A 57,671-nucleotide genomic window follows, 5' to 3' on the forward strand; every position below is an offset into this window, starting at 1 on the left:
TACCAGCCCGTCGGAGCTCATTGAGAGTAAGTTCATACGTCTTGCATGTGAACCTTGTGAGAGTGCCGCCGTCGGCTGTTGGAATGTGGTTCTAAACTTCAGCCTCAAGGTTGAAAAGCAAAGACCTTCTTCCAATCATCCTTCATGCTGACTACAGTCCACCCTTTGGCAATGGCTTCGTCGAGAGCCTTGTCGAGCCGCCCAACGGAGGACTGGCGATCGTAGGCATATTCACGAACAGAGTCGGTATGATGCAGCAGAAGCATCAGCCGCGGCCCGAGACCGGCTGCCGTCCACTCGAGCATCTGAAGATCGCCATCGGAATTACCGAAGGCAAGAATGGGACGCCGGCCAATAAATTCATTAATGCCGACCGGCTTGCCTGGACCGTCATCGACGAAATTGATTTGCGGCAGACGCATGAGGATCGGCTGTCCGTCACGCATCTCAAACTGAGTCTTCATCGTGGAGCCGAGTATCTGTTCAGGCGGTATGCCGTACGCCTTCTCAGCCCAGGGACGCATAAACTCCTGCTCTCCACCGGAGACTATGAATGTCTTGAAACCATTGCTGCGGAGATACGCAAGCAGTTCGACCATTGGCTGATAGATGAGTTCGTTGTAATGCTGATTGAATCTTTGATCGTGAGACTTCGCCATCCAGTCCGAGACCGACTTCTCAAACTCCGCATCGGTGATGCCAGTGCTGGTCGCAAGTGTAATCTCCACCAACCCCTTCTCTCCACTGGCAGCAATGGCTTTCCTGTCATCTTCGAGAATCCCCTTATAGGGCTGCTTTGTCTTCCACTCATGATGCTGTGGCGCCATCTCTTTAATGCGGTCGAAAGCAAAAGCTATTTGTGTATAAACAGGTGACTCAACCCAAAGGGTGCCGTCGTTGTCGAAGGTAGCGATTCGTTCGGCCGGAGGAACGAAGTCCGGGCCGCCGTCTTTGGTGACGCGGTCTACAAAGGATTCAATGTTCTTCTTGGCCGCGGTATCGTTCCAGGATGGAAGAGGATCGGACTGTGCCGCAGCTGGTCGAACAGAAACAATGGACAGAGTGATAGAGAGACAAACACAGAACGTGACGCGAAGGAATTTGTTCATTCACCTCTCCTGCTATCAACTGTGCGGCACAGACCTCACACAGCGAAAACCTAAGTGGTTAGTGCCTGTGGAGGCCTCGCCTTTGCCACGAGTTCCTACCATGTATCTGGAGCAGTACTGATCGGTACAAAGGAAAGACCCGCCTCGCATAACCCGCTTGGGTACTCCACGCTCCGCAGGATCAAAGGAGTTGTCAGGACCAGTAGGATTGCGGCTAATAGCTCCTGAGGCAGCCAGTTGCCGATAGTAGTCCGGGCGATACCAATCTGATGTCCACTGCCACACGTTCCCGGCCATGTCATAGAGACCGTATCCGTTAGGAGGAAACTTCGTCACGGGAGAGGTGGTGCTGAATCCATCTTCGTTTGTATTCTTGTTAGGAAAGTGGCCTTGGAAGGTATTCGCCATATACTTTCCGTCCGGACTGAAAGAGTCGCCCCACACGAAAGTCTTGCCAGTTAGACCGCCGCGAGCCGCGAACTCCCACTCCGCCTCAGTCGGAAGTCGCTTGCCGGCCCACTTCGCATAGGACATTGCGTCATCGTAGGAGATGTCGACGACTGGATAGTTTTCCTTCCCTTTAATGCTACTGCCTGGGCCGCTGGGATGACGCCAGTTCGCACCTTTGACATAGCTCCACCACTGCATATGATCATTGAGCGGAACGGCCTCCTCAGGTGGAGAGAACACGACAGCTCCAGCAACGAGATTCTCTGGCGGAGCACCTGGAAAATCTTCTGCTTTGGGCGTTCGCTCTGCTTCAGTCATGTAGTGAGTCGCAGCGACGAACCTCGCAAACTCCGCATTGGTGACATCGGTTTTGTCCATCCAAAAACCATCCACATAGACACGATGGACCGGGCGCGAATCCTCGGTGGCCTTCATGCCGATGTGATCGTGCTCCATGTCGGGAGGGTTCTGCGCACCCATCGAGAACTCGCCGCCTGGAATCCACGTCATACCCTGCAGATGTCTTCCGGATGCGAGTATTTTGTTAGGCACCGTAGGGGTAAAAACTATCCCGTTAGAGATAGTACTCATCGCCGGACTAGACGGTGCTGTCATCTCTAGACCTTCTGGAAGTGACGGCGGGGCGATAGCCGCAGCGGCACTCTGTGTTGAAGATAACTTCCAGGCAGCAATGCCAACAATAGCGGCGATGGATAGAGCCACTAAGCTCCATGGAAGTGCCCTACATACCTTTGGACTAGCTATCGTTATGCCCCTATTAGAGTTCTGCATCAAATCCTCCGAGCAGCAGCCTCAGATGAACTTCCTCATCGAAACAGGACTGCGAAACAGTCGGCGGTCGTGAACTTCCGAAGACACTCCTACCCTAAGGTTTGGTCTGAATCATCGAAACTGTATTAACTGACAGGTCGTTATGGATTGAGTAGTGGCAACCTTGTCTGCGATTCCCGTCGCGATGAAGCAGTCTTCCGATGTTCACGCAGTCGACCGGCCATGGCTGTTCCATTCCATACGTTGACTGGATCTTTTCCGAAGAGGGTCTCGGCAAGAGCATCGATCTGCTGTGTAAGTTGTTCATCCTTGCTGCGCTCGAGAAAGTGATTCAGCGTCTCCTTGGGGTTTGAGCTCTCAAGCCAATGGAGTAGCCACTGATATGCACCTTGCGGCTGGTCGTTTCGGCATGCCCGAACGAGATTGCGAAAATACGCAGACTCAGAACGAAGATACCGTTCTCGTCTCCTCATCAAAATAATCACTAATTTGGGTAAATAACTGTAAGCAAACCAGACACTCGCTATCGCTAAACACAACACCGGTGCCGCTGTCACAATCCATCTGTATCTGCTCCAAAGACTCGCTGGCCGTGGTTGCGCGGTAGTGACAACCTCCGGCTCTGGCGGGAGTTCTGCAACATAGCTTGGGTTAGGTGTTGCAGTGAAATGAACTGCCGGAATAGTCGCGGTGACTAGTCGATTCGAGCTGAGGTTCCACCACCTCAACTCAATCGCAGGCAGGGTATAGTCACCCTCCTTCTGGATAAAATATTTGGCGGATTCGAGGCGGCTTCCAAAGATGAACTCGCCCCGATCCGTCTTCTGATCCTGGACCTTTGGTTCGTCAGGATAGATTCGAATGCCGTTGGGTGCTTGCAGCTGCATTGGCGGAATTAGCATCCCCTGCATGCGGAGTGCCGTGATCATGATGGTGCGCTCCACCGTATCACCCACTCGGAGTTTGTTAAGCGGAGCGCTCCACTTCTGCTGCATGGTCAGTCTTGTCGTTGGCAGGAAATAATCAAGACCTCTTGCTGCGGCAGGAATATCTGCATGAAAGGTGAGTGGCGGCAATGTTAGGACTGCTTGTGCTGTCTTCGGTGGAGATTTTGCGTAAGGCACAGTGAACTGCGCCGGCGGTAACTTAAAGTCGCCTGCTTGTTGCGGATAAATCAAGTAAGTTCGACTTATGCCTGCGTAGGTCTGTCCACTGATCTGCTCGCTCATATTTGCGGGAGTATCTTCGGAGAGTACGACGATTGCATCTTCCAGATCAAAGGTCGGGAAGTCAGGGCTGCCGGTAAAAAAGTTAGGAACCAATACCTCAACCGTGAGATGCACGGGTTGGCCAACAATGATCCCTTTAGCAGGAACCAGCCTTGCGCGAATCACCGGAGCCTGCGCAGGGCAATAAATAATAGCTACGGCCATCAGCATGGAGAAGACGAAGGACTTCACCTGTTCCTCTCCTGTGCAGCTTGAATTGCAAACCGCAGCCGAAGAAAATCTGCCGGTGTAGTTTGAATGTTGCGCATCCAGATGTCCGCCATCTTTGTTGGATCGACCTTCATCTGCTGTATCTTCGCCCTCTTGCCGCCCTTGCCTTTTTCGTCGAACTTTATCTGATCGGGAGGAAGGTTTGGAGGTATCTCTGTCCCTTCTTCGTCTTCCTTCTTCTTCTCCTTGGGAATGAAAGATCGGACCAGTTCGAGATTATCCTTCGCCTCCTGCCATGCAGGTCGCTGCGCTAACGCTCGTTGGTATGCCTGGGCCGCCTCTGAATATCTGCCTAAATGTGCGAGCGCATTGCCTTGGTTGTACCAGGATTCGGCAGAGTCACTGAGAGCAAAAGCATTGAGTGCATCTTCGTCATCCCCAGCCCGAATCAGGGCGAGACCCTTCCACATCGAATCTTGATAACGCCCCGCCGCTTTTTGATACTCCCTCTTCTCCATGTAATACCGCCCCTGCTGATCCGGAGTCAGCCATAGGTCGAGCCACGAAAAATTAGCATTACCCACAGGCGATGGCAGAAGAATCAATGCGGTTAGAGCGGTTGAGGTCCAGCGTACCGTCCAGCCTCTGCGAAACCAGAAGACAGCGATTGCAGCGATGGGGATGGTCAGCCAGTAGCCCTCGTTTACCCAGCGGGTTTTAATGTTGTTTTGCTGTACTGCATCCAGATGATGTTGTACGCGGCGCTGAATCCAACGGATATCATCGTCGTTGAGCGTAAGCGTCGTTGCCGGAACTCCGATGCTGCTCAAAGAACGCAACGCACTAACGTCCAGCTTCGAAAAAACGCGACGACCGGAAGAGTCATCGAGTAATCGATTTCCAGAAGCCCTCACCGGCCCACCTTGAGACGTGCCCACCCCCATGACAAGAATGTCATCCTTATCCGTGTTCCGTGCTGTGAACTGCCTAAACGCAGCGATTGCGTGCGGTTCGATTCCATCTGTTACGAATAAAATTGTCCCAGGAATAGTCTCGTCTTTCAGAAAATCCTCGATAGTATGAAGAGCCTTCGCGCTATCTTTCCCTTGGCCCGGCATCAATGAAGTCGTGAGTGAATCCAGATAGAGATCGAAGAGCGAGTTGTCCATCGTAAACGGAAGAACCATGTGTGTCGTTCCGGAGTACACAAACAAAGCGGTACGTGCTCCGTTACGAACCTTTAGCAAATCGCGTAATTTCAACTTCGCACGCTCGATCCGTGTTGGGTCGAGATCGATTGCATCCATCGTTTGAGAGAGATCCAGTGCTATGACTAGCGGCGCTTTGTCCTCTGTAAAAGGCGGCTGCTCCCGCCTCCAGGTCGGCCCAGCAAGTGCGATGGCTCCGAGAGCGATCAATAGGCAGATCATGTGGATGGGCCGCAATCGCCATCTTCTTCCAGGTGAGACGATCAGATGGTCTAACAGCGCGGGATCGATGTAACGCTTCCAGCGCGCTCGAACGTTGTGGCGAAGATGGAACGACAGATAGATCAACGGAATGGACGATAAAAGCCATAGCCACTTCGGCTGTATAAAATGCAGAGCAGCCCACCAACTCCTCACAAGTGCACCTTGAGAATCGAAGACGCGGATACTTCATCGGGCAGCCGTTCATGGTTGGTAAAAATACGTACCATAAAGCTCGCGATTACCATCACGACGTGATAGCCAGTTAGCAGGAGTACTGCCGCCCCCAGTGGAATCATGAAGAGTTCGCTCTTTGGTTGATAGCTAAGCATTCTAAAATTTTGTGGTGTGATGGCGTCAAGCGTCGTATATGCTTTTTCAAGTTCACCACGGTTTTCACTGTGAAATAGCTGACCGCCTGTAGCCTTTGCAATGCCCCCGAGTGCTGCGTAGTCCACCTTGTACTCCCCGGCAGCGTGTGGGTCACCGATGCCGACTACGTGAATCGTGATGCCGCGTTGACTTGCAATCTCGGCAGCTTTCAGGGGTGGCATGCGGCTTCCGGTGTCGTTGCCGTCAGTCAGCAGGATCATGACACGCTGTTTTGCATCGCTATTATCAAACTGTTTTATCGCTAGGCCAATCGCATCGCCAATCATCGTCTGGGGTCCAGCCATCCCTACATCTATCTGTTTAAGGATCTTGATGCAGGCATCATGGTCGAGCGTAAAAGGAGTTACTGGAAAGGCTGCTTGACCAAAAACGATCAGGCCAATGCGATCATTCTTGCGCTTCTGAATGAAATCAGTCACAACCTGCTTTACGGCATCAACTCGTCTCAAACGCTTACCATCAGTGGAGTGGAAGTCACTCGTCTCCATCGACTGGGAGATATCCAACGCAATCATGACATCTCTTCCCGGTTGGATCTTCTGGATCGGAGGCTCTACCCTCTGCGGTCTCGCCAGAGCTACGACAATCAGACCCCAGCAGACAGGAGCAAGAATCTTTTGCAGCCAGTTGGTCTTGATAATTACAGCACCTGCCTGTGGCGTGATGCCGATTGCTGAACTGATGTAAGAGAAAAAACTCAATCTCAGGGAGTCTTGCTCTTCTTTATAGGGAGGCAACAACCAGTACACGAGTAACGGGAGCGGTAGTATCGCGAGTATCCAGGGGTATTCAAGCCTGTACACGATGCCTCCGAATCCACTCGGCGACAGAAGTTCTCAGTACCTGTTCCTCTTCTGTCGATGCTGTGCTTTTTTGAAAGGCCATCTCCTCAATGCGATTGCACGGCGCGCTTTGAAAAAGATTGCGTCCCACCGCCTTATCAAGAAACCTAAGCCATGCATCCCCGCTGAGTGAGGCGACCTTATCTCGTGGCCATGCACAAAGCGCAGTTCGCTTGAGCAGGGCAGAGAACTGCCTCGGCGTCGCGGTGGCAAGCTCTCGTAGAGCTTCGCGCCGATAACGATCCTTGAACCATCCGTGAATCATGGAGCCGATAAGCCAGAGAAACGACAATCCCACGACTGCGAATAGTGCGTACCAGCCAATAGTTTGGGGAACCCAGGAGGGTGGTGCGGGCTGACAGTAATCGTGGAGATTTTCCAGAGCGGCATTAGGAGTTAGCTTCATCAAATCCTCCTCCGAATGGATGCTATGTCGCCAAGAAGATGACGCAGTTGCATCGCCACATCCTCCACAGTGCTGATTGGCAGCACAGGCGTACCGATCTCCTTATGCCAGGAGAGTATCGACTGGATGCGTTTATCGGATGCATCGAGTATGCTATTGCGGATCTTCTCTTGCCCCAGCAGAAGCTCAACCTGAAGTTGACCATTACTCACCACAAGTTGCTCCGCCGCGGGGAGCTTCACGGCCAACGCATCATAGATCAGGCAGCATATAACATCGTTTGATTGTGAGAGATTCATAAGAAGATCTCTCGTCTTCTGGTCTGCACCATCGAAATCACTGGCGATGATAATAAGCGCATCATGTCGGCACGTTCGCGCGACTGCCTCAATGACTTCGTTCAGGCGATCTGGTTGTGAAGGTACGGTCAAATCACCACGGAGCTGGCGGTTTTGTTGCGAGATTCGATCCAGAACTCTCAACACATTTGCACGGCTGCGATGCATGCGAACTTCTTCTGCCTTCTCGTCGTTAAAGACGAAAGCTCCGATGCGGTCACCCTGTTGAAAGACGCGCCATGCAGCCAATGCAGCAATCTCAGCTGCAACCACGGACTTCATCGATACGCGACTACCGAAGAACATATTGATTCTTTGATCGACAACCAACATGGTTGGGCGATCGCGCTCTTCGGAATAGACTCGAACAAAAGGCTTCTGCATGCGAGCCGTTACACGCCAATCGATACTGCGAACATCGTCACCAGAGACATAATTACGCATCTCCTCAAAGTCAAGGCCGCGTCCGCGCACATGAGAGGACCGTCTGCCAAACAGCAGACTATGCACCGGCTGGGTGTGCATCAGCGTGAAGCCTCTCGCCTTGAACTGCAATGCAATCAGCGAATCAAGTTCCGCATAAGCTCCCATAGTAAGATCCTCTGCTCACGCAACAGCAACTAATTCAACAACCTTGCTGATTACCTGATCTGCTTTAACACCACCCGCCTGCGCGTCGTAGCTGAGCAGCAGACGATGACGAAGCACATCGTGAACAATCGCTTGCACATCGTCCGGACGTACATAGTCTCGTCCTTTAAGCCACGCATAGGCACGCGAACACTTATCGAGACCGATTGTTCCGCGCGGACTCGCCCCAATCTGGATCCACTTTCTAAGTTCCTTATCGTATCGCTCGGGATACCGTGTCGCCTCAATCAGCGCAACGATATAGTCTTCGACTGCAGTAGCCATCTGTATGTCATGGACCTCCTTGCGAGCAGCAAATATCACATCTTGCTGAACACGCTGTATCGCCGATGATGAAGTCGCGGCTACGGTACTGTCGCTAGCCTGTTCTTCTCCCCGAACCAGCAGCATAATATTGCGTTCCGATCTCTCCTCTGGATAATCGACGTAGACATGCATCAGGAAACGATCAAGCTGCGCCTCGGGAAGAGGATAGGTGCCCTCCTGTTCGATCGGGTTTTGTGTCGCCATCACAAGAAAGAGAGGAGGCAGGGCATGGGTCTTACCTGCCACGGTTACTTGGCGCTCCTCCATCGCCTCAAGCAGCGCCGACTGCACCTTTGCCGGAGCGCGATTGATCTCGTCTGCAAGGACAAGATTGTTGAACACCGGACCAGGCTGGAAGCGGAACTCGCCCTTACCTTCAGCGCTGTAGTAAATCTCCGATCCCGTGATATCGGAAGGAAGAAGATCAGGAGTGAACTGAATGCGAGATAAGCCAGCGTCTAAAAAGTGAGACATTTTTTTGATAGCGCGAGTTTTAGCAAGCCCAGGAAGACCTTCTACGAGAAGATGCCCGTTTGCGAGGAGACCTAGAATGAGCCGCTCGATCATCCCTTGTTGACCGAGGACAGTTTCTCCGACCTGTTTCTGCAGATCGAGTAGAGAATCACGCACCGTCATTTCCAGCCACCTGTTCCTTCGCCCTGTTGTCTCTACCAGTACCTTGGTCTTGTGCTGGCGGTCAGAATACAGACCGAATCGCCCTCCTGTGACTGCTATATATGACAGGTCAAGAGGTCCCGCATAACGCGCCTGCCAAGCGACTGGCCCCGAGGTCTGGACCCGACATAGAGATCTGATTTTTCTCGTCGAGGACTGTAAGTCTTGCCAGTTTCCAGCCGGTTCGTTGTCCCTGATAGTCATAGCGAGAAACAACGCGCAAAGGAGCCACCATGTTTTTAGCGCCTTGGAAGTTGCGGTCACTGACGAACAGCAGACCATTTCACAGAAAGATGTTCTGCTGTCTCGTATTTACGGTAGCTGCATTGTTGACGTACGCCGCTCAAGCACAAGGAAAGAAGCCAAATATTCTCGTCATCTTTGGTGACGACATCGGCCAGGCAAACATCAGCCGCTACACGCACGGCCTGGTGGGCTATTCGACACCGCGTATTGATAGCATCGGCGAAGAGGGCATCACCTTCACGGACTACTATGCAGAGAACAGCTGCACGGCAGGCCGGTCGTCATTTATCACCGGGCAATCGCCTGTTCGTACGGGGTTGAGCAAAGTCGGCGTTCCTGGCGCTCCGGTCGGCCTGCAGAAGCGGGACATCACGATAGCTCAGGCATTGAAGCCTCTCGGATATGCCACAGCACAATTCGGCAAGAACCATCTTGGCGATAAAGATGAGTATCTGCCGACAAACCACGGATTCGATGAGTTCTTCGGCAATCTTTATCACCTGAACGCCGAGCAGGAGCCAGAGATGCCTTATTGGCCTAAAGAGGACCCTGCGTTCCTTAAGGTCTATAACCCGCGGGGAGTAATCCACTCCTATGCTGACGGCAAGATCGAAGACACGGGACCACTAAATATCAAACGGATGGAGACTATCGACGACGAGACTTCTGACCGCGCAGTTGCATACATGGGAGAACAGGTAAAGGCGAGCAAACCCTTCTTCGTTTGGATGAACTTCACCAGGATGCATATCTATACCCATGTTCGTCCGGAGTACAGAGGCAAGAGCGGTATGCCCGGTAACGAGTATGCAGACGGCATGTGGGAACACGACCAGGACGTAGGCAAGATGTTGAAGGCCGTCGACGACCTCGGCATCAAAGACAACACCATCGTGATCTACACCACGGACAACGGGCCGAACCAGTTCTCGTGGCCGGATGCGGCAACGACGCCGTTCCGCAGCGAGAAGGATTCAAACTGGGAAGGCGCATTCCGCGTCCCTGCGATGATCCGTTGGCCAGGCCATATCAAAGCCAACCAGTGGTCGAACGAAATCGTCTCCGGTCAGGACTGGTTTCCAACTCTGCTCGCCGCAGCCGGCGATACGAGCATTACAGAGAGATTGTTGAAGGGAACTGGACCAGGTGGTATGGAGCACAAGGTCCATCTGGATGGTTACAACATCCTTCCCTATCTCGAGGGAAAAGAGGAGCATTCGCCGCGTAAAACCTTCTACTACTTCGATGACGACGGTCAAATGGTGGCCATTCGATTCGGCAACTGGAAGGTGAATTTTTGCGAACAGCGGGCGCCGGGAGGCTTCGCGGTTTGGATGGAGCCCTTCGTGTGCACCAGGGCAACCGGAGTCTTCAATCTGCGAATGGATCCATATGAACGCGCCGATACCGTATCGGATCAATATTACGACTGGGTAGTTCATAACATATATCTAGGCGTGCAGGCGCAGATGCTTGCAGGCGAGTTTATTGCAACGTTCAAGGAGTATCCGCCGAGCCAGCCTCCTGCGAGCTTCACGATCGACCCCGATGCAATCGTAAAAGAAGCCAAGGAAGCCGCAGCGGCTCGCCAGAAGAAGTGATCGATGAAGGAGTAGTAGATACAGAATAAAACTAGCTCAACCGGGCTCACCTGAAAATGAGCCCGGTCGAACCGTCCGAGGAGCAACATGACGAGGGTGATAACTGTCCCTGCTTCCCCTCGAATCCGTAACAATAAAGCGCCGCAACGGCGTAATATCATGACCGTGCGCTCTCAAAAACGTAGCAGCCCGAAATTATCGAGCATGCTGGGCACGTCCGCGTTTGCAGCCTTACTCTTCTGCTCTGGTGTAGCCGCCCTGGTCTATCAGGTTCTCTGGATCAAGCAACTCTCGCTCGTCGTTGGTGTCGAAGTCTATTCAATATCCATCGCCGTAAGCGCCTTCTTTGCCGGCCTCGCATTAGGAGGCTTCTTAATCGCACGCCGCGCTGACCGGTTAAAAAATCCTCTCTTCACCTATGCCCTACTAGAAGCTGGTATTGCGCTACTCGGCGTCACCGCTACCTTATTGCTCGGACATGCAGCCCCGCTCTTCACCGCAATGCAAGCACATGTAGGACTTCTCGCCTGGATACTTCCGTTCCTGATAGTCGGCTTTCCTGCATTCCTCATGGGTGGAACCCTTCCCATCGCTCTCTGCTCTCGATCTATGGCATCAGGCGCAGCAGCCCGCACCGGAGGTCTCATCTACGCCATGAACACCTTCGGAGGAATCGCCGGCATCCTCGCGTGTTCCTTCATTTTCCTTCCCCAATTTGGCGTCATAGGCACCGGATTCGCCGCCGCCTCCCTCAATCTAATAGCCGCTGTTATCGCGCTCGTTATGAGTCGCACCCCACGAAACACATCAGCCATTTCTCCGTCGATCCAGCAAAGTGATCTCCCCCGCCAGGCAACCCTCGCTATCGTCTTGTACTCATTAGCTGGCGGCATCGCGCTCGGCTACGAGGTCATCTGGTCACAAGCCATCGTCCAATTCATAACCACAAGAAGCTTCGCATTTTCTATTGTCTTAGCAACGTATCTCGCAGGCCTCGCGCTAGGGAGCTGGCTCTACGCTCGCTACGCCGATAAGATCACCAACCCTTGGGGAACGTTCGGTCTCCTCATCGCTGCCGCAGGCATGGTCGCGTTATTAGAAATAGCTTGCCTAGGAATCTGGCAGCTCCGAATCCAAGCCACCATCGGCGAACTTGCCTTCAGCATCTTCGGAAATCAGTTCGCCAGAATGTGTTCTCGCTTTCTCGTCGCCGCTATCGGCATCGTATTTCTTCCGACGTTACTTCTCGGCGCAGCATTTCCCGCAGCACTCCGGCTCATCTTGGGAAAGAATCGAATCGGTCGCGACATCGGCATCGTCCTCGCGCTCAATACTGCTGGAGGTATCGCAGGAACATTGCTCACAGGATTTATCCTCGTACCGAAACTTGGTCTTGTCAGGACCCTCGGCATTCTCGCTATCTCCGCAGGCGCAGTAGGAGTCATCGCAGTTCTCCGTGGCCTTCGAGACGACAAACGAATGACCTGGATGGCAATCACAATCAGCGTCGCAGCGCTCGTCATCGTAATTGTAACTCCCACAGATCGACTTGCTCGACTGCTCACAACAACGCGTGGCGGCGGCAAGCTAATCTCTTACGAAGAGAGCGAAGCCGGCACAGTCGCTGTCGTACAACAGGGCACGGGCACCAATTCATTCAACAGGCTCTACGTCCATGGCATCTCGAACTCCGGAGACGCCATGCCATCGCTACGATACATGCGCCTTCAGGCCTTTTTACCTCTCATGCTCCATAACGGCATCTCCCATTCGGCGCTTGTCGTTGGATTTGGAACCGGCATCACCGCAGGCGCACTCTTGGAGTATCCACACCTTAGCCGTAGAGTCTGCGCCGAGCTTCTGCCCGCTGTCGTGAGCGCAGGGAAGTTCTTCCGTGGAAACTTCGGAGCCTCACATAATCCTGAACTTCAGATACGCATACGTGACGGCCGCCGCGAGTTGATGAGAAGCGCAGACCGATACGACCTGATCACGCTTGAACCACCCCCACCTTCAGCAGCCGGAGTCGTCAACCTCTATTCACGAGACTTCTACCAACTTGCAGCGAAACGACTCGAGCCGAACGGAATCTTTGCGCAATGGCTGCCTATCGCCACACAGAACGACGAAGACACACGTTCCCTCGTTCGAAGTTTTCTGGATGTCTTTCCAACCGCGACTCTGTGGACGACTGAATTGCACGAGATGCTGCTGATCGGTTCACTTGCGCCGATGGAACTGAATGTAGATAACATCTCTCAGAACTTCGAGCAGCCCTCCGTCAAGGCAGCTCTCGAAGAAGTCGGCATCTCATCGCCCGCCGCACTCCTCGCTACATGGGTCACCGGCAGAGAAGGACTCGAACACTACGCAGATGGCGCACCTCCGGTGACAGACAATCGCCCTCGTATCGAATACTCCTCATGGGTTCGTCCAGACGAGATCTCGCGCGTACTCCCTGAACTTCTCGCACTTAGAACAGAGCCTCCGCTGATCGGTGGCAACTTTGTTTTGTCGTCTTCTCTCTCGATAGAGCGGGAAAACCTGATGACGTTCTACTCTGCCGGACTCGACGCCTACAAGGGTGATCGACAGGCCTGGGCGCACGATATCGGAGATGTTTTAAAGAAGGATCCCACCAATCCCTACTATCGATGGTCTGTCGGTGAAAAGTAATCGCCGCCGATGCCATGCGATCAGAACACCTTCTGTTACGAACGTCAATTTCCTGTCACTTCTGCCAGTTTCCCGGCTGTTATACATCGACTACTTTTGCTGCAGATAGCTCACGCTCGGTCTATAGAATCTCTCGGATAGTTTCGGCACATCGCTAACTATCGCCATTTGGAGATCAGTTACATAACGAAGGATGTCTATGGATCGAAGTCTCATACCCACAGAGGCTTTCTGCAAGCTTTGTATCGTCGCTCGTTCTAAACAGAAATACTCAAGAGGAATAGAACATGAATTCAGAACCCATAGAACTCAGATGTTCGTATTCAGAAGCTCGGGACATAGAGCGGTCTACACCACAGACGAAGCGAACTTCGCCGAGGAAGACCTTTCAACATCTTCTTGTGGCCGCAGCGATAACCGGAGTCATTATCTTTACTCCAGTCGGATCGCAGGCGAAGGGCGGAAGACAGATTGGCTCTCAGCCGCCCTCCGGAATCGATCCCCATGCAATCGACGCACTGAAGATGATGGGAACGTATCTGCGCACACTTCAATCGTTTCAAGTGGAAGCAGATCTCTCGACTGACGATGTGATGGATGACGGAGAGATTGTTCAATCGAGCAGCAGGGTGAATCTGCTTGCCGCGAAGCCGAATCGATTTCGTGTCGAGGTGACCGGAGACGATCCAAACCGGCTATACCTCTACGATGGCAAGAGCTTCACCATCTGGGGCCAGAACACGAACGACTATGCTACCGTGCCAGCTCCTCCCACCATCGCAGAGCTTATCGATAAGCTCACGGATCGATTCGATATCGATCTGCCCTTGGTTGATCTCTTCCGCTGGGGCGTGGATGAAGATGATACGAAGAAGATTAAGACCGCGGTCGATATCGGTCTTAGCACCGTAGACGGGGTTACCTGCGAGCAGTATGCGTTTCATCAGGACGACATCGACTGGCAGATCTGGATTCAGCTCGGCCAGTATCCGCTACCGCGAAAGCTTGTTATCAGAACACTAACGGATGAAGCGAGGCCCCAGCATAGCGAGGTCCTTACTTGGAACCTCGCTCCCTCCTTCAACGACGCCGCATTTATATTCGATCCTCCACCCGACGCTCATCGAATTGCCATCGCAGACGCAAAGGCACAGTCCACGGAAAAAGGAAAATAGGGGAGAGATATGAAACGTTGCTGCCAGATATTCCTCATCTTTGTCATCGCCTGTCTCTTGCCTGGAACGCTATCTGCTCAGCGTTATCGCGGTGGAGCGCGGACAAGCGTCAGCCAGAATAGAAATATAAACGCCAACCGGAACGTAAACGTCAACGTCAATCGCAATGTAAACGTCAACAACAACGTTAATGTCCACGGTGGCTACTACGGTGGCGGATACTATGGCGGAGGTTGTTGCTACCACCCGGTTGCAGTGGCTGCCGCCGTCACAGCGACGGCTGTAGTTACGGCTGCCGTCGTCGGCTCCATGGTCCACACCCTGCCGCCGTCCTGCTCGATGGTGATCGTCAACGGACTGAGCTATCAACAGTGCGGAAGCACCTGGTACCAGCCTCAATTTTCAGGATCCACCACAACCTACGTCGTAGTGAATCAACCTCATTGACTCTTTACCGTCCCGACAGATCGTATCTTCTATCAAGCAGTGATGCCGGGGATGCTGGCGCATCAGGATCGCGTCCAGCCTCCCGGCATCTGTCTGATGATCGCCTGCACAACTCCGGGTGATGACGGCTCTCCTATTCGCAATCGCCAGCCTGAAAATAAATCTCAAAAACCTGTCGTACGTTTCACCACCCAAAAACGCACCGCTAACTCACCACATCCACAAGGCTAATCACCACAACTCACCGGCAAACTACCACGCGAAAAACGCACCTTTTCCAAAACCACCCTCAAAACATCAGCAAAAGAGCAAAAAGCCACCTTCACCACCACCCCAGTTTTTTCTGCTATTTTTTCCCTCGAATCGCCTTCACCACAATCGCATTCGGAGACCCACCCGCAGGAAGGATCGTAAACAGCGTAGGTCCAACCTTCCCCTCCGTCCGAATCACCGCAACGTCCCCCGAATGCACATCCGCAGCCAGCAGCAGGTGCTCATCCGCCGAGAAAGCCAGCGCATCCGGTCCCGATCCCGTATGAACGCTCCCCACAAGTCGCCCATCATCAATGCTATAGATCCCCACACTGTCCGCTCCGGAGTTCGACACCCACAACGTTCCATTGTCCCGGCTCACAACTCCCCGCACCGGCCTGCTCCCGATCGTATAAGTTCCGCTCACCTCGTTGGTCCAGGTAGATATCTCCGATACGCTGTCCGATCCGAAGTTAGAAACGAAAATCTCCCCCCCATCAGGCTTCATAGCCAGATGGAGCGGCGTCTTGCCCACATCCAAAAACGTCAGCAAGTGATCTGTAATCAGCGACGAATTCTGTTTCACCGCCCACGAATCAGGAGCCATGGCTAGGCTCACTGCCATCACCTCATCCCCTCCTGAGCACGCAACAAACGCCTTCGAAGAGTCCGGTAAAATAGCCACGTCCGCTGCTCCAGGGCACCCTGAAAATGCCGCCCGCAGCTTCAACGCGGGATCCGATGAAGACCCATCCTCATGCGGAGAAACCTTGAAGATAGAGATACTTCCGCTCCCCCGGTTCGCAACCACAAGCGAACGTCCATCTGGCGAAAGCCGTAAAGCCCCCGGTTGTTCTCCAGTCCCGGCGACGGCAACTTCGCGCCGCCGATCGAGATCCAGCACACTGACCGTATTCGATCCCGAATTAGTAACATACGCACGATGCCCGCTCTCATCTACAGCAATAAAGCCGGGCGAACGGTGCACTCCAACCGTAGCGACGACACGATTCGCGTCGGCATCAATGATGGAGACTGTATTCGACTGCGTATTCGCAACATAAACCTCATTGCGAACCGGATTGGCTGTCAAACCGGTAGGGTCAACGCCTACCTGTAACGTCCGGTCCTGCCGCAGATACACAAGGTCAAGCACGCTGACTGTATTCGACGAGCTATTGCTTATATAGGCGTACTCTCGATAACCCTCTGGAACGTCAGGAAAGCTGCTGCGGCGACAGCCCGAAACGGTTAGGACAAGCGCAAAGCCAGCGATAAAGAATCGGAAGAGAGAAATTCGGTGGGGTGTTGGCACTATTCGGAGTCTATCGGGGACGCTCAGGGGTCGCAAGCGTCAGTGAAATGAGTAAGTGATTCAAGTAGATGCAGGAGAAACTTTTACTTGGAGAAACCCGTCTATGGCTTCAGACGCGAAACGTTTGGCTTCGGAAGTTGCCGCGTCTTTGCAGTTCATTCTCGGACAACGAAGCTGCAGCCCCTTGCAGCTTCGTTGCTTTTTACTTAATGGCGTGGGCTTTTGGTACGCAGCCAGTTCCGCAGAATCCAGACAAAGTACCCGCCCTGAATGACAATGACAGTCATATAAGCAAAGAGCAGATGCCGGTGCGGCATGGTGCTGAAGTCGAAGAACGAGTGCCAGGTCATTGCGGTATCTCCAGGGAAGCCTCGATGGCCTGCAGCGCTTCCTCCTGCTCGGCGAGTTGGCGACGACGCTCAAGCGCGAAACGAAAGACCATCATGCAGATTCCCCACATCGCCCATCCCGCTAGATTCCAAAAGAAGGCCGGAAGCATCGACGGATCTATGCCAGAGTCGGGACCGCCGCCGAAGACGGGCGCGGGGTGCTGGGTGCGCCACCATCGGATGGACATATAGACGATAGGAACATCAACCGCGGCGAAGACGGAGAGCACGGCCGCCAGTGTGTGACTCTGGCCAGTGGAAGAGAAGCGGCGTAACGTCAGATAGCTCACATACAGCAACCAAAGCAGAAGCATGCTGGTCAGGCGCGGGTCCCACGTCCACCAGATGCCCCAGGTCGCGCGGCCCCACAACATGCCGGTCAGCAGGCAGACGCTGGCATATACCACGGTGACTTCAGCGGCGGTCAGAGCGAGAGCGTCGGCGGTCAGAGCCTTTAGCGGATCGCGGCGTCTCCAGTAGAGAAAGGTGAGCGAGGCGAAGAAGTTGATGTACGGAAACAGCAGGCTCAACATCGCGATAGGAACGTGATAGTAGAAGATTCGTCCTGCATCGCCTTGGGCCGCATCCTTGGGAGTAAGGAAGATGGCTTCGCGAAAGCCCATAACCAGCACGGCGACCATTATGCCGAACCAGAGCCAGGCGACATTGCGGAGAGATTGAGTGCGCTGCTCCATGGTGTTAGTTTACCGCGAATGCGGCTACTCGGCGTTGAGAACGGTCTCAAAGAGCAGAATGCAGACAGTGGTGAAGATGACGTCGTAGCCGGCAAGCTGCTTGACCCAGGTACCGATCTGAATGGGGTCAAGATCGCCCGTCAGCACACCCGTCGTTGCCTGCACCATGGCTAGTAATGCTGGCAGGGAGATGGGCAGAAGAAGAAGTGGGAGAAGAAGTTCACGATTACGCGCGCGCAGACCCAGAGCGGCGAAAAAAGTCCCATTGACGACCAGAGCCCAGGTGCCTAAGGGGAGTATCAGCAACAACAGCCAGACGTTTCCAAGCGGGTGAAGATTGAAGAAGACGACGAAGATAGGAGCCATGACCGCTTCGACGACCAGTACGAAGAGCATATTCGCAAGGGCTTTGCCTAAAAAGAGCGTAGAGGCTGGCGAGGGCGCCATGCGCTGGGCTTCTAGCACCTGGTTGCGTTGTTCGCGGGCCCAGGACTGGTTGAGGGCAGTGATGGAGGCGAAGAGAAGGGCCACCCAGAGAATGGCGCCGGAGATCTGACGGGTGGTGGTCGGGTATCCGGTGGGATCAAACGCCAGGCCGAAGACGACGACGACAAGAAGTGCGAAGAAGATCATGCCGTTGATGGAGTCGCGGGAGCGCCACTCGAGGCGGAGATCTTTGCGGAGATGGTCGAGAAGATGGTGGAGGTAGTTCACGCCGGTCCTCTGGTGAGGTCCGCGAGGATGGCGTTGGCTGCTCTAAGGTAGTCGCTTGGAGCAAGCAGAAGCTGGAGCCCGCGCTGGCCGGCGGAGATGGAGATCTGGTCGAATAGTTCGATCGTCTCGTCGGCATAGGCGGGGAAGGGCTTTTTTGCTCCCATGACGGTGACTCCGCCGCGGATGTAGCCAGTGAGGGGTTCGACCTCTTTGAGCGAGGCCAGTTCCGCCTTCTTGGCGTTTGCGGCGTGAGCAAGTTTTTTGAGATCCAGCTCTGCATCGCCGGGGATGACGGCGAATAGATGCTCTCCGCTGTTGGTATGGGCGAGGAGAGTTTTAAAGACCTGCTCCGGGGGGAGACCTATCTTTCGAGCGACTGAGATGGCGGTCAGGTCTTCGGGATCGACCTCGTACGCACGCAGCTCGTAGGTGATTCCGAGAGAGTCGAGGAGACGGGCTGCGTTGGTCTTGGCAGGTGGGGCGGTCTTCACCGTGCGGCCTCGGTGCCTGGCTCTGACGATTGGATCTGGCCGCTGCGCATGGTGAGGATGGTGTCTGCAAGGGGTTCGGCGAGGGCTGACTGGTGGGTGGTGAGGAGGATGGTGCGGCTGCCTCCGCGTGCGACTGGCCAAGTGCGGAAGTCGGAGAGGAGTTCGACCATGTGACGGGCAGAGGCGGCATCGAGGTTGGAGAAGGGTTCGTCGAGGAGGAGTAGCTCGGGATCGGTCTGCAGGACGCGGGCAAGGGAGGTGCGTTGGCGCATGCCCTGGGAGTACTGGCCGACGGGGCGGCTGAGGTTGGGGTCGAGGCCGACGGCGCGGAGGGCCATCTCGGGGCTACCGACGCAGGCGCAGCCGCCGTCGCGATGCAGCGAGGCGAAGTAGTTGAGGTTCTCCATGGCGGTGAGTTCGTCGTAGAGCATGGCCGCGTGACTCATGTAGGCGATACGGCGGCGTTGATCGTGTGGAGACTCTGAAAAGACGGTGACCGTGCCGCGCGTGGGGGTGATGAGACCGGCGATGATGCGGAGGAGCGTCGATTTGCCGGCGCCATTTTCGCCGAGGATGACGGTGCAGGTGCCCGATGTGAAGGTAGCCGAGACGTGACGAAGAGCTGCGAACGTGCCGTAGGTCTTCGATATGGAATCCAAGCAGACCGCCTGGGCGTGATCCGTCTGCGCAGTGGATTGAGGTGCACTGCTGCGAGTTGTCGCTTCCGTCTGCGTCATAGGGGTTACGCGCGTTATGCAGCTGTTAGCGGGTTGCCGGTAGAGCGGATGCGGTGGTCGCGGTGGCGTTGGCGGCCGGGGCAGCCGGAGCGTACTTGGAGGCGCATTTGGCCTGGAGCTGAGTGGCGTGGAAGACGCCGTCTTTTCCGTAGGTCCCTACTGCCAAAGCCTGCGAGTCATCCTTGAAGGTGTCGGGAGGCGGCTCGACGCCTTTATAGCTGACAGAGAGCTTGCGACCCTGTTCGAGAAGGTCGAAGTCGACGTAGGTGCCTTCGCGGTGGATGCTGCCGGGAGCGACGTTTCCTGCTACGCGGAGATGACGGACGTAGGCTTTGTTTCCCATTCCCTGAAGCTCGCCGATGGTGACGTAGTACTGCTTATTGTCGCTGTTGCCGGTGAAGGCAAGGTATGCGACTGCGGCGAGGATTACGACCGTAGCTACGATTATCTTGAGCGGGCTCTTCTGGGTTGCGTTTGCCATAGTCTTCGTCTTTCAGTTTACGTTCCATTGATGCGATTTGGATAGTCGAGGTGGCGGTGGTACCCCTCCCCGGATACCTTGCGCAAACTACTTGTAATGAGCAGGTTGCGAAAGACATCCGTCGCAAAATCCTCTATCCAAATGGGTTACAGGTAAAATCGTGATTCGATTACACTTACTCTCCAGCCAATGTTTGCGGGCAGATAAAACTCCACTATTACTATTTTAGACGTTGGAGTGAAACTAATGCATCACGAGGAAACGCTGGACTGACGCTGGTTTTGTTAGTTCCTGGGCTTGACAGCGATCTGGAGGGAACCTTCAGGGCAATGAAAACGGAGACTCCAGTTGTAGCGAGTCTCCGGTGGTGTCGGTCACGATTTTTATTGAAGCTAGACAGTGGCGGTGTGGGCTTCGGCGCTGGTGTTGACGTTGTCGGAGATGGTACTGAGGAGTTCGTCGGCGTTCTTCTCTTCGTCGAGGATGCTTTCGAGGATATCGGCTGCATCGTCTTCGCCTAGTAGCTCGGCCCAACTGCGTAGGGTTCCGTAGACTGCGATCTCGTGATGTTCAACCTGCTGGGCAGCGGCGATGAGGGTGATGTCGCGGATGCTGCTATCGCCAGCGTCCTTGATGCCGTCTTCGGCTTCAGTGACGAGGGCGGAGATGACCTTGCAGGTTGCGGTATCGGATTCGCCGGTGGCGTCGCGCAGGAGACTTTCGACGCGGGTGACGTGGCCTTTGGTCTCTTCGAGATGATTGCGGAACGCGGTTGCGAGCTGGGGATCGGTGGATTTTTCGATCATGGTGGGCAGGGCGTTGGTGATCTTCTGTTCCATGTCGAGCGCCTTCTTGAGGTTGGCGATGTAGAGGGTGCGGAGGTCTTCGATGTTTTCAGAAAATAGCTTCATGGTGTTTCTCCTTTAATCGAGAGGAATACGTTTCGAAAAAAAGCGCAGTCTCTCTCACGACGCAGTTTGCGTGTTGTGATGGTTCATGAGTATGGGTGAGAGCGGCGAACGTTCAAGCCGGGGTGCTCACGGTCGTTCTTCGTTCTGCTGGGTTGGATGCGAGAGCTTCGGTGGGGTTGGCCGATGGATCGGCGCAATTGTGTAGAGCGTATGCGCGGTGTTTTAGCGAGCTATCTGTGAGTCGATGGACCATCCGTTGTAGCGGCGGAGGAAGATCAGCGCTGCATAGACAATGGCATAGGTAAGCTGCACGCTGGCGGCGGACCAGTCCTGAATGAACGCGGAGCCGAAGGTGAGGGTGGCGATCAACAGGGTTGCGGCTACGAGCGTTGCGCGGGTACGCAGGCCGAGGAGCAGAAGCAGGCCGAGCATCGTTTCGATGGAGGGGAGGATGAGGCCGAATCCCCAGACGCTCCAGGAGGGAAGCGGGGTGTGTTCGAACTGCATGACTAATTTGGCGGCGAACTCGCCTGGGCCGCTGTGGATGCGGCTTACTCCGTGCATCGTGAGGTTGACGCCGACGACGATGCGCAGGAGTGCATAGGCTAATCGCTCGTCACTGTTGTCGGATTTATTGAGAGATGCAGTGGACATCGTTTCTCCTGAGGGGCTTCAGGTTCTATCCTATAGAGCGATGCCAGCTTTTCTTGAACTTGCTCATGTGAATGTGGCCCGCGGCGACAATGTTGTGCTGCACGATATCAACCTTAGCGTGAATACCGGGGAACATATTGCGATTCTTGGACCGAACGGATGCGGGAAGTCCACGCTGATCAAGACGATTACGTGCGAGTGCTACCCGATTGCGAAGGAAGAGACGAGGGTGAGTATCTTCGGGCGTGAACGGTGGGATTTGACGGAGTTGAAGAAGAGGCTGGGCGTGGTTTCGGCTGAGCTTCCGGGGAAGCAGACGTTGCAGACTACGGGTCGCGATGCTGTGCTTACAGGGTTTTTCTCGAGCTCGACGCTTTGGCCGAATCTTACGGTGACGGATGCGATGCGGGCGCGGGCGGATGAGGTGATGGAGCAGATTGACGCGGTTGGGCTGGCGGAGAAGCTGGTGGGGGAGATGTCGGCGGGGCAGCAAAGGCGCGTGATGATTGGGCGGGCTCTGGTGGCTTCGGCGGGGATGCTGCTGCTGGATGAGCCTTCGAATGCGCTGGATCTGGCGTCGCAGGCGGATCTGAGGGGGTTGATGCGGAGGCTGGCGCAGCAGGGGACTGGGATTTTGCTGATTACGCACCATATCGCAGATATTCCGCCGGAGATCGATCGGATTCTGATGATGCGGGAGGGGCGGATTATCGCGGATGGGGCGAAGAGTGAGTTGCTGACGGCGGAGAGGCTGAGTGGGTTGTTTAAGACGGAGGTGCAGCTTACGGAGCGCGATGGTTTTTATCACGCTTGGTGAGGTGGTTTTTTGCAAAAAAGTCTGGTGTGGTGGAGTGGGTGTTTTACAGGGGTTTTTGCGTGAATGTGGTGTGCAGCCGTGGTGATTTGGGTGGTGAGTTGTGGTAGTTAGCGTGGTGGATGTGGTGGCTTAGCGGTCAGTATTTTGGACTACTAAGAGTACGACAGGTTTTTGAGATTTATTTTTGGTGCCTGAAAGATATGTCCTGCCGGACGGGCCCACTACTCGTGGAGAGGTCACTTCGTGACTTGTATACGCCTTCGGGTGGGCCTCCCGTTGGTCGGCAGGATCAGGTATGGGAGAAGAGTGAGGACGTTACACGTCGGTGTGGTGGATGACGCCGGTTTGGAGTTTGACTAGTTCGGGTTGGGCGATGCGTGACGGGCCGAGGACGGCGATTCGCGGCAGAGGGCCGCGGACCATGGCGACCTCGTCGCAGGCGTAGAGGCGAGGGCAGGTCTGGCAGTCTTTGTAGATCTTGTCGGGCAGGGTGGTGCGGTCGACGACGCGGAAGCCGAAGTGGAAGAAGAAGTCGGGGATGCGGGTGAAGAGGCAGACGGCGGTGACCTTTTGCTCTTCGGCTTCTTCGAGAAGGGCGCGGAGGAGACGGCCGCCTGCGCCTTGGCCTTTGGCTTCGGGTTTGACGACGATGGAGCGAACCTCGGCGAGGTGGGGGCCGTAGAGGTGGAGGGCGCCGCAGCCGAGGAAGACGCCGCCTGAGTCTCCCTCGACGGGGGATTCGGCTACGGCGAAGTCGCGGATGTTCTCGCAGATCTCGGCGTAGTTGCGACGGAGGAGGGTGCCGTCGCCGGAGAGGGAGTTGACGAGGTCGAAGATGTTGACGGCGTCGGGGAGCTTGGCCTTGCGCACGGAGGCTCCGCCTACGCGGGGGCGCGAGGAGGAGGTGGATTCACTGACGGGCATCAAGGGCGTGCTGGACAACTTTCGGGGCTCCTAGGTTTATTTTCGCAGAGTATTGGATGATTTGAGGTTGAAGTTTGATGCGGTGTTGAGGAGTGCGGTTCGCTTCGCGAATGCCCACCTTAGCGACGATGAGACTGTCGCGAAGATGGGGCACCCACTATGAGGTGGCAGCGGGGGAGAAGGTTTGGATGACCTCGTACATGCCGGGGGCGAAGGTTGCCATGGTGAGGGCCTCCTGAAGAAATGGGAGTGGGGCGGGATCGCTGCGCATTGCCTGATAGTCTTCGGCGCTTCGCCACTGCGCGACCATCGTGACCTTGGTTCCGTCGATGCTGCGGTGGAGGTTTGTGGAGATGAATCCTGTTGCGTGGCGCACGGAGACTTCGGTTGCTTGGGTCAGGAGTTCGATGAGGCGCTGCTGGTTTTGCGGGTCTACTGTGAATACGTTGATGAGCGTGACTGGCTTGTTGTGGAGATCGTTCATTTGGTTTGGCCTGATTGTGCTGTGAGGCGGGTGCGTGCTTCGGCGAGGGCGGTGCGGACGCGGGTGCGGGCGGTGCCTCCGATGACGTCGTGGCAGTCGAGTGTGGCTTCGAGGGTGATGCTCGCGTAGAAGTCTTCTGCGAAGTCGGGGCAGATGGTCTGGAGTTCGGCGAGGGTGAGGTCTTGCAGTTCGCGGTTGGTTTCGAGGCCGAGGCGGACGGCGTTGCCGATGTGCTCGTGAGCCTTGCGGAAGGGGACGCCTTTGTTGGAGAGATAGGTTGCGGCGGCCATGGCGTTGAGGTAGCCGGTTTCGGCGGCAGACTTCATCTTGCCGTGGCGAAACTTTAGTGAGGCGGTGAAGGCGGGGAGGACGCTGAGGATTCCGGCGATGGTGTCGGCGGAGTCGAAGACGGGTTCCTGGCCTTCTTGCAGGTCTTTGTTGTAGGCGAGGGGAAGGCCTTTGATGAGTGTGGCGAGGGTGGTGGCTGCGCCAAGTAAGCGGCCGGATTTGCCGCGGATGAGTTCGGTGAGGTCGGGGTTTTTCTTTTGCGGCATGGCGGAGCTGCCGGTGGAGAAGGCTTCGGGCAGGTCGAGGAAGCCGAACTCGGCGGTGGAGTAGAGGGTTAGTTCTTCGGCGAAACGCGAGATGTGGATGCCAAGGGTGGCGATGGCCTGGGTGAACTCGAGGGCGAAGTCGCGGTCGCTGGTTGCGTCCATGCTGTTGGGCGTGGGGGCGTCGAAACCGAGGGCGCGGGCGGCGATGGTGCTGTCGAGGGCGAGGGTTGCGCCTGCGACTGCTCCGGAGCCTAGGGGGCAGAGGTTCATGCGCTTGCGTGCGTCGGTGAGGCGGGAGGCGTCGCGCTCGATCATGCTGACGTAGGCGAGGAGCCAGTGGGCTACGAGGACTGGTTCGGCGCGCTGGAGGTGTGTGTAGGAGGGCATCGTGGCTTCGCCTGCGGATTCGGCGAGGTCGATGAGGGCTTTGCGCCATGCGGTGAGGCCCGCGAGGGTGTTGTCGATGGCTTCGCGGACGAAGAGGCGCATGTCGGTGGCGATCTGCTCGTTGCGGCTGCGGCCGGTGTGGAGTTTGAGGGCGAGGTCGCCGATGATCTTTGTGAGCTCGAGTTCGACGAAGTGGTGGACGTCTTCGGCTTGCTCGTTTTGGCTGATGTCTTTTAGTTTTGCTACGGCGCGCAGGCCTTCTTCCATTTGAAGGAGCTCTTCGCTGGTGAGGATGCCTGCGGCTTCGATGGCTCGGGCATGGGCTATGCTGGCTTCTACTTCGTAGGGGACCAGGCGCCAGTCGAAGGGGAAGGAGCGCTGCCAGGATTCGAAGGTGGCGTTGAGGGGCTCGCGGAAGCGGCCGGACCACATCTTTGCGGATTGTTGGGGTTCGCTCATTTTGTTTTATCTCTGTACCGCCCAAGAGTGGACAGCGTGATGCCATCTAGGTGATATGTGAATGTGAAAGAAATTCTGTTCTTGTGAGTATGAAAAATGTAGTGGCGACTGCCAAAAAAATCATTGATGTAGCCACTCTATTATTTAAGCTCGAAGCGTCTACATAACCGTGCCGGAGTAAAGCAAAAGGAATGCAAATACATCCTGAAAGATACGTGCATAAAAAAGCAGAGATCAAAATTGGATTTTCTGAGGGATACGTCGCGCCAGGGATTAAGATGGTTGCCGCGAAGATGGCCAATGTGTAAACGAATAACACAAGGACGACTTTACGAACCCATCTAGGTAGAGCTTTCATTTCATTTGCCCAGATATTTTTCCCTTTCGCTAACCCAAGAATAGGTACCGCAACGACAATGTCGACGACACTCAAATGGTGAAGTGAGATGTCATTTCCACGAAGCGCCCAAAAATGCAAAAAAATGGTTAGCGCTAGTACTAACGTTCCAGTAACTGCAAAAAAAATTACGTACGCTCTTGCCAATCGGTAAATCATTGCTCCCTGCTACTCCTAAAGACTTATTTTGCGTTTGAAGAAGGCGGTCGAGCTTCGCTCGATAACCCACCCTTTGCGATGAGACTGCAAAGGATGGGCCACCCGGGATTTGATTACTTCTTGTCGGTGCTGGTGGTGAGTTGGGGCATTTCGGAGCCTTTGCTTAGGGTGATTAGGCCGCTTTGGGCGTAGGTGATGAGTTTGGCGCGGGTGTCGGTGATGTCGAGGTTGCGCATGGTGAGTTGGCCGATGCGGTCGCGGGGGGAGAAGGTGGATTCGCCCTTTTCCATGGTGAGGCGCTCGGGGTGGAAGGTGAGGTTGGGGGAGTCGGTGTTGAGGATGGTGTAGTCGTTGCCGCGGCGGAGTTCAATTGTAACCTCGCCGGTTACAGGTTTGGCGACCCAGCGCTGGGCGGCTTCGCGGAGCATGATGGCCTGGGGGTCGAACCAGCGGCCCTGATAGAGGAGGCGGCCTAGTTTGCGGCCGTTGTCGCGGTACTGCTCGATGGTGTCCTCGTTGTGGATGCCGGTGATGAGGCGCTCGTAGGCGATGAAGAGGAGAGCGAGGCCGGGGGACTCGTAGATACCGCGGGACTTGGCTTCGATGATGCGGTTTTCTATCTGGTCGCTCATGCCGAGGCCGTGGCGGCCGCCGATGCTGTTGGCTTCGAGCATGAGGGCTACGGGGTCGGGATATTCGGTGCCGTTTAGGGCGACCGGGAAGCCTTCTTCGAAGCGGATGGTGATGGCTTCGGGCTTGATGGCGACGTCGTTGCTCCAAAAGGCGGTGCCCATGATGGGGGCGACGATCTTCATGCTGGTGGTGAGGAGTTCGAGGTCTTTGGCTTCGTGGGTTGCGCCGAGGATGTTGGAGTCGGTGGAGTAGGCTTTTTCGGCGGACATTTTGTAACCGAAGCCGGCGGCGGTCATGAAGGCGGACATCTCGGCGCGGCCGCCTAGCTCGTCGATGAAGGTGGGGTCTAGCCAGGGCTTGTAGACCTTGAGGTCGGGGTTGACGAGGAGGCCGTAGCGGTAGAAGCGCTCGATGTCATTGCCTTTGAAGGTGGAGCCGTCGCCCCAGATGTTGACGTCGTCTTCCTTCATCGCCGTGACTAACATTGTCCCAGTTACGGCGCGGCCGATGGGCGTGGTGTTGAAGTAGGTGACGCCGGCGGTGGTGATATGGAAGGCACCGGACTGGAGGGCGGCGATTCCTTCGCGAACGAGGGGGGCGCGGCAGTCGATGAGACGGGCCTTTTCGGCGCCGTACTCGAGGGCTTTGCGGGGGATTTCGTCGTAGTCGGCTTCGTCGGGCTGGCCGAGGTTGGCGGTGTAGGCGTAGGGGAGGGCGCCCTTCTGCTTCATCCAGTGGAGGGCGGCGCTGGTGTCGAGGCCGCCGGAGAAGGCGATGCCGACTTTTTGGCCAAGGGGGAGGGATTCTAGGATTACGGACATTTGTTGGAAGGCCTCAGAACAAACAACGGCTTGAACTTGTTGGTGAAAAGGTTCGAGCGGTATGGGCGGGTGGGAACCTTCGGGGTCCTTCGCTTCGCTCAGGATGACGGCAAGAACAAAACCACACAAGAGTTAAAGTGAGGCGGAAGCAGTTGCCTCCGCCGTGGAATGGCAGTTGACTCTAGTTGCGTTTGCGGGCTTGGATGCCGCGGCTGCGGCTGTTGGAGATGCGCTTGGCTCCGCCGAGGAGCATGAGGAGGAGGGCTTTCTGGGCGTGCATGCGGTTTTCGGCCTGGTCGAAGACGGCGGATTGGGGGCCGTCGAGGACGGCGTCGGTGACTTCGGCGTTGCGGTGGGCGGGGAGGCAGTGCATGAAGATGGCGTCCTGCTGGGCGTGGGCCATGAGGGCTTCGTTGACCTGGTAGGGCTTGAAGATGGGGGCGCGCTTGGTGGCCTCGTGCTCGAAGCCCATGGAGGTGCAGACGTCGGTGTAGACGGCGTCGGCTCCGGTGACGGCTTTGACGGGGTCGTGCATGAGGGTGATGCTGCCGCCGGTGGTCTCGGCGATCTCGATGGCTTTGTGGATGATCTCGAGTTTGGGGGCGAAGCCTTTGGGGGAGGCGACGCTGCAGTGGGCGCCTAGCTGGGCGGCGGTGAGCATGAGGGAGTGGCAGACGTTGTTGCCGTCGCCGACGTAGGCGAAGTGGAGGCCTTCGACGGTGCCGAAGCGCTCCTCTAAGGTGAAGAAGTCGGCGATGGCCTGGCAGGGATGCTCGAGGTCGGAGAGGGCGTTGATGACGGGGATCCTGGAGCAGGCGGCCATCTCGGTGATGGTCTCGTGGGCGTAGGTGCGGAGGACCATGACGCTGGTCCAGCGCTCGAGGTTGCGGGCCATGTCGGAGAGAGATTCGCGCTCGCCGAGGGGGGACTGGGTCTGATCGACGAAGATGGCGTTGCCGCCGAGGGTGTTGATGGCGGTCTCGAAGGTGACGCGGGTGCGGAGGGATGCCTTCTCGAAGAACATGACCATCTGGCGGGCGTCGAGGGCGTGACGGAAGTCCGCGGGGTGGTTCTTGACGGCGTGGGCGAGCTCCATGATGGCGGCCATCTCCTGGACGGTGAGGTCGGCGATGGAGCAGATATCGCGGCCGCAGAGGCGTTTGGAGGCTTCGCTGAAGGCGGTGTCGGACTGGATGCCGAGGGTTGCTGTGGGTTTGCCGGGGAGGAGGTCTTCGACGGCGGTGTCCGCGGATTTGGTGCTCATCATGACGGTTTTGCTACCCATGGGTCTGGTCTCCTGCCGGAGCTGCGCCGGCGAGTGCTGCACTGAAGATGTCGTCGAGTGCGCTGATGGCGGTGTCGACGTGTTGGCGCTCGAGAAGGAAGGGTGGCAGAAAACGGAGGACGGTCTCGCTGGTGCGGTTGATGATGATGCGGCGCTCCATCATCTGGGCTGAGACGCGCTGGGCGAGATCGGCGGAGTTGAGTTCTACGCCGAGCATGAGGCCAAGGCCGCGGACTTCGACGATGCAGTCGTGACGGGCGGCTAACTTTTTAAGCTCGGCCTGGAAGAAGTCGCCCACTTCGCGGTTGTGGGTGAGGAGATCTTCGCGTTTGATGGTGTCGATGACGGCGATGGCGACGGCGCAGGCGAGGGGATTTCCGCCGAAGGTGGTGCCGTGCATGCCGGGGGTGATGGCCTCGGCGGCGGCGTTGGTGCAGAGCATGGCGCCCATGGGGATGCCGTTGGCGACGGGCTTGGCGAGAGTGGTGACGTCGGGCTGGATGTTGTAGTGCTGGTAGGCGAACCACTTGCCGGTGCGTCCGAGGCCGGACTGGATCTCGTCGGCGAGGAGGAGGGCTCCGGTGGAGTCGCAGAGGGCTCGGGCTGCGGCGAAGAACTCCTGCGAGACGGGGTGGATGCCGCCTTCGCCCTGGACGGGCTCGATGCAGATGGCGCAGAAGTCGGTGCCGCTGCCGGAGGAGAACTTGGCGCGGAGATCGGCGACGTCGTTAAATGCGACAAACTCCACACCGGGCATGACGGGCTGGAAGGGCTCGCGATATTTTTCCTTCGCGGTGGTGGCGACCGAGCCCATGGTGCGGCCGTGGAAGCCGTGTTCGAGGGCGAGGAACTTAGTGCCGATGGTGCGGCCCTCTGCACGGAGCTTTCCGGCGTGAGCGCGGGCGAGCTTGAGTGCGGCCTCCCAGGCTTCGGTGCCGCTGTTGGTGAAGAAGACGCGGTCGAGACCGCTGATTTCGGTGAGACGAAGGGCGAGTTCGGCGGTGTGCTCGTGGAAGAAGAGGTTGGAGGTGTGGATGATTTTTTTGCTCTGCTCGACGATGGCGCGCTCGACGGCGGGGTGGCCGTAGCCGAGGGCGCAGACACCGATACCGCTGAGGAGGTCGAGGAAGTCGTGGCCGTTGGCGTCGCGCAGGTGGACGCCCTGACCGCTGACGAAGAGATAGGGATTGCGCTGGTAGGTGTTGAGAAGGAGCTTGTTCTCCGCTGCCTGAATCGTCTCTAAGTTCATGCGACCATGACCTCCGTTCCATCGTTGACTCGGGTTGAGCAGAGGTCGGGCAAGAGCCATGCGGCCTCCGCGGGAAGAATGCGCACGCGTTTGACGCCGTGGGTAAGGGCATCGCGGCAGGCGTTGAGTTTGGGCAACATACCGCCGGAGACGACCTGCTGTTTTTCGAGGGCGGGAATCTGCGCGAGGGTGAGCCAGCGCATGACGGTGCCGTCGGCTCCCTTGACGCCGGGGACGTCGGTGAGGAAGACGAGGGTGTCGGCCTTGGTGCAGATGGCGCAGGCGGCGGCCATCTCGTCGGCGTTGATGTTGTAGTACTCGCCGTCGAAGCCGAGGGCGATGGAGGAGATGACGGGGACGGCTCCCATGGTCCAGATGGCTTCGAGCCACTTGGGATCGGCGGCGGCGATCTCACCGACGAAGCCGAGGTCGGGGTTGGTCTTTTTCTTGCGAGCGCGGAAGACGTGTCCGTCGCCGCCGGAGAGGCCGACGGCAGACTGGCCGTGGGAGCCGATGGAGGCGACGAGGGACTTGTTGACGCGTCCGGCGAGGACCATGAGGGCAGCGTCGCGGGTCTCGGCGTCGGTGATGCGGAGGCCGGAGACGAACTCGCTCTTTTTGCCCATCTGGGCGAGGGTGCGGGTGAGCTGCACGCCGCCACCGTGGACGATGGCGACCTGATTTCCATCGGCGACGAGATCGGCGATGGCTTTGCCGCAGGTGTGGAGAATCGCGGGATTCTCGAGGGATGCACCGCCTAGTTTGACGACGAATTTCACAGCAGGCCCTCCTCTTCGTTCCATCCGCACATCAGGTTCATGTTTTGCACCGCCTGGCTGGCGGCGCCCTTGAGAAGATTGTCCAGGCAGGAGACGAGGATGAGTCGTTTGCCGTCGGGTGCGAGCGCGAAGCCGAGGTCGCAGAAGCTGGTGCGGACGACGTGCTGAATCTCGGGCAGGCGCGGGGTGGGATGCAGGCGGACCATTGGACTGTTCCGGTAGAAGTCCTGAAAGACCTGGGTGATGGCTACGGCTTCGGTGTGGGCTTTGAGGCGGACGTAGATGGTGGAGAGGATGCCGCGGGGGATGGGCAGAAGGTGCGGGGTGAACTGGATCTGATCGGTGGTGAGGTGGAGCTGCTCGAGCAGCTCGCCGGTGTGGCGATGGCCGAAGACGGCGTAGGTGGAGAGGTTGTCGGCGGCGTACATAAAGTGGGTCTTGGCGGTGGGGGCTTTGCCTGCTCCGCTGACGCCGGATTTGGAGTCGCAGATGATGCCGTGGTCTACATCGACGAGGCCGGCCTGGAGCAGGGGAGCGAGGGCGAGGATGTTCGAGGTCGCGTAGCAGCCGGGGTTTGCGACGAGGCGAGCGTGTTTGATCTGGTCGCGGTGGAGTTCGGGGCAGCCGTAGACGGCCTCTGCCTGGAGCTTGGCGGCGAGGTCGGGATCGGCGTCCTTGAGCTTGTAGATGCTGCGGTTGGAGGGGTGCTGGAGACGCCATGCGCCGCTGAGGTCGATGACCTTGACGCCGTGCTTGAGGGCGTCGGGAACCCACTCGCGGGACTGCTCATGCGGCGTGGCAAGGAAGAGGACTTCGATGCCGGAGTCGAGGATGCGATCCCAGGTGAAGGGATGGACCTCGTTGGCGCGGGAGTTTCCGGGCGCGGCGAGATGGGGGTGGAGGTCTTCGAGGAGCGCGGACTCGGCTTCCCCGGCGCGGCCAAGGAAGATGGGAGCGGCGTCGTGCAGATAGGGATGGCGCAGGAGCAGGCGGGCGAGCTCTCCGCCGGCGTAGCCGCTGACGCCAGCGACGGCGATGCGGGGGGCGGGTGGGAGCGCGTTGGTGCGGTGCGCATCAGCCTGGGGCGACGAGTCGATGGGGGAGTATAGTTGTGCGGTGTTAGCCAAGGTATCCTTCGATTCTTGTCTTGAGCGTGCTTGCCTGTTTCTCGTCGGCGCAGATGATGAGGACGTTGTCGTCTCCGGCGATGGTTCCTATGACCTCGGGCCAGTCTTCGTAGTCGATTCCGGCGGCGATGGGCTGCGCGCTTCCGGTGGTGGTGAGGAGGACGAGGAGGTTCGTGGCCTGGCGGACCTCTAAGCCGAAGCTTTCGAGGACCTCGCGAATTCCAGGGAGGGCGTCTTCGTCTGACTCGCCGTTGCCCGGAAGGGAGTAGCCGGCGGGCCCTTTATTTAGACGCAGCTCGTGGATGTCGCGAGATAATGTTGCCTGAGTGACGTGGAATCCGCGACCGGCCAGTTTGCGCCGCAGCTCGTCCTGGCTGGCGACGGAGGACTTGACCAGCAGGTCTTGAATGGCGGCGTGGCGCTGTTGTTTCATGAGGTGTTTGTACCTGTTTTCTGTTGAGACGTCTTCAATGTGCGCTGAATAAAGGCGATCGATTATTTCTTTGTATAAATATACACAAGTTATGTATATTTATACAAAGTCTCCAGACGAAATGTTCTTTAGTCCTGAAAAGGAAGGTGTCGCGGCCGAGCATTTGCTGTCTCGCCCGACGTATAGTGAAGCATGGAACGGTCTTTCGCATCTAGTTTAAACCCTGTGTCGGGGACACTGCGTGTGTCTTCTGAGGTTCCGTCGTTTGAAGCGCTCCGTCCTTCTGTGATCGGCGAGCCTTCTCTGATCGATGAACGGTTTGACCACGACTCGTGCGGCGTTGGATTTGTGGCCTCGGTGGAGGCTCGGCCTACCCATAAGATTTTGAAGCAGGCTTTGACGGCGTTGGCGAGACTGGCGCACCGTGGGGCGACTGCGGCTGATGGCAAGAGCAGCGACGGCGTGGGTGTGATGACGGCGGTTCCGCGTGAGCTTCTGCTGCGCGAGACGGGCGTGTCGATCGACGGCGGGCAGGTGCTGGGTGTGGGGATGCTGCTGCTGCCGGTGGAGGAGACGCGGGCGGAGGAGGTGCTGGAGCGGTGCCTGTCGTCGCATGACTTTACGGTGCTGTGTTGGCGCGACGTTCCGGTGCGTACGGAGTGGCTGGGGGAGATGGCGCATGCGACGCTGCCGAAGATTCGCCAGGTGCTGGTGGTGGATGGCGCGAGCGCGGAGCTGGGGACGATGGAGCGGAGACTCTATCTGGCGCGGAAGCAGTTTGAACGGGCGCATGAGCGCGGGGATGTGACGGGGTATGTGGCTTCGCTGTCGTCGCAGACGGTTGTTTACAAGGCGATGTGTACGGGGAGTCTGCTGGCGGACTTTTATCCGGATCTGGCGGCGGAGGATTATGTGACGCCGTTTGCGGTGTTTCATCAGCGGTATGCGACGAATACGCTGCCGACGTGGCATCGTGCGCAGCCGGGAAGAAAGCTGGGGCATAACGGCGAGATCAATACGGTGTGGGGAAATCGTGCGCGGATGGATGCGCGTGACTCGACGCTGCCAGTGGAGTGCAAGCCGGTATTGACGCAGGGTGGAACGGATTCGACGAGTCTGGATGAGGCGGTGGAGCTGCTGTCGCAGAACGGAAGGACGCTGGCCGAGGCGATTCGGATGCTGCTTCCTCCGGCGACGGATGGGCATCATGCTTCGTTGTTTCTGCGGTATCACACGGACTGCGCGGAGCCTTGGGATGGGCCGGCGGCGATTGCGTTCAGCGATGGGCGCGTCGTGGGTGCGGCGCTGGACCGGAATGGGCTGCGGCCTTGTCGATTCGCGATAACGGCGGATGGGCTGGTGGTTGCAGGGTCGGAGGCGGGACTGGTGGATCTCGATCCGGAAGAGGTGACGCATAGCGGACGGCTGGGGCCGGGGCAGATGCTGGTGGTGGACCTGGTGGACCACAAGGTTTATGAGGACGAGGCGCTGCTGGAGTTGTTCGATGCAGGCGCTACATATGCAGGGCTGGTGGAGGATACTCCGCTGATGGCGGCGACTGTGCCGCTGGTGGATTCGGCTGCGTTGACGGCTCTGCAGCGGGGCTTTGGATATACGCGCGAAGACGTGAAGATGATTCTGCAGCCGATGGCGGTGGAGGGCAAGGACGCGGTGTATTCGATGGGCGACGATACGCCGCTGGCGTTTCTGGCGCGTTCGCCGAGGCCGATCTATGCGTACTTCCGGCAGAGGTTTGCGCAGGTGACGAATCCGGCGATCGATCCGCTGCGCGAGGCTTGCGTGGTGTCGCTGCATACTCGGCTTGGACCCTGGCCTCATCTTTTGGACAAGAATGCTCCGCTGCCTGGGCTTTCGTTGCCTTCGGCGTTTCTTTCGCTGGGGCAGGTGGAGGCTCTGCGGAGGGGCGAGTATCCGCATCAGGCTGAGCTGAAGCTGGCGGAGCTGCCGGCGGTGTTTGAAGCAGGCAAGACGCTGGCGGTGGCGCTGGATGAGATCTGCGGACAGGCGATTACGCTGGTGCGAAATGGTGCGCGGATCTTGTTGCTGACGGATCGTCGTGCGAGCGCGGAGATGCTGCCGGTGCCGATGGCGATGGCCACGGGCGCGGTACATCATGCACTGGTGCAGGCGGGGTTGCGGACGCTTGCGGGTCTGGCGGTGGAGGCGGGAGATATTCGGGATATTCACCATGCTGCGGTGCTGATTGGATACGGTGCGGGGGCGGTGTGTCCGTGGCTTGCGCTGGAGACGGGGCGGAGTCTTGCGCCTGCGGGTACGAGTGCAGATGATGCCGAGAAGAAGATGTTGAAGTCGCTCGATGCCGGGTTGGCGAAGGTGATGTCGAAGATGGGGATCTCGGTGGTGGACAGCTATCGGGGGGCGCATCTGTTCGACATTCTGGGGCTGCATTCGAGTGTGGTGAATCGATGTTTCTTTGGTACGCCTGCACCGCTCTCGGGGATTGGGTTTGCGGAGCTGGAGCGGCAGTTGCGACAGACGTGGACGCCGGGAGATGCGGCTGTGGCTGTGTCGGCGGAGCTGCCGGACTATGGCTGGGTGCGTTTCAGGAAGGCGGATGTGTCGGAGCCGCATGCGTGGCAGCCGCCGACGGTGAAGGCGTTGCAGTCGGTGGTGGGGAGTGCGCGAAATGTGCCGCAGCCTACGGATCCGGCGGGTGCGTTTGCGATCTATACGCGGGATGTGATTGCGCGTGATCCTGCGGTGTTGCGGGATCTGTTGGAGATTCGTCCGGCTGGGCCTGAGCTTGCGTTGAGTGATGTGGAGACGCCTGCGGATTTATGTAAGCGATTTGTGGCGAGTGCGATGTCGCTGGGCTCGTTGAGTCCGGAGGCGCACCAGACGATTACGGCGGCGATGAATATGCTAGGCGGGCGTTCGAACACGGGCGAGGGCGGTGAAGACTCGGCGGTGTATCGGGTGCATCAGCCGATGGATGCGGGAGTGCCGCCGCAGGATGGCGGGATGAGCCGTGCGGCACAGTCGGAGGGCGGGATTGCGGTTGCGGAGCCGATGGTTGAGGCTCCTGCGGTGCATGTTTCTCTGAACAACAAGATCAAGCAGGTGGCTTCGGGGCGGTTCGGCGTGACGGCGGAGTACCTGGCGCATGCGGAGGAGATTGAGATCAAGGTGGCACAGGGTGCGAAGCCTGGTGAGGGCGGACAGCTGCCTGGGCATAAGGTGAGCGGGTTGATTGCGCGGTTGCGTCATGCGCAGCCGGGAGTGTCGCTGATCTCGCCGCCGCCGCACCATGATATCTACTCGATTGAGGATCTGGCGCAGTTGATCTACGACCTGAAGCGGGTGAATCCTCGGGCTGCGGTGGGTGTGAAGCTGGTGTCGAGCTGCGGCGTGGGCACGGTGGCGGCGGGCGTGGCGAAGGCGTATGCGGACTTTATCGTTATCGCTGGGAATACGGGCGGGACGGGTGCGGCGGCGTTGTCGAGTATTAAGTACGCCGGGAATCCTTGGGAGCTTGGGCTGGCTGAGGCGCAGCAGGTGCTGATGCAGAATGGCATGCGTGGACGGGTGCGGCTGCGGACGGACGGCGGCTTGGCGACAGCTCGGGATATCTTGATTGCGGCGCTGCTGGGCGCGGACGAGTATGCGTTTGGCACGTCGGTGCTGGTGGTGCTGGGCTGCGATATGGCGCGGCAGTGTCATCTGAATACATGTCCGACGGGGATTGCGACGCAGAAGCCGGAGCTGCGGGCGAAGTTCCGCGGCAAGCCGGAGCATGTGGTGCGGTTCTTTGAGCAGCTTTCGAGCGATCTGCAGCATCTGTTGGCGCGGTATGGGCTGCCTTCGATTGAGGCTGCGGTGGGACGGTCGGATCTACTGGAGCAGGTGCGGTTCGATGGGAATCTGGATCTTCAGCCGATGCTGGCGAAGGGGTCTGGAGGTGCGAGCCGGTTTATGGGGATCAGGAACAATCAGCCTATGCCTGCGCCGCCGATGGATGAGGCGTGGGTGGTGCCGGCGATGGAGGCGGTGGATGCCGGGCGACCGTTCGTGGTCGAGTCGAAGATTGCGAACTGCGATCGGGCGGTTGGTTCGCGGCTGGCGGGTGAGTTGGCATTGCGGCGGGCGCAAGGTGATCTGCCAGCGGATGTTACGTTCCACTTGAATGGGACGGCTGGGCAGTCGTTTGGCGCGTTTACGGTCGATGGCATGAAGCTGGTGCTGAAGGGGCAGGCGAACGATTTTGTCGGCAAGGGCCTTTCGGGCGGTGAGCTCGTGATCCAAGCGCAGGGTAGGGCGGCGCGGGATAGCGGGCAGCATGTGATTCTGGGGAATGTGGCTTTGTATGGGGCTACGTCCGGGAAGCTGTTTGCGGCTGGGCGTGCGGGGGAGCGGTTTGCTGTGCGGAACTCGGGTGCGGTGGCTGTGGTTGAGGGCGTTGGGGACCATGGGTGCGAGTACATGACCGGTGGGATTGTGACGGTGCTGGGGCGGGTTGGGTTGAACTTTGGTGCAGGTATGACGGGCGGTCTGGCGTGGGTGTATGACGCGGATGGGTCGTTTGTGTCCGGGCTTCGGTATCATCCTGAGTTCGTCGAGGCTGAGGCGTTTGGGGTGGTGGATGCGGAGGCGCAGGAGAGTCTGCGGGCGCTGATTGAGGCGCATGTGGCGGAGGCGGAGAGCGGGCTGGGTAAGACGATGCTAGCGGATTGGGAGAGGCAGGCTGCGGCGTTTGTGCGGTTGACTCCTAAGGTGCAGGTTTAAAGGCTTTGTCCTGCCGGACGGGCCCACTGCTCGTGGGAGGTCACTTCGTGACTTTTGTATCCCTTTGGGTGGTCCTCCCGTTGGTTGGGATTAGTTTGATTCCGACCAGCGGGAGGACCTAGGCGATGATCCTGCCACGACAAGGTATACGCGTCCCGAAGTGACCTCTCGCCGAGCAGGCGGCTAGTCCGGCAGGACATTGTTTTTGCATAAAGATTCATTTTAGAGAATGAACCGCAGTTCATTCTTGGCAAACAAGGGTTGGATTCATTAGAGTGGCGGCACCGGAGTTTTCCGGCGGTGAGGCCTGGACTGAAGCGAAGAGTGAAGACGGCAAGGCCTGATTCGACCAAGAGCAGGGAGTCCGGGTCTACTAAGGGAGCGGCGCCAGCGACGGGGCCGGGAAGCGAAAAGTACCAGCGCATCCTGGACGCGGCGGTGGAGGTGATCGCTGAGAACGGGTACTTCAGTTCGCCGGTGAGTGCGATTGCGAAGCGGGCCGGGGTGGCGGACGGCACGATCTATCTGTACTTCAAGAGCAAGGATGATGTGCTGCGGACGGCGATCGATGCGACGTTCAACAAATTTCACAAACAGGTAGAGGACGAGTTCAAGACGCTGCAGGGGCCACGCGAGCAGTTGGAGTATATCGCGCAGGTTCACCTGGAGAGCCATGCGGTGAACCGGAGCATGGCGATCCTGATGCAGACCGAGGTGCGGCAGAGCGCGAAGTTTATCGCGGAGTTTTCGCATCATCACCTGGTGAAGTACATCCAGGTGGTACGCGAGGTGGTGCGGCGGGGGCAGCAGGAGGGGATCTTTCGCGGGGATGTGTCGGATGGGGTGGTGGCGCATTGCATGTTTGGGGCGATCGATGAGTTGTTGAGTTCGGCTGTATTCACGGGACGCGTTTATGATGCGAAGACTACGGCGGCGCAGGTGATTGATGTGCTGCTTCATGGGATTACAGCGGAGAGTTGATGGAAGAGGATGTTGCTGGTGGGGATAGGTGGGCATACCCCAGGGGCTGAAGCCCCTTGCGTTTTCGGCTTGAGAGACCCAAGGCTAAAGCCTTGGGGTACCTAGAGGCAATGGCAAGATCTGGAACAACGACAAGATTCAAAAGAACGACAAATTTGAGGCAACAGCAAGATCTGGAAGCGACGCAAGACGTAAAAGCTACGGCGATATATTGGGAGCGGTGGTGGCTTAGAAGCAGGAAGAAGTGTTGAAGAGCATTATTAATTGAGTACGTGGATTTGGAGATTGAGTGATGTTTGATCTGGTTACGTTGAATGATGTGTTGGTAAAGGCGACGGGGCATGGGAGCCGCACGGTGATGATGTGGCAGGATGCGGATGGGGCTTGGAAGCCGATTACTTCCGATGATCTGTATGGGCAGGTGCGGGCGCTGGCGGATATGTTGCGCGGGTGGGGTGTGGGCAAGGGGGATCGGGTGGCGATCCTGTCGGAGAATCGGTGGGAGTGGGCGGTGACGGACTTTGCGACGCTGGCGATTGGCGGGGTGGATGTGCCGCTTTATCCGACGCTGACGCCGGAGCAGATTGGATATATGCTGCGCGATTCGGGGGCGAAGGTTGCAGTGCTGTCTTCGCGGGAGCAGTACGAGAAGTTGACGGCGGCGGGTGATCTGCCGGAGCTGGAGCATGTGGTGGTGATGGATGCGGGGGAGTTTGGCGGGGCGGTGAGCTTCGATGCGCTGATGTGTAGCGCGGGGGAGAAGAAGCAGAGGGATGCGGCGTTCGATGCGATGGTGAAGAGTGTGAGGCCGGAGGATCTGGCGACGATTATCTATACGTCGGGGACGACGGGTGAGCCGAAGGGCGTGATGTTGACGCATGGCAACGTCGCTAGCAATGTGAATGTGTCGACGGGACCGCTGGGATTTTCGGAGAAGGATAGCTGTATCTCGTTTTTGCCGCTGTCGCATGTGACGGCGCGGCATTTGGACTACGCGATGATGTGCCATGGGGCGCGGCTGGCGTATTGTCCGAAGTTCGATCAGCTTTCGGCGGCGATGAAGGCGGTGAAGCCGACGGTGTTTGTGGCGGTGCCACGGGTGTACGAGAAGATTCGGCAGGCGGTGGAGGGGAAGTCGGCGCTGTCGCCGGTGAAGTTGAAGATTATGAACTGGGCGCTGGCTACGGGGAAGAAGCATAGGGCGGAGACGCTGGACGGAAAGAGTCCGGGTGCGCTGGGATGGAAGCTTGCTCATAAGTTGGTGTACAGCAAGATTCGCGAGGCGTTTGGCGGGTGCGCGGAGGTGTTCATCTCGGGCGGTGCTCCGCTGGGGGTGGATACGGCGGGGTGGTTTGCGGATATGGGGATTCGGATCTTTGAGGGGTATGGGTTGACGGAGACGTCGCCGGTGATTGCGTTGAACTTTCCGAATGCTCACAGGATGGGAACGGTGGGCAAGGCGCTGCCGGGGGTGGAGTGCAGGTTCGCGGAGGATGGCGAGCTGGAGGTGAAGGGATCGCTGGTGTTTGTGGGGTATTGGAAGAAGGAGAAGGAGACGGCTGAGGTGTTCTCTGCGGATGGATGGTTCAAGACGGGGGATATTGGGAATATCGATAAGGATGGGTTTCTGTCGATTACGGACAGGAAGAAGGAGCTGCTGAAGACCAGCGGAGGGAAGTTTATTGCGCCGCAGCCGATTGAGAACAGGCTGAAGGCGAATGTGCTGGTGGGACAGGCGGCGCTGGTGGGGGATAAACATAAGTTTGCGTGTGTGCTGATCTCGCCGAACTTTCAGGCGCTGGAGGGATGGGCGAAGGGGCAGGGGATCTCGACTGGAGACCACGCGGCGCTGGTGAAGGATGCGAAGGTGGTGAAGGCTTATCAGGAGATTGTGGACAAGGTGAACCTTGGGCTGCCGAACTACGAGAGCATGAAGCGGATGAGTCTGGTTCCGGATGAGTGGAGCGTGGAGGATGGGACGCTGACGCCGAGCATGAAGCTGAAGCGGCGGGTGGTGGAGAAGAAGTACGCGAAGGAGATTGGGGAGTTCTATAAGGATGAGGCTACTTCTTCGAAGTGAAGACTCTGGCCTGCCGGCCGGGCCGCTTGCTCAGCGGGAGGTCACTTCGTGACTTTTGTACCTCTTTGGGTGGGGCTCCCGTTGGTCGCTTGTAGATGTATGCTGGTTGATGGTTTGGGGTTTGAGGGGTAGATTTCTGGGATGGATACTCCTTTTGGTTTGAGGTTGTGGAAGGCCCTGCGTGTGGGTGGCGTGGCGGTGCTGATGGGGGGGATGTGCTTTGCGCAGGCGGGGCCGCCGGTGTGTCCGGTGCCGACGGGAAAGCAGGTTGCTAGTCTGCGGCCTTCGGTGGGGACGAGGCCCTCGGTGGCTGCGGCGGTGGCGACAGCGGAGCAGGATGCGGCTGACCCTTCGGTGATGGTGGCTGCGGAGCCGATGGAGAACTTTGGGGTGGCGCGGTATCGGCTGGAGGATTATGCCGATTGCGTGGGGACGGGCGGGTGTTACTGGGCGGATCTGGATGCGCAGGCTCGGCGGGCGGAGATGGAGCTGGACCGGCTGGTGGCGACGCGAAAGGCTGGAGAGAAGCTGGCGCTGGTGCTGGATATCGACGAGACTTCGCTGACGAACTATTGCGAGATGAAGCGGGAGGACTACGGGTTCATCTCGGTGCCGTTCAATGAGTGGGCGGTGTCGCCGGAGGCGGATATGGCGGTGCCGGGGACGTTGCGGCTGTTCAATAAGGCTCTGGCGGCGGAGGTGGATGTGTTTTTTATCACGGGCAGGCCGGGACAGCAGAGGGCGGCTACGGCGAGGAATCTGGACGGTGCGGGATACAGGGGATGGAAGGGGCTGGCGCTGCGGGAGGGGTCGCAGAAGACGATGGGAACGGTGGAGTATAAGAGCGAGGAGCGGAAGAAGATTGTGGATGCGGGGTATCGGATTGTGATGAGCGTGGGGGATCAGTGGAGTGACTTGAATGGGGACCCGAAGGCGGAGATGAGTGTGAAGCTGCCGAATCCGTTCTACTATTTGCCGTAGTGATGTTTTGCAGTTGCCTTGGTTGGCGCTGAGGATTGGTGATGATGGGGAGCAGTGTGGCTACTTCGGTATCGAGTGATAAGACGTTGTTGCGGCGAGCGAGCAAGGCGGGGCGGAGGTTCTTGAATCCGGTGCCGACGGAGATCGGCGGGTTGAGCACGATGTTCAAGGTGCTGCCGCAGTTTTTGATGAATAAGGAAGAGAAGGTTCCGAAGCGGGCGCTGGGACCGTTCAAGACGGATATTTCGTTATACGACGTTGCGCCGGTGAGTGGGCTGAGGGTGACGTGGATGGGGCACTCGTCGATGCTGATTGAGATCGATGGGGTGCGGGTGCTGACGGACCCGGTGTGGGATGAGCGGGCTTCGCCGATGCGGTGGGCGGGGCCGAAGCGGTTCTTTGCGGCGCCGGTGAGGTTGGGGGATCTGCCGCCGGTTGATGTGGTACTGGTGTCGCATGACCACTACGATCATCTTGGTGAGGCTACGGTGCGAGCGTTGGCGAGGCTGGAGTCGATGCGTGGTACGGCGTGGGTGACTTCGCTTGGCGTGGGGAGTTTATTGCGTCGGTTTGGCGTAAGTGCGGACAGGATCTCGGAGCTGGACTGGACGCAGAGTGTAGCGTTGCCGGGGATTGAGATTACGGCGGTGCCTTCGCGGCATTTTTCGGGGCGGGGATTGTTCAACCGGTTTGAGGCGCTGTGGTCGGCGTTTGTGTTGAAGGGTGCGAAGCATACGGTTTACTTTGGCGCGGACTCGGGTTGGTGGGAGGGTTTTGCGGAGATTGGTGCGACGTATGGGCCGTTCGATCTGACGATGCTGGAGATTGGAGCGTTCGATGTGTTGTGGGACGCGATTCACCTGGGGCCGGATGGGGCGGCGCGGGCGTTTGAGGCGCTGGGTGGGAAGGGGCTGATGATGCCGATTCACTGGGGGTTGTTCGACCTGGCGCTGCATGCTTGGCGGCAGCCGATGGAGAGGATGCTGGAGTTGGCGGGGGAGCGGGGGATTGAGTTGTGGGCTCCTGCGCCGGGAGCGCCTACGGAGGTGGTGGCGGGGGTGGGGTTGCGGTCGAATTGGTGGCGGTAGTTTTAATTTCTGCACGGATTGTCCTGCCGGACGGGCCGTCTGCTCGGCGGGAGGTCACTTCGTGACTTTTGTACCTTGTCGGGGGGATGCGATGTTCGTGGGGCCTCCCGTTGGTCGGGATTGGGTTTTGTTTTTTGTTTGGGTGGTGCTGGCGTATGATTTCGCTGTTGTGAGTTGACCTTATTTCAGGAGGACTGGATGCGGATTGGCATGTTGACGGGTGGCGGGGATTGTCCTGGGTTGAATGCAGTGATTCGAGCGGTGGTTCGCAAGGGGATTCAGCACCACGGGGATGAGTTTGTCGGATTCATGGAGGGTTGGCGCGGGGTTCTGGACGATGTGACCATGCCGCTGACGCTGGAGACGACGTCGGGGATTCTGCACAGGGGGGGGACGATTCTGCGGTCGTCGCGGACGAATGTGAAGAAGATTCCGGGTGGGTTTGAGAAGTGCCTTGAGGTGCTGGGGAAGTACAAGCTGGATGCGCTGATTGCGTTGGGTGGGGATGATACGCAGTCGATCAGTTTGGCGCTGAGTGAGAAGGGTGTGAAGTGCGTTGGGGTGCCTAAGACGATCGATAACGATCTGAATGGGACGGACGCTTGTTTTGGTTTCGATACGGCGGTGGGGATTGCGACGGAGGCGGTGGATCGGCTGCACTCGACTGCGGAGGCGCACAACCGCGTGATGGTGTGCGAGGTGATGGGGCGGGATGCTGGATGGATTGCGATTACGGCTGGGATTGCGGGTGGGGCGGATGTGATTCTGGTGCCGGAGGTGCCGATTGATATTGACGAGGTGTGCCGGCTGGTAAAGTATCGGCGGGAGCATGGGAAGAAGTTTTCGATTGTGGTGGCGGCTGAGGGAGCACAGTTTCCGGAGACGGGGCAGGCGACGCATGGGACGGCGGTGGACTCGTTTGGACACGCTCGGCTGAGTGGGATTGGGCAGGCGCTGGCGGAGGAGATCGAAAAGCGGACGGGTTATGAGACGAGGAGTGTGAACCTGGGGCATACGCAGCGGGGCGGGACGCCTTCGGCATATGACCGGATGCTGGCTACGCGGTATGGTGTGGCGGCGATTGACCTTGTTCATGCGGGAAAGTTTGGCCGGCTGGTGGTGCTGAAGGGTACACAGATTACGGATATTCCGCTGGCGGATGCGATTGCGAAGACGCGGACGGTGGGAGAGGATCTACTGGCGGTGATGAAGGGGTTGCAGCCGTTAGCTTCTAGTTAACAAAGGCGATTTTTGTTGTGCGGTGTCGCAAAAGCGGGTACAAAGAGGGTGTCGGATTGGTTTGTTCGGTCGTGCTTTGATGTAGCTGAAACGGAGACGCGGGATGGCTGTGTCGGTGCAAGCGTTAGTGCGCGAGGTGATGGATATCCGGCAGGCGTCGGAGTATCTGGGCATCAGCGGTGACACGTTGTACCGGTATGCGTCGGAGGGCTTTGTGCCTGCGTTCAAGCTGGGGAATCGGTGGCGGTTCAAGAAGACGCTGCTGGATGCCTGGATGGATGAGAAGTCCGGAGTGAAGGCTGCAGCGCCGGTGGCAGTGATGCCGAAGCAGAAGAAGCCGGTTGCGCGGGCTCGGTAGATAGCTTGATCAGGCGGGTTCTCTCGCATCTCGATGGGTACAGCGTGTTGTTTGGCGGGATTGCGATTGCGGCGTTCTGGTTCGCGATTCAGCTTTGCTGGTCGATGGCGGGGAAGCAGTGGTACGGCGTGGCGTGGCGTGTGTTGGCGGTGGTGGGCCTGCTCTCGCTGGGAGCCGTAATGATCTTTTTTAGTGCTTTTGGGACGGAGTGATGTCCTGCCGGACAGGCCGCTTGCTCAGCGGGAGGTCACTTCGTGACTTGTATACCCCTTCGGTTGGTCCTCCCGTTGGTCGGGATAATCTTTGTTGCCGACCAACGGGAGGACCACCCGAAGGCTTAAAGAGGTGTGCGAACGCCCACTCCACGTTCAGTGGGCCCGTCCGGCAGGATATATCTTCCACAGCCTTCTTAGGCGGGTTGGAGTGTAAGCAGGGTGACCTCTGGCGGGCAGTTGAAACGGAAGGGAAGCCCTACGGTGCCGATGCCGCGGTTGACGTAGAGCTGCATCTTGTTGAAGCGATAGTGGCCCCACGGATATTTTTCGCCCATGGGAGGCAGGATGAGGGGTCCGACAAAGGGCAGGCGGACCTGGCCGCCGTGGGAGTGGCCGGAGAGCATGAGGTCGACGAGTGGGCCGCGGGGGTGGGCAGTGACGACGTCGGCGTAGTCGGGCTCGTGCGCCATGAGGATGACGGGTGCGTTGGGTTTGGCGGGGATGGCGAGGTCGAGGTCGGGATGGCTGGTGCCGGGGTCGTCGACGCCACAGAGCCAGATGCGGGCTCCGTTGCGGTCGATGGGGAGGAACTGATTGACCAGGACGGGGGTGCCTTTGCCGGAGAGGGCGCGGATGACCATGGGGGCGTCAACGGCGACGTCGTGGTTGCCGAGGATGGCGTAGCGCAGGGGGGCGGTGATGGTGGTGAAGATCTCGGCGCAGCGGTTGGCGGCGTGATTGGCGTCGAGGAAGGTAAAGGCGCCGTGGGTGACGAAGTCTCCGGTGAGGAGGACGAGGTCGGCGGAGAGCGCGTTGACCTTGTGGATGATGCGTTCGAGGAAGAAGGGTTCGGTGTACTCGTCGAGGTGAATGTCGCTGATCTGAACGATGCGGTAGCCGTGGAAGGGGGTGGGCAGGTTGGCGATGGCGATGGGGTGGGGAACGACGTCGATCTCGTGGCGAGAGATTTCGGCGGAGTAGAATGCCATGGCGGCGGCAGAGACGCCTGAGCCTAGAAGAAAGTTGCGCCGGGTCAGAAGCGCCGGGCGCTCGGTGGTGATACCTGCCATACCCCATGATAACGGGTCTGGGGGAGCGAAATAGAGGTCAGGAAGGTTCTCTTTTACAACAGTTAGGTAAAATCAGAGGGATGAACTTTAGTTTGCGGAAGAGACAGACGGCGGCTGCGGCGAAGAAGGCAGGCGTCGAAGGGATGCTGATCACCCATCTTCCGGATGTGCGGTATCTGTGTGGATTTACGGGTTCGAGCGCAGCGCTGGTGCTGGTTGGGGGACGTTCGGTCTTGTTTACGGACGGGCGCTATACGGCGCAGGCGAAGGCGGAGGCTCCGGGGACGAAGGTGGTGATTGCGACGAAGCCTTCGGTGACGGCCGCGTGTGAGTGGCTGGAGGCGGCTGGGGTGCGGCGCTGCGGATTCGATGGGGCGCATACGACGGTGGCTGGGCTGGAGACGATGCGGAAGGCCCTGTCGGCGAAGGTGCGGCGGGGGATGTTTGTGGCTGTGGGGCCGGTGGTGGCGAGACTGCGCGAGGTGAAGGACGCGGAGGAGATTACGAAGATTCGGGCGGCGGCGCAGGTGGGGTGCGAGTTGTTCGACGGGATGTTGACGTACCTGGAGCCGGGACTGACGGAGACGCAGGTGGCGGCAACGCTGGAGTATGCGGCGCGGCTGGCGGGTGCGGAGGGGATGTCGTTTGACACGATTGTGGCGAGCGGGGAGCGGTCGGCGCTACCGCATGGACGGGCGACGGGGGCGAAGCTGCCGAAGCGGGGGTTCGTGACACTGGACTTCGGTGTTATTCTCGACGGATATTTAAGCGATATGACGCGTACCGTGCACATGGGCAAGGCGATGCCGGATGAGCGGGACGTGTATGATTCTGTGCTGGAAGCGCAGGAGGCTGCGGTTGCCGCTGTAGCTCCGGGAGTGAGTGCCGGAGAGGTGGATGAGGCGGCGCGCAGTGTGTTGCGGCGGGTTAAACTGGATACGTACTTCAGCCACTCGACCGGACATGGGGTGGGGCTGGAGATACATGAAGGACCGAGGCTTGCATCGAAGCAGACGCAGGTGTTGGAGCAGGGAATGGTGATCACGATCGAGCCTGGAGTGTATATGCCGGGCAGGTTTGGGTTGCGAATTGAAGATATGGTTTTGGTGACGGCCACGGGTGGAGAGATTCTTACGCCAAGTGTGAAGGCCTGGGTCGAACTTTAGAGGCAGGACTCAGGCTTCGGGCTTGAGGAAACAAGACAGGACTACAGGCGCTTCGAGCGCCGGGAAGAGACATGATGGACGGAAATAAGTTGGACGAGCTTCGCGAACTGGTTGAATTTTTGAAGGCGAACGATATCGCCGAGTTCGACCTGGAACAGACGGATATGAAGGTTCGGATCAAGTTCGCGGGTGAGCCTGCGGCTGCGGCGGGCGGGTTCGATATGGGGCAGCTGAGCCGGATGATGGCATCGGCGCCTGCGGCTTCGGCTCCTGTAGCTGCTGCGCCTTCTGCGGCGAGTGCTGCTCCGGCTGTTGCGGAAGAGGCGCTGCATGAGGTGAAGTCACCGATTGTGGGGACGTTCTACGAGTCACCGTCGCCGGGCGCGCCTGCGTTTGTGAAGGTGGGCGACCAGGTGGAGGTAGGTCAGGTGCTTTGCATCGTGGAGGCCATGAAGCTGATGAATGAGATCGAGTCGGATGTGGCGGGCGAGGTTGTAAAGCGTATTGCGGCGAGTGGACAGCCTGTGGAGTATGGGCAGCCGCTGTTTGCGATCAAGGCTCGGTAAGAGACGTCTAAACAGACAGGGGCAGATTCAAGTGCAAGGCCCTTCTCTACGTTCAGGATGATGGCGTAAAACAAACATCTGAGATTGCATGGAAAGCTTCGGTAGATATGTTTCGTAAGGTATTGATTGCTAATCGTGGGGAGATCGCGCTGCGTGTGATCAGCGCGTGCAAGGAGATGGGCATCCGCACGGTCGCGGTGTATAGCGAGGCGGACAGGAACTCGCTGCATGTGCGGTTTGCGGATGAGGCTATCTGCATTGGGCCGCCGCGGTCGGCTGAGAGCTATTTGAACGTGCCTGCGGTGATCTCGGCTGCGGAGATCGCGGATGTGGATGCGATCCATCCGGGGTATGGGTTGCTGAGTGAGAACGCGAACTTCGCGGAGGTTTGCCGGGCGTCGAATATCAAATTCATCGGGCCTCCGCCGGAGGTGACGCGGATGATGGGCGAGAAGTCCACGGCGCGGCAGACGATGAAGAAGGCGAAGGTGCCGATTCTGCCAGGTTCGGACGGGATTATCGCGGACGAGAACGAGGCGCTGGAGTGGGCGAGGAGCGTTGGATATCCGGTGATTCTGAAGGCGGTCGCGGGTGGCGGCGGTCGCGGGATGCGGATCTGCCGGAACAAGGAAGAGCTGCCGACGATGTTTCAGCAGGCTTCGACCGAGGCGGCGAATGCATTTGGCAACGGCGATATGTACATGGAGAAGTTCATTGAGCGGCCACGGCATATCGAGTTCCAGGTGCTGGCGGATGAGCACGGCAATGTGATGAGCCTGGGTGAACGGGAGTGCTCGATTCAGCGGCGGCATCAGAAGCTGATCGAAGAGGCGCCGAGCCTGATGATTACGCCGAAGCTGCGCGAGGAGCTGGGCAAGACGATCAAGAAGGCGCTGGAAAATATTGGGTATTGGAACGCCGGGACGATCGAGTTTCTGATGGATGAGGATGGGAAGATCTACTTTATCGAGATGAATACGCGCATCCAGGTGGAGCATTGTGTCACCGAGATGGTGACAGGGATCGACCTCGTAAAAGCGCAGCTGCGGATTGCTGCGGGGGAGAAGCTCAGCTCGATTATTACGCGGCCGGTGGAGATTCGCGGGCATGCGATCGAGTGCAGGATCAACGCGGAGCATCCGGAGAAGTTCACGCCGAGCGCGGGGAAGATTACGGCATTCAATCTGCCGGGCGGGAATGGGGTGCGGGTGGATACGGCGCAGTATGCCGAGGGAGTTGTGCCTCCGTACTACGACTCGCTGATCGCGAAGTTGATCTGTCATGGATCGGACCGCGAGGATGCGATGAACAAGATGCAGCGGGCGTTGAACCAGTTTGTGGTGCAGGGGATTCATACGACGATTCCGCTGCATGAGAAGATCTTCGCGGATGCGGAGTTTCGGTCGGGACAGTTCGACACGAAGTTTATGGAGCGGTTCTTCGAGCGGCAGAAGGAAAGCTAGATTTGACTGAGATACCTAGATTAGTTTTAGAAGAATCTTAGTAGAGATTCTGTACTGACTTGGAGCGATGAAAGAAGTTACTAATGCAGCGTTGTCCAGAATGCAGCCATTCGGTCGGTCATCATGCACACGCCTGTCCGCAGTGTGGCTCAATTATTGCTCTTGCCAGAAAAGCGGAAGAGGAAAAATTGCAATCGACTGCGATGGGTTATTTGCTGATGTTCGTGCTCGCAGTTTTCGTTGTTGCCTGGCTCTGGCGTCATTCCAAGCAGATTATTAGTTTCATCATTAGCCTTTGTGTGATTTTATTTGCTGTTTTAGTGCTTTGGTTGTTGGGGTGGCTCTTCATTTTGGGCATAAAGTGGCTTTGGAGACGAGGCTCGCCGCAATACTAATTGTTGAGCGATGGTGTAGCGAGTGGTGCGTACACTCGAACACAAATCAAGGATTTTTAAACAACAGGGTGGATCGTTTCGGAATATCTAGTGGTTGTAAAGGATATCGTTGATCCAATTCGAAGGGTTAATGATTTCTCAGTAGCAGCGAGCGAGGTTAGCCAGTTGTCAAAGTTGTATGTCATTGCTGATGCCAGAACTTTACTGAAGCACGGAGTATCGGCGCAGACGTTCGCAGAGGCAATTCGAGCAGCTGGGGTACGAATGTTGCAGTATCGAAATAAAGCTGGTGCGCCGCAGGAGATTCTGCGTGAGGCTGCGGTTATTCATAGGGTGTTTGCGGGAAGTGGGTGCCGGATGATTTTGAATGACCGGGCGGATCTTGCGGTGCTGGCCGGGTGGGATGGTGTGCATGTTGGGCAGGGGGATCTTGCGCCGGAGGATGCGCGCAGGGTGGTTGGGGATGGGCGTTGGGTTGGCGTTTCTACGCACACGGAGGAGCAGGTGCGGGTGGCGGATCTGAGTGGTGCGGATTATGTGGCGGTTGGGCCGGTGTTTGCTACGGGGACGAAGCTGGATGCTGAACCGGTGATTGGGCTGGAGGGCGTGCGGCGGGCGCGGGCGCTGACCGTGAAGCCGATTGTGGCGATTGGTGGGATTACGAGGGGAAATGCGCGGAGTGTGATCGAGGCGGGGGCGGATTCGGTCGCCGTGATAAGTGCTTTGCTGGCTGAAGGTGAGTCGGTCGAGAGCGTTGCGAGAGACTTTATCAAAATTTTACGGTAGAACTAACGAGCGTGAATCTTTTGAAAAATACGATAGCAGATCCCTCCGCTTCGTTGCGGGACGACAAAAAGGAGAGCATGCCGGGTGATGCTGGATCGTCCGCGTCGTCTCCGCAGTTCGTGCAGGGGATGGGGTTGTTCTCGGCTACGGCGATTGTGATGGGCTCGATGATTGGGTCGGGCATCTTCATCGTGTCGGCCGATATGTCGCGTGGTTTGGGTTCGCCGGCGCTGCTGATTGCGGCCTGGCTGGTGACTGCGGCGATGACGATGATCGGCGCGCTGAGCTATGGGGAGCTGGCGGCGATGATGCCGAAGGCGGGTGGGCAGTATGTCTATCTGCGTGAGGCGCTGGGGCCGCTGTGGGGATTTTTGTATGGATGGACTCTGTTTCTGGTGATCCAGACGGGTACGATTGCTGCTGTTGGGGTGGCGTTCGGCAAATTTCTGGGAGTGTTTTTTCCTGCGGTAAGCGCACAGAACTGGCTTTGGCATATCGGGCATGTTCCGGCGTGGCATGTGGGGCCGATGGTGCTGGGCAACATGGATATCGGGTTGAATACGGCGAACCTGGCGGCGATTGTGGTGATTACGCTGCTAACGGCGCTGAATACGCTCGGTGTAAAGATGGGCGCGGCGGTGCAGAATGTCTTTACCTCTGCGAAGGTGCTGGCGTTGGCGACGGTAGTACTCGTGGGTGTGCTGGCGAAGAATGCTGATGCGGTTGCGGCGAACTTTGGTGCAGGGTGGCATAACTTCTGGGCCGGAGCCGGGTGGCACTCCCTGCATGCGGTGCAGGTTGGGATGGGCGGGCCGACGACCTACGTGGGGCTGTTTACCTTGCTGGCGGTCGCACAGGTCGGGTCGTTGTTCAGCTCGGATGCTTGGAACAATGTGACGTTTACGGCGGGTGAGATCAGAAATCCGAAGCGGAACCTGCCGCTGTCGTTGGCGATTGGTACGGGTGTTGTGCTGCTGCTATATGTGCTGTGCAATTTTGTTTATCTGAGCGTGCTGCCGATGGCGGGTGATCCGGCGGCGACGACGGTGGTGGGGCAGGGAATTAAGTTTGCAGCGGAGGACAGGGTTGCGACGGCGGTGATGGAGCAGGCTGGTTCTCACTTTGGACCGGCGGGTGCGGGGTTTGGGGCGAAGCTGATGGCGGCTGCGATTCTGATCTCGACGTTCGGATGCGTGAACGGGATGTTGCTGGCTGGGGCGCGGGTGTACTACGCGATGAGCCGGGATGGGCTGTTCTTCAAGTCGGTGGGGAGGCTGAGCGATCGCTCGGGAGCGCCGGTGAATTCGCTTTGGGTGCAGTGGGCGTGGACGTGTCTGCTGTGCCTGTCGGGGAGCTACGGACAGCTTCTGGACTATGTGATCTTCGCGGTGCTGGTGTTTTATATTTTGACGATCGCGGGATTGTTCGTGCTGCGAAGGACGCGGCCTGATGCAGCGCGTCCGTATCGTGCGATCGGGTATCCTGTGCTGCCGGCACTCTATATTGTGTCGGCGTTGTGGATTTGTGCAGTACTATTGCGTTACAAACCTCAATATACCTGGCCTGGTTTGATCATCGTTCTGCTGGGCGTGCCGGTGTACTTTGTATGGACGCAGATGCGCCGGACGAGTGCGGTTGGGGAAGCGTTGTGAACAGTTTAAGGAAAGTGGAGAAAGTCAATTAATGAGTAATCTGCTGGCAGTCAAGCCTCTCTCTCGTCTGTTGAAGGAGGCGGAGAACGAGGGTGAGAGCGGACTTAAACGTACTCTGGGCCCACTGAATCTGATTACGCTGGGAATTGGGGCCATCATCGGCGCGGGGATCTTCGTGTTGACCGGGCAGGCTGCCGCGAAGCATGCCGGGCCGGCCGTGATGTTGAGTTTTATTGTTGCGGGTATTACGTGTGCGTTTGCGGGGCTCTGCTATGCGGAGTTTGCTTCGCTGATACCGATTGCGGGTTCGGCCTACACGTATGGATATGCCACGCTGGGTGAGTTTGTGGCGTGGATCATCGGCTGGGATCTGGTGCTGGAGTATGCGTTCGGCGCGGCCACGGTGGCGTCGGGATGGAGTGGATACTTTGTTGGTCTGTTGCAGGACTTCCATATTCATATTCCGCCACAGTTAACAACGACTCCTGGCAATGTGCTGTATCTGTATCACGATCGGTGGCAGGCGCTGGCGGCTCTGCCTGCGGGCATCAACGCGTCGTCGCTGCCGCATGTGCATGGACTTTTCAACCTGGTTGCGTTTCTTGCTATCGCGGCGGTGACGACGATTCTTATCATCGGGATCCAGGAGTCGGCGAACCTGAACTCGGCGATCGTGATTGTAAAGCTCGGCGTGGTCGGAGTTTTTCTGGTGCTTGGGATCGGATACATTCTGCATCATCCGGCGCAGGCACATGCAAACTGGACTCCGTTCATTCCGCCGAGTGAGGGGCCGGGAAGGTTTGGGATAGGCGGCATTACGGCGGGTGCGGCGTCGATCTTCTTCGCGTATATCGGCTTCGACGCGGTTTCTACGGCGGCGCAGGAGGCGAAGAATCCGAAGCGGGATATGCCTATCGGGATTCTTGGATCGCTGGTGATCTGCACGCTGTTGTACATTGTTGTGTCTGGCGTGCTGACCGGGCTGGTGAACTATAAAGCGCTGAACGTGGGTGACCCGGTGGCCGTGGGGATCGATGTAACGGGCGTTCGCTGGGGCAGCATTCTGGTGAAGATCGGCGCGGTCTTTGGGCTCGCGACGGTAATGCTGGTAATGTTGCTGGGCCAGTCGCGTGTGTTCTTTTCAATGTCCCGCGATGGGCTGCTGTGGAAGTGGGCGGGCATAATTCATCCGCGGTTCCGTACACCATGGATCTCGAATATTGTCGTGGGCGCCATCGTCGCATTCATGCCGGCGCTGTTGCCGATCGATAAACTGAGTGAACTGGTGAATATGGGTACGCTGTTGGCGTTCGCGATTGTGTGCGCCGGAGTGTGGATTCTGAGACGGCGGAACCCTAATCTGCATCGTCCGTTCAAGACTCCGTTTGTGCCGCTGGTTCCAATCCTTGGAATCATCAGTGCGCTATACCTGGTGTGGACGCTGCCTACGCTGACCAAGGTAGTGGTGCTGGGATGGCTGCTGTTTGGGCTGGTGATTTACTTCACCTACAGCGTGAAGCACAGTAAAGTTCAGAAGGCGCTTCGAGATGGAGTGGAGTAGTTCATCTGGAGAAGCGAAGGAGGCCCAGCTTCGGCTGGGCTTTTTTCTGCCTGGGCCATGGCAGAACTTACGTAGAGTTAGTGCGCGTGGATTGTTGATCGTTTGGGCAAGCCGATCGACATACTGCCATCAGGAACTTCCACCCAGATCTCGGTCCCTCGTCCGGGAGTTGAATGAAGCCTGAACTGTCCCCTAACGAGTTTCACTCTTTCATTCATGCTCAGCAGCCCGAGACCTTGCGAACTCGCACTACTATCAAAGCCGATCCCCGAATCCTGAATTGTCATATAGATGGTGTTTTGTAGCTTTGTCAGAGTTACTGCTACCTCCAGAGCATGTGCGTGTTTTAGCGCATTGTTCAAAGACTCCTGAGCTACTCGGTACAGGCACAGTGCAACGTCTTCGGAGACAGGGTCTTCGAATTCGTCGGCGCGAAGATCGACATGAAAGTTTGGCTGACAGATTTTACGACTCAGATCTTTAAGCGCGGCGTTCAGCCCAAGATGCTGCAGTTTGTAGGAGTGCAAATTGTGTGACATCTGGTGAACGTCGGAGCACAGTCCGTCAAGTTCATCGCGCAGAACCTCGAGGCGGCTCACCGAGATCGGAGTGGTGTCGGAGTGTTGACTTGCCAGCAGAGCGACCTCAGATGCGGCTAGCGACAGCCTCTGCCCTATATCATCATGTAACTCACGGGATAGATGTTTTCGCTCATTCTCCTGCGACTGTATGAGTTGAGAGGCTAGGAGATCTATCTCGACCTGTCTTCGGCGTAGTTCGTCTTCCTTGACGTGGTGCTCAGTGAGATCCTCAATGGTCATGAGGATGCGAGAGTCCTCAAGGGGATGTTGCTCCATCAGATGAAGTTCGATTCGTGCCGGTATCAAGGACGAGTCTTTACGAATAAGATCTATCTCGCAAAGATGAAATTGCGCAATCATCTGGCCTGACAGATTTTTCAGAAGAGAAGTCTTATCGCATTGGCTCGCCAGATTGATTACGTCGTCACATCTCATCTGCCGGAGTTGGCACTCTGAGTATCCGAGCAGGCAGTGAAAGGCCGCATTCGCCAAAACGAATTGTCCCGAATGAGTAAGGGTAGCCATCGGGGTTGTCGACGACAAGAATAGCCGACGAAAGCGCTCTGTGGTGGCTTCGGACTCCTCATGAGCAAGCTTTCGTTGATAAGAATTGGAAAGTACATTTTCCAGCAAAGTGTAGTGTTCTACGATGCCGTCTGACCAATCTATTTCCGTCGATGTGGACAATAGGACCATAAGCGTCTTGCCTAGCAAGAGGGAGTTAGATGGCAGCAGGGCGAGCGAGCGAACTCCGCACGCTTTGAGAGATTGTTGATCGACTTTTGCGCTTGCAGGCAGATCCCAAAGACTTTCGATGATCACGGCCTTGTCAGCACGTAGTAGGTCCAGACACCACGGCAATCCATCCAATCCGCCGCTGAAAGTAGATTGGGCGGAAGGGAACTCGCAGGTCGAACTTAGAACTTCCACCAAGCTTCCTGACTCGCCCAGGGAAAACCAACCGGTCTGCTCCGCACCTTCGATTTGCATTAGATCAGCGATCGCCCGCTGACTGATCTTGTCAATTTCATTGCTTTCACACTCTGCGAGCTCGGTTGAGGTGCGCAGGATGACTCTTCTTGTCTCGAAGCTCTGTTGCCGTCTGTTCGTAACCTGTTGCAGGGGCCTGAAATCGGTGCTCAGCATGAATTACCCCTTACTTTTCTGCCGATCATCGGATTGTCCAGCGTCTCTGTGGGCCGTTTACTCGATAAATTGACAATCCTTGTCCGGCGGACGGTACCGAGAGTAGCGGTACAGGTGGAAGATTGGGAGTAGAAAGATGAGGCCTGACCTGTATTACTCGATCACCGCGAAGCGCGATGCCCAAGTTCAACATCAGCTTCTGTCGTCTGATGCCAACATAATACACAGTTTTGTCGTAAGGGCATGCAAATTAAGACCTGTCAGAATTAACAGGTCTATCTGAGATTCACACTTGTAGGTTATTCACCGAAACTAGTGGAGCAGAAAAATACACCGTCGCGAGCCGACGATAGGGCGGTAAGAAGATCGAACGACATCCGACGCTTTAGTACATAACCGTATCCCACCAATCTTGCTTCACGCATGTAATCCTCATCGTCAATTAGAGTTACGAAGACTACACGGGTCGTGCACCCAGCCTCATAAAGCTGCCGCGCCACTGCAATTCCATTGATTTTTGGCATAGAGATGTCGAGGACCGCGAAGTCAGGCTTGAGCTCTCGAATGCACCGTATCGCTTCTTCGCCGTCCACCGCCACCTTAAGGAGGTTATAGGCAGAGTCGAGTAAAGTGCAGGCGGTCTGAATCACCTTAGCATTGTCATCGGCGAAGACAACGGTTGGTCGACCGTGGGTCAAGTAAATTCCCTCCAAACGTAGTTTTCGAATGGTGAAGCAAGTGTCCGATAGGTATAACCCCGCAGCAACTGTCTAGTTGCGCAGCCGACTGCCTACCGTTTCAGCAGGTTGCGAGGGATTATTCTGCTAAGTGTTCTGAATCGCCGAAATTGTACTTCGGTTCATACCTATCAGATATATGACGTATTACACATCATACTGGATTGGTTATCGCATTTTAGATCTGGGGCGTTCCAAGGCAAGAGCCATAGTCTAAGCTAAAACCGTGTGACTACTTGAAAGTCATCCAGATTCTCTTCCTCGATTCCCGGAAGGGATTTTAAGTTGCGTGTGACAGGGCTAGGCTGTCCCGGTTTCCGTCATGTATTGGTCAACCCGGGTCGATTTGCGCGAGATTATGAAACTCTCTATTTCGGTGGAAAGAAGTTCAAATAGGTGATGCTGATCACGACGACGCTTCCGCTCGTCTTCGTCTCTACTCCGAATTGGGGTTCGTAGCGCGCATCAAACGCAAGACGATGCTTTACGTCGGTATATTTCAACTCGGGGCCAGCCCCAAAAGAACGATCGTGCGAACCGCGTGTAAGCGGGCTAACAGCACTTCCGGAGTCGGGGGAGAGTTTTTGATAGGCGTATCCTACGATTCCGGCATTCATCTGGTACTTGAAAAATCGTCTGCCGAAGCTGTATTCGAAGTTCGCCATAGGGCCAGGTTTGAGATCCTCACCCGACTTGCTCTGGTTGATCTCCCAGGTCGATAGTAAGGAAGCATTCCAAAGCTTTTTTTTATCGATGTTGTATGTTGCCCCGGCTTGAATCTGGTGTTCCCAGAAGCCTAACCCAGCATTCGAAGGGCTATTTGGATCGAAACTTCCAGCGGGTATGTAGACGCCGTAATCAAGCAGATACTCTGCTTTTGCTTTGGTCCATCCGAGCACGACTGGTGCGAGAAAGAGGTCGGACACTCCGCCATTCTGGACGCTTTTGTCGAATGTGTCAGCCTGGAGACGTATATTGACGATCGGTATGATGAAGCTCAAGCCATATGTGGCGCCTAGGATGCGCTTTTTCGTAGTCACCTGATAGACAGCGTTATGCGCCACGACCTTGAGATCTAAATCGAGGAGGGTGGAACCGTCGCTCTTCTTGAACGAATCAACGAGATTTAAATAGGGTAGATAACTAAGATAAACACCCGGTGGCAGTGTTGACCCATTTTCGAGGCCAGTAATTCCCTGTAGATAGTGTCCATTTTGCTGCGCGATGAGTTGCTCACTATTGCCGCCGAAAAATAAAAATATAGACAGCACACACATCGTGCAAGCTAGCTTCGCCATTCGATCGGAGGCAGTTCGAAGGAAAACCTGAAGCCGAAGTGAACTCTGGAGATCCCAGGCGACTATCTCTTTCTTGAGCGGATATTCGGGGCGAATTGGATTCAAGCAGGACACTATAAACGAACTCATTGGGACACTCTCCTCGAATCCAAGGACATCCATTCCGTTGAGTGATATCGCTACGATATTTAGATGAAGCACTTAAGGAGTACTGGTAGATGTGACAGCCATCTGGGACATTCACTAAAGGCTATAAAACCGAACCACGGCGGATCTTTTTATAAATTCCTAACGGAAAGACCATCCGATGGTAGAAGAGACGCCCAAGTTGTTCGAAGGGGCGCCAACGACAGGACGATTGTCGTAGTTATCGTAGAAGCTTGCTCGCACATAAAAATCTTTGTAGAACTTGTAATACACGTCCTGATTGAGAGTCATACGAACGCGGCCTGCTGAAGTCAAACTTGGATACACCCAGACTGTTGTGTCGAAGCTCGTAGAGTCGAACCTGAATGTGGAGTACTGAACTGCGGCTGCGGCGTCGAGGCTGCGTGTACTCGCTGTGGATGTGGCATCGGAAGCGTCTTGTTCTTTGGTATATGCAAGCGCACCAATGATCGAGAGATTTGTCTTATTGGTGTAGATCGGTCGTATCGCAAGTGCTCCACCAAGCGTTGAGCGCAAACTGATCTGTTGCTCTGAACTGGAAAGAAAGTTTGCGATAGCGCCCCCATACCAGTTCGACCTGCGGAGCTCAATAAAATATTCGCTCTTTACCGTGGTCTCGCTTGTGTTTTTCGTCTCTTGCTGGCTCGTAAATTGAGAACTGGATGTGAGCGAGAAGAGGTGCGTTGTAGCTTGATAGGTGAGATCTCCTTGGAGCGTCAGGTTCTTTTGGGAGTTGGATTGAGCCAGGTCTACTCCGAGGTCGATGTCACCACGCAGACGTCGAACAAATGTCTCCCCTGTCTCTTGAATGCTGACCACGTCATTATGTGGGATCCCGACCTCATTTCCTGTAACTCGCACGAGATGTTCCGCTGTAGTTTCAGAGAGTATTCCACTCAGTGCCTTGCCATTGGTATCGATGATCACGAACGGTTGTTTTGTATCAATGTGATCTACCTTCTTCCAGTCGAGCACCACGGTCGAGTTAGCGTAATCCTGCTTTATCGTGAGCTGTCCCTGTTCGAGTGAACGTATTTCACAGGTGATGACGTCCCCATTTTTCATATAAACGATGTCGTTGCTCAGGCGGGTGGATGCCCACAGTAATGGCACATAGGCAAGAAGCATCAACCAGCCAAGATAAATGATACTAAGCCGAACTGGACGGACTGCTCTCCTTTTGCATTGATCGCACGGATGAGGAATGATTGACT

Annotated in this window: 53 protein-coding genes (1 of these 53 only partly in view); 22 read left to right on the forward strand and 31 right to left on the reverse strand. The window is 57.1% G+C overall.

What is annotated here, in order from left to right:
* Positions 1-24, forward strand: partial view of a hypothetical protein gene (locus GSQ82_RS07690; RefSeq protein ID WP_158791716.1) — the 3' portion only. 750 nt of this gene lie to the left of the window's left edge; 24 of the gene's 774 nt are visible here — the last part of the coding sequence; its start codon lies beyond the left edge, outside the window; the stop codon is at positions 22-24.
* Between the two features lie 80 nt (positions 25-104).
* On the opposite strand, the gene GSQ82_RS07695 is transcribed toward GSQ82_RS07690, so the two are convergent.
* The 8 genes from GSQ82_RS07695 to GSQ82_RS07730 form a co-directional block, all read right to left on the reverse strand.
* Positions 105-1,109, reverse strand: a complete 1,005-nt coding sequence (locus GSQ82_RS07695; RefSeq protein ID WP_158791717.1) for an HAD family phosphatase — start codon at positions 1,107-1,109, stop codon at positions 105-107.
* A 15-nt stretch (positions 1,110-1,124) separates the two neighbouring features.
* Positions 1,125-2,069 (reverse strand): formylglycine-generating enzyme family protein, encoded by a 945-nt coding sequence (locus GSQ82_RS07700; RefSeq protein WP_254061495.1) that lies wholly within the window; start codon positions 2,067-2,069, stop codon positions 1,125-1,127.
* Between the two features lie 422 nt (positions 2,070-2,491).
* Positions 2,492-3,811, reverse strand: coding sequence for a BatD family protein (locus tag GSQ82_RS07705; protein ID WP_158791719.1), 1,320 nt, complete (start codon positions 3,809-3,811; stop codon positions 2,492-2,494).
* Complete coding sequence (locus tag GSQ82_RS07710) at positions 3,808-5,235, reverse strand: VWA domain-containing protein (RefSeq protein ID WP_158791720.1); 1,428 nt, start codon at positions 5,233-5,235, stop codon at positions 3,808-3,810. The genes GSQ82_RS07705 and GSQ82_RS07710 overlap by 4 nt, the downstream gene beginning before the upstream one ends.
* Positions 5,236-5,411: 176 nt before the next feature.
* Positions 5,412-6,455: a VWA domain-containing protein gene (locus GSQ82_RS07715; protein ID WP_158791721.1), complete on the reverse strand. Its 1,044-nt coding sequence runs from the start codon at positions 6,453-6,455 to the stop codon at positions 5,412-5,414.
* The gene (locus GSQ82_RS07720) at positions 6,442-6,900 is read right to left on the reverse strand and encodes a DUF4381 domain-containing protein (protein ID WP_158791722.1); all 459 of its coding nucleotides are present in this window, start codon (positions 6,898-6,900) and stop codon (positions 6,442-6,444) included. The genes GSQ82_RS07715 and GSQ82_RS07720 overlap by 14 nt, the downstream gene beginning before the upstream one ends.
* The gene (locus GSQ82_RS07725; RefSeq protein WP_158791723.1) at positions 6,900-7,829 is read right to left on the reverse strand and encodes a DUF58 domain-containing protein; all 930 of its coding nucleotides are present in this window, start codon (positions 7,827-7,829) and stop codon (positions 6,900-6,902) included. Before GSQ82_RS07725 ends, GSQ82_RS07720 begins: the two co-directional genes overlap by 1 nt.
* A 15-nt stretch (positions 7,830-7,844) precedes the next feature.
* A complete protein-coding gene (locus tag GSQ82_RS07730; RefSeq protein ID WP_158791724.1) occupies positions 7,845-8,831 on the reverse strand; it encodes a MoxR family ATPase in 987 nt (328 codons plus the stop codon).
* A 272-nt stretch (positions 8,832-9,103) separates the two neighbouring features.
* Between GSQ82_RS07730 and GSQ82_RS07735 the strand changes: the two genes are divergently transcribed.
* The 5 genes from GSQ82_RS07735 (at position 9,104) to GSQ82_RS07755 (ending at position 15,246) form a co-directional block, all read left to right on the forward strand.
* Positions 9,104-10,717 (forward strand): arylsulfatase, encoded by a 1,614-nt coding sequence (locus GSQ82_RS07735; RefSeq protein WP_254061496.1) that lies wholly within the window; start codon positions 9,104-9,106, stop codon positions 10,715-10,717.
* Positions 10,718-10,921: 204 nt separating this feature from the next.
* A complete protein-coding gene (locus GSQ82_RS07740) occupies positions 10,922-13,393 on the forward strand; it encodes a fused MFS/spermidine synthase (protein ID WP_216847041.1) in 2,472 nt (823 codons plus the stop codon).
* A gap of 401 nt (positions 13,394-13,794) precedes the next feature.
* Positions 13,795-14,568: a DUF2092 domain-containing protein gene (locus GSQ82_RS07745; RefSeq protein ID WP_158791726.1), complete on the forward strand. Its 774-nt coding sequence runs from the start codon at positions 13,795-13,797 to the stop codon at positions 14,566-14,568.
* Between the two features lie 9 nt (positions 14,569-14,577).
* Positions 14,578-15,015, forward strand: coding sequence for a hypothetical protein (locus tag GSQ82_RS07750; RefSeq protein ID WP_158791727.1), 438 nt, complete (start codon positions 14,578-14,580; stop codon positions 15,013-15,015).
* Between the two features lie 42 nt (positions 15,016-15,057).
* Positions 15,058-15,246 carry a hypothetical protein gene (locus GSQ82_RS07755; RefSeq protein WP_158791728.1) on the forward strand — a complete coding sequence of 63 codons (189 nt, stop codon included), beginning with the start codon at positions 15,058-15,060 and terminating at the stop codon, positions 15,244-15,246.
* 115 nt (positions 15,247-15,361) lie between these two features.
* On the opposite strand, the gene GSQ82_RS07760 is transcribed toward GSQ82_RS07755, so the two are convergent.
* The 9 genes from GSQ82_RS07760 to GSQ82_RS07795 form a co-directional block, all read right to left on the reverse strand.
* The gene (locus GSQ82_RS07760; RefSeq protein WP_254061497.1) at positions 15,362-16,423 is read right to left on the reverse strand and encodes a YncE family protein; all 1,062 of its coding nucleotides are present in this window, start codon (positions 16,421-16,423) and stop codon (positions 15,362-15,364) included.
* Between the two features lie 365 nt (positions 16,424-16,788).
* Positions 16,789-16,932, reverse strand: coding sequence for a hypothetical protein (locus tag GSQ82_RS24535; RefSeq protein ID WP_174243055.1), 144 nt, complete (start codon positions 16,930-16,932; stop codon positions 16,789-16,791).
* Positions 16,929-17,666: a cytochrome c biogenesis protein CcsA gene (ccsA, locus tag GSQ82_RS07765; protein ID WP_158791730.1), complete on the reverse strand. Its 738-nt coding sequence runs from the start codon at positions 17,664-17,666 to the stop codon at positions 16,929-16,931. Before ccsA ends, GSQ82_RS24535 begins: the two co-directional genes overlap by 4 nt.
* Positions 17,667-17,690: 24 nt before the next feature.
* Positions 17,691-18,380 carry a heme exporter protein CcmB gene (locus GSQ82_RS07770; RefSeq protein WP_158791731.1) on the reverse strand — a complete coding sequence of 230 codons (690 nt, stop codon included), beginning with the start codon at positions 18,378-18,380 and terminating at the stop codon, positions 17,691-17,693.
* Positions 18,377-18,871, reverse strand: coding sequence for a Cys-tRNA(Pro) deacylase (ybaK, locus tag GSQ82_RS07775; RefSeq protein WP_158791732.1), 495 nt, complete (start codon positions 18,869-18,871; stop codon positions 18,377-18,379). Before ybaK ends, GSQ82_RS07770 begins: the two co-directional genes overlap by 4 nt.
* On the reverse strand, positions 18,868-19,530 hold the full coding sequence (gene ccmA / locus GSQ82_RS07780) for a heme ABC exporter ATP-binding protein CcmA (RefSeq protein ID WP_371417181.1): 663 nt from the start codon (positions 19,528-19,530) through the stop codon (positions 18,868-18,870). Before ccmA ends, ybaK begins: the two co-directional genes overlap by 4 nt.
* 103 nt (positions 19,531-19,633) lie before the next feature.
* Entirely contained in the window at positions 19,634-20,089 is a 456-nt protein-coding gene (locus GSQ82_RS07785; RefSeq protein WP_158791734.1) for a cytochrome c maturation protein CcmE, read from the reverse strand.
* 392 nt (positions 20,090-20,481) lie between these two features.
* Complete coding sequence (locus tag GSQ82_RS07790) at positions 20,482-21,000, reverse strand: ferritin-like domain-containing protein (RefSeq protein WP_158791735.1); 519 nt, start codon at positions 20,998-21,000, stop codon at positions 20,482-20,484.
* Positions 21,001-21,222: 222 nt separating this feature from the next.
* Complete coding sequence (locus tag GSQ82_RS07795; RefSeq protein ID WP_158791736.1) at positions 21,223-21,654, reverse strand: DoxX family membrane protein; 432 nt, start codon at positions 21,652-21,654, stop codon at positions 21,223-21,225.
* A 40-nt stretch (positions 21,655-21,694) separates the two neighbouring features.
* On the opposite strand from GSQ82_RS07795, the gene GSQ82_RS07800 reads away from it, so the two are divergent.
* Complete coding sequence (locus GSQ82_RS07800) at positions 21,695-22,471, forward strand: ABC transporter ATP-binding protein (protein ID WP_158791737.1); 777 nt, start codon at positions 21,695-21,697, stop codon at positions 22,469-22,471.
* A gap of 315 nt (positions 22,472-22,786) precedes the next feature.
* Here GSQ82_RS07800 and GSQ82_RS07805 read toward each other — a convergent pair whose 3' ends face one another.
* The 9 genes from GSQ82_RS07805 to GSQ82_RS07845 all read right to left on the reverse strand — a co-directional run bounded on the left by GSQ82_RS07805 (position 22,787) and on the right by GSQ82_RS07845 (position 32,162).
* Positions 22,787-23,395 carry a GNAT family N-acetyltransferase gene (locus tag GSQ82_RS07805; protein ID WP_158792178.1) on the reverse strand — a complete coding sequence of 203 codons (609 nt, stop codon included), beginning with the start codon at positions 23,393-23,395 and terminating at the stop codon, positions 22,787-22,789.
* 157 nt (positions 23,396-23,552) lie between these two features.
* The gene (locus GSQ82_RS07810) at positions 23,553-23,879 is read right to left on the reverse strand and encodes an antibiotic biosynthesis monooxygenase (RefSeq protein ID WP_158791738.1); all 327 of its coding nucleotides are present in this window, start codon (positions 23,877-23,879) and stop codon (positions 23,553-23,555) included.
* Complete coding sequence (gene argH, locus GSQ82_RS07815) at positions 23,876-25,279, reverse strand: argininosuccinate lyase (protein ID WP_158791739.1); 1,404 nt, start codon at positions 25,277-25,279, stop codon at positions 23,876-23,878. The genes GSQ82_RS07810 and argH overlap by 4 nt, the downstream gene beginning before the upstream one ends.
* A gap of 669 nt (positions 25,280-25,948) precedes the next feature.
* Positions 25,949-27,289 carry an argininosuccinate synthase gene (gene argG / locus GSQ82_RS07820; protein ID WP_158791740.1) on the reverse strand — a complete coding sequence of 447 codons (1,341 nt, stop codon included), beginning with the start codon at positions 27,287-27,289 and terminating at the stop codon, positions 25,949-25,951.
* Between the two features lie 181 nt (positions 27,290-27,470).
* Positions 27,471-28,574 carry an ornithine carbamoyltransferase gene (argF, locus tag GSQ82_RS07825; protein ID WP_158791741.1) on the reverse strand — a complete coding sequence of 368 codons (1,104 nt, stop codon included), beginning with the start codon at positions 28,572-28,574 and terminating at the stop codon, positions 27,471-27,473.
* The gene (locus GSQ82_RS07830; protein WP_158791742.1) at positions 28,567-29,823 is read right to left on the reverse strand and encodes an aspartate aminotransferase family protein; all 1,257 of its coding nucleotides are present in this window, start codon (positions 29,821-29,823) and stop codon (positions 28,567-28,569) included. The genes argF and GSQ82_RS07830 overlap by 8 nt, the downstream gene beginning before the upstream one ends.
* Positions 29,820-30,602 (reverse strand): acetylglutamate kinase, encoded by a 783-nt coding sequence (gene argB / locus GSQ82_RS07835; protein ID WP_158791743.1) that lies wholly within the window; start codon positions 30,600-30,602, stop codon positions 29,820-29,822. Before argB ends, GSQ82_RS07830 begins: the two co-directional genes overlap by 4 nt.
* A complete protein-coding gene (gene argC, locus GSQ82_RS07840) occupies positions 30,599-31,699 on the reverse strand; it encodes an N-acetyl-gamma-glutamyl-phosphate reductase (RefSeq protein WP_158792179.1) in 1,101 nt (366 codons plus the stop codon). Before argC ends, argB begins: the two co-directional genes overlap by 4 nt.
* 22 nt (positions 31,700-31,721) lie before the next feature.
* A complete protein-coding gene (locus GSQ82_RS07845) occupies positions 31,722-32,162 on the reverse strand; it encodes an arginine repressor (protein WP_158791744.1) in 441 nt (146 codons plus the stop codon).
* A gap of 243 nt (positions 32,163-32,405) precedes the next feature.
* Here GSQ82_RS07845 and GSQ82_RS07850 point away from each other — a divergent pair, with 243 nt between their 5' ends.
* The 8 genes from GSQ82_RS07850 (at position 32,406) to GSQ82_RS07885 (ending at position 43,865) form a co-directional block, all read left to right on the forward strand.
* Positions 32,406-36,926: a glutamate synthase-related protein gene (locus GSQ82_RS07850; protein WP_254061498.1), complete on the forward strand. Its 4,521-nt coding sequence runs from the start codon at positions 32,406-32,408 to the stop codon at positions 36,924-36,926.
* A 324-nt stretch (positions 36,927-37,250) separates the two neighbouring features.
* Positions 37,251-37,907, forward strand: coding sequence for a TetR/AcrR family transcriptional regulator (locus GSQ82_RS07855; protein WP_158791746.1), 657 nt, complete (start codon positions 37,251-37,253; stop codon positions 37,905-37,907).
* Positions 37,908-38,199: 292 nt separating this feature from the next.
* A complete protein-coding gene (locus tag GSQ82_RS07860; protein ID WP_158791747.1) occupies positions 38,200-39,987 on the forward strand; it encodes a long-chain fatty acid--CoA ligase in 1,788 nt (595 codons plus the stop codon).
* Positions 39,988-40,128: 141 nt separating this feature from the next.
* A complete protein-coding gene (locus tag GSQ82_RS07865; protein ID WP_158791748.1) occupies positions 40,129-40,968 on the forward strand; it encodes an HAD family acid phosphatase in 840 nt (279 codons plus the stop codon).
* Between the two features lie 41 nt (positions 40,969-41,009).
* Positions 41,010-42,056: an MBL fold metallo-hydrolase gene (locus GSQ82_RS07870; RefSeq protein WP_254061499.1), complete on the forward strand. Its 1,047-nt coding sequence runs from the start codon at positions 41,010-41,012 to the stop codon at positions 42,054-42,056.
* A 198-nt stretch (positions 42,057-42,254) separates the two neighbouring features.
* Positions 42,255-43,295 (forward strand): 6-phosphofructokinase, encoded by a 1,041-nt coding sequence (locus GSQ82_RS07875; protein WP_158791749.1) that lies wholly within the window; start codon positions 42,255-42,257, stop codon positions 43,293-43,295.
* A gap of 103 nt (positions 43,296-43,398) precedes the next feature.
* The gene (locus tag GSQ82_RS07880) at positions 43,399-43,653 is read left to right on the forward strand and encodes a helix-turn-helix domain-containing protein (protein ID WP_158791750.1); all 255 of its coding nucleotides are present in this window, start codon (positions 43,399-43,401) and stop codon (positions 43,651-43,653) included.
* 5 nt (positions 43,654-43,658) lie between these two features.
* Positions 43,659-43,865 (forward strand): hypothetical protein, encoded by a 207-nt coding sequence (locus tag GSQ82_RS07885; RefSeq protein WP_158791751.1) that lies wholly within the window; start codon positions 43,659-43,661, stop codon positions 43,863-43,865.
* Positions 43,866-44,062: 197 nt separating this feature from the next.
* Here GSQ82_RS07885 and GSQ82_RS07890 read toward each other — a convergent pair whose 3' ends face one another.
* Entirely contained in the window at positions 44,063-44,938 is an 876-nt protein-coding gene (locus tag GSQ82_RS07890) for a metallophosphoesterase (RefSeq protein WP_158791752.1), read from the reverse strand.
* Positions 44,939-45,018: 80 nt separating this feature from the next.
* Here GSQ82_RS07890 and GSQ82_RS07895 point away from each other — a divergent pair, with 80 nt between their 5' ends.
* The 7 genes from GSQ82_RS07895 to GSQ82_RS07925 all read left to right on the forward strand — a co-directional run bounded on the left by GSQ82_RS07895 (position 45,019) and on the right by GSQ82_RS07925 (position 52,527).
* Complete coding sequence (locus tag GSQ82_RS07895) at positions 45,019-46,104, forward strand: Xaa-Pro peptidase family protein (RefSeq protein ID WP_158791753.1); 1,086 nt, start codon at positions 45,019-45,021, stop codon at positions 46,102-46,104.
* A gap of 74 nt (positions 46,105-46,178) precedes the next feature.
* On the forward strand, positions 46,179-46,670 hold the full coding sequence (accB, locus tag GSQ82_RS07900; RefSeq protein WP_158792181.1) for an acetyl-CoA carboxylase biotin carboxyl carrier protein: 492 nt from the start codon (positions 46,179-46,181) through the stop codon (positions 46,668-46,670).
* Between the two features lie 107 nt (positions 46,671-46,777).
* Complete coding sequence (gene accC, locus GSQ82_RS07905; RefSeq protein ID WP_158791754.1) at positions 46,778-48,133, forward strand: acetyl-CoA carboxylase biotin carboxylase subunit; 1,356 nt, start codon at positions 46,778-46,780, stop codon at positions 48,131-48,133.
* An 83-nt stretch (positions 48,134-48,216) separates the two neighbouring features.
* On the forward strand, positions 48,217-48,528 hold the full coding sequence (locus GSQ82_RS07910) for a hypothetical protein (protein ID WP_158791755.1): 312 nt from the start codon (positions 48,217-48,219) through the stop codon (positions 48,526-48,528).
* 165 nt (positions 48,529-48,693) lie between these two features.
* Entirely contained in the window at positions 48,694-49,314 is a 621-nt protein-coding gene (gene thiE / locus GSQ82_RS07915) for a thiamine phosphate synthase (protein ID WP_158791756.1), read from the forward strand.
* A 77-nt stretch (positions 49,315-49,391) separates the two neighbouring features.
* The gene (locus GSQ82_RS07920) at positions 49,392-50,966 is read left to right on the forward strand and encodes an APC family permease (protein ID WP_158792182.1); all 1,575 of its coding nucleotides are present in this window, start codon (positions 49,392-49,394) and stop codon (positions 50,964-50,966) included.
* Between the two features lie 31 nt (positions 50,967-50,997).
* Positions 50,998-52,527, forward strand: a complete 1,530-nt coding sequence (locus GSQ82_RS07925) for an amino acid permease (protein WP_158791757.1) — start codon at positions 50,998-51,000, stop codon at positions 52,525-52,527.
* A 77-nt stretch (positions 52,528-52,604) separates the two neighbouring features.
* On the opposite strand, the gene GSQ82_RS07930 is transcribed toward GSQ82_RS07925, so the two are convergent.
* From GSQ82_RS07930 to GSQ82_RS07945, 4 genes are all read right to left on the reverse strand, one after another.
* Complete coding sequence (locus tag GSQ82_RS07930; protein ID WP_158791758.1) at positions 52,605-54,254, reverse strand: ATP-binding protein; 1,650 nt, start codon at positions 54,252-54,254, stop codon at positions 52,605-52,607.
* A 299-nt stretch (positions 54,255-54,553) separates the two neighbouring features.
* Positions 54,554-54,952: a response regulator transcription factor gene (locus GSQ82_RS07935; RefSeq protein WP_158791759.1), complete on the reverse strand. Its 399-nt coding sequence runs from the start codon at positions 54,950-54,952 to the stop codon at positions 54,554-54,556.
* A gap of 407 nt (positions 54,953-55,359) precedes the next feature.
* Positions 55,360-56,394 (reverse strand): transporter, encoded by a 1,035-nt coding sequence (locus GSQ82_RS07940; protein ID WP_158791760.1) that lies wholly within the window; start codon positions 56,392-56,394, stop codon positions 55,360-55,362.
* A 183-nt stretch (positions 56,395-56,577) separates the two neighbouring features.
* Positions 56,578-57,585 (reverse strand): DUF481 domain-containing protein, encoded by a 1,008-nt coding sequence (locus GSQ82_RS07945; RefSeq protein ID WP_158791761.1) that lies wholly within the window; start codon positions 57,583-57,585, stop codon positions 56,578-56,580.
* Positions 57,586-57,671 lie beyond the last annotated feature (86 nt).

The sequence above is a fragment of the Granulicella sp. L60 genome, assembly GCF_009765825.1.
Classification (GTDB): domain Bacteria; phylum Acidobacteriota; class Terriglobia; order Terriglobales; family Acidobacteriaceae; genus Edaphobacter.

Bases quoted from the DNA above. Each gene is read 5' to 3' on its own strand.
- GSQ82_RS07695 (WP_158791717.1), bottom strand. From the start codon at position 1,109: ATGAACAAATTCCTTCGCGTCACGTTCTGTGTTTGTCTCTCTATCACT.
- GSQ82_RS07700 (WP_254061495.1), bottom strand. From the start codon at position 2,069: ATGACGTGGATTCCAGGCGGCGAGTTCTCGATGGGTGCGCAGAACCCT.
- GSQ82_RS07720 (WP_158791722.1), bottom strand. From the start codon at position 6,900: ATGAAGCTAACTCCTAATGCCGCTCTGGAAAATCTCCACGATTACTGT.
- GSQ82_RS07725 (WP_158791723.1), bottom strand. From the start codon at position 7,829: ATGGGAGCTTATGCGGAACTTGATTCGCTGATTGCATTGCAGTTCAAG.
- GSQ82_RS07730 (WP_158791724.1), bottom strand. From the start codon at position 8,831: ATGACGGTGCGTGATTCTCTACTCGATCTGCAGAAACAGGTCGGAGAA.
- GSQ82_RS07735 (WP_254061496.1), top strand. From the start codon at position 9,104: ATGTTTTTAGCGCCTTGGAAGTTGCGGTCACTGACGAACAGCAGACCA.
- GSQ82_RS07740 (WP_216847041.1), top strand. From the start codon at position 10,922: ATGCTGGGCACGTCCGCGTTTGCAGCCTTACTCTTCTGCTCTGGTGTA.
- GSQ82_RS07750 (WP_158791727.1), top strand. From the start codon at position 14,578: ATGAAACGTTGCTGCCAGATATTCCTCATCTTTGTCATCGCCTGTCTC.
- GSQ82_RS07755 (WP_158791728.1), top strand. From the start codon at position 15,058: ATGCCGGGGATGCTGGCGCATCAGGATCGCGTCCAGCCTCCCGGCATC.
- GSQ82_RS24535 (WP_174243055.1), bottom strand. From the start codon at position 16,932: ATGACCTGGCACTCGTTCTTCGACTTCAGCACCATGCCGCACCGGCAT.
- ccsA (WP_158791730.1), bottom strand. From the start codon at position 17,666: ATGGAGCAGCGCACTCAATCTCTCCGCAATGTCGCCTGGCTCTGGTTC.
- GSQ82_RS07785 (WP_158791734.1), bottom strand. From the start codon at position 20,089: ATGGCAAACGCAACCCAGAAGAGCCCGCTCAAGATAATCGTAGCTACG.
- GSQ82_RS07790 (WP_158791735.1), bottom strand. From the start codon at position 21,000: ATGAAGCTATTTTCTGAAAACATCGAAGACCTCCGCACCCTCTACATC.
- GSQ82_RS07795 (WP_158791736.1), bottom strand. From the start codon at position 21,654: ATGTCCACTGCATCTCTCAATAAATCCGACAACAGTGACGAGCGATTA.
- GSQ82_RS07800 (WP_158791737.1), top strand. From the start codon at position 21,695: ATGCCAGCTTTTCTTGAACTTGCTCATGTGAATGTGGCCCGCGGCGAC.
- GSQ82_RS07805 (WP_158792178.1), bottom strand. From the start codon at position 23,395: ATGCCCGTCAGTGAATCCACCTCCTCCTCGCGCCCCCGCGTAGGCGGA.
- GSQ82_RS07810 (WP_158791738.1), bottom strand. From the start codon at position 23,879: ATGAACGATCTCCACAACAAGCCAGTCACGCTCATCAACGTATTCACA.
- argH (WP_158791739.1), bottom strand. From the start codon at position 25,279: ATGAGCGAACCCCAACAATCCGCAAAGATGTGGTCCGGCCGCTTCCGC.
- argG (WP_158791740.1), bottom strand. From the start codon at position 27,289: ATGTCCGTAATCCTAGAATCCCTCCCCCTTGGCCAAAAAGTCGGCATC.
- argF (WP_158791741.1), bottom strand. From the start codon at position 28,574: ATGGGTAGCAAAACCGTCATGATGAGCACCAAATCCGCGGACACCGCC.
- GSQ82_RS07830 (WP_158791742.1), bottom strand. From the start codon at position 29,823: ATGAACTTAGAGACGATTCAGGCAGCGGAGAACAAGCTCCTTCTCAAC.
- GSQ82_RS07845 (WP_158791744.1), bottom strand. From the start codon at position 32,162: ATGAAACAACAGCGCCACGCCGCCATTCAAGACCTGCTGGTCAAGTCC.
- GSQ82_RS07860 (WP_158791747.1), top strand. From the start codon at position 38,200: ATGTTTGATCTGGTTACGTTGAATGATGTGTTGGTAAAGGCGACGGGG.
- GSQ82_RS07865 (WP_158791748.1), top strand. From the start codon at position 40,129: ATGGATACTCCTTTTGGTTTGAGGTTGTGGAAGGCCCTGCGTGTGGGT.
- GSQ82_RS07870 (WP_254061499.1), top strand. From the start codon at position 41,010: ATGATGGGGAGCAGTGTGGCTACTTCGGTATCGAGTGATAAGACGTTG.
- GSQ82_RS07875 (WP_158791749.1), top strand. From the start codon at position 42,255: ATGCGGATTGGCATGTTGACGGGTGGCGGGGATTGTCCTGGGTTGAAT.
- GSQ82_RS07880 (WP_158791750.1), top strand. From the start codon at position 43,399: ATGGCTGTGTCGGTGCAAGCGTTAGTGCGCGAGGTGATGGATATCCGG.
- GSQ82_RS07890 (WP_158791752.1), bottom strand. From the start codon at position 44,938: ATGGCAGGTATCACCACCGAGCGCCCGGCGCTTCTGACCCGGCGCAAC.
- GSQ82_RS07895 (WP_158791753.1), top strand. From the start codon at position 45,019: ATGAACTTTAGTTTGCGGAAGAGACAGACGGCGGCTGCGGCGAAGAAG.
- accB (WP_158792181.1), top strand. From the start codon at position 46,179: ATGGACGGAAATAAGTTGGACGAGCTTCGCGAACTGGTTGAATTTTTG.
- accC (WP_158791754.1), top strand. From the start codon at position 46,778: ATGTTTCGTAAGGTATTGATTGCTAATCGTGGGGAGATCGCGCTGCGT.
- GSQ82_RS07910 (WP_158791755.1), top strand. From the start codon at position 48,217: ATGCAGCGTTGTCCAGAATGCAGCCATTCGGTCGGTCATCATGCACAC.
- GSQ82_RS07920 (WP_158792182.1), top strand. From the start codon at position 49,392: ATGCCGGGTGATGCTGGATCGTCCGCGTCGTCTCCGCAGTTCGTGCAG.
- GSQ82_RS07925 (WP_158791757.1), top strand. From the start codon at position 50,998: ATGAGTAATCTGCTGGCAGTCAAGCCTCTCTCTCGTCTGTTGAAGGAG.
- GSQ82_RS07930 (WP_158791758.1), bottom strand. From the start codon at position 54,254: ATGCTGAGCACCGATTTCAGGCCCCTGCAACAGGTTACGAACAGACGG.
- GSQ82_RS07945 (WP_158791761.1), bottom strand. From the start codon at position 57,585: ATGCTTCTTGCCTATGTGCCATTACTGTGGGCATCCACCCGCCTGAGC.